Source organism: Fictibacillus sp. NPDC058756 (assembly GCF_042746035.1).
Classification (GTDB): domain Bacteria; phylum Bacillota; class Bacilli; order Bacillales; family Fictibacillaceae; genus Fictibacillus.
This window is the reverse complement of sequence record NZ_JBHYPU010000001.1, coordinates 2937169-2993335: the sequence shown is the minus strand read 5'-3', so window position 1 is coordinate 2993335 and position 56167 is coordinate 2937169. Positions and strand designations below refer to the sequence as shown.

Sequence of the window (56167 nt, the reverse complement as noted above, 5' to 3'; positions counted from 1 at the left end):
TATATTTATTACATTTTCGCTCAGACTCTTTAAGATTTGTCTTAAAAAAGTCGAGTTACGCTCAAGATTATCTAACTACGCTCAAACTACCTTTAGTTCTCTCATAATCTTCCCTTTTCGCTCAATGGCCACAGTGTTTACTCAAAACAGGTGTAAATCGGGATCCTCATTTAAGGCAGGATCATGCAGATCTCCAATATAATTCAATAGACTTTCTCCTTCATAATAATAGGGTTCAGTATCTTCGAGCCAGCTTTGATACTCTTGAAAATCATGATCGAAATTACCCGAGTAGAAGCGATGTGCTACTTCATTCGTTAAAGTATCAATGATAACGATCCCCCTGTACGTCTGACGGTCGGGTTCATCATAATCACATGCAATATAATATGCCATTGAAAAAACTCCTTAGATGATCGTTCTACACATAATGTTGCAAATTAGTGCTTTTTTCATACCATTATTTTTTAGTTCTCTCATAAAGATAAAACGATAAGCCACAAAAATCTTACACAGTGTTTAAACGGTGTTTACATTTTATCTGTACGATTAATATGAGGCAGATTGAAAAGAGGGAATTTAAAATGAAGACATACTTTATGATTCAGGAAAAAATCAAACCTGCTTGGATTCAGGAAATGGTAATAAAGGCGAATGAGTTTGAAAAGTGCCAGATTTATTTGGAATGCAACGCACTTAGGATTAATGCAAAAAGTCAGCTGAGCATGAGTTTATTAAATGGGATGCAAGGAGTTTGCTGTGTTTCTGCACATGGCGAAAACAGCAGGACAGCAGTTGATGCATTGCGCAGTTTAGGAACCAAAGTTTTAAATTAGTTTGTTAAGTCAAAAGTCAAAGGCTGGCTCTTATTGGAAGCGTCCTTCCGAGCCAGCCTTCTTTATTTTTTATCTTTGCCGCTTCTGCTTGTTTGGACTAGTTTTTGTAAAAGGACTTCTTGCACAGCTGACCGTGCCAGGTCTGCATCCTTATGTTCTTCTTTTGCTTTTTGTTCAATTGCCTTAATATCACTTGAATTGTGATGACTCAATATATTGTCCACCTTTCTGCTGTTTCAAAATGTGTTATTTCCGCAAAAGAGATGAACAGGGCCCTATTCCTCTAAAAAGGAGAAATTATAATAAACCTATGCACAATCATTTCGAAATATGTTTGATTAAACTACAAAATCAAAGTTGAAAACAAATTCGCTAACCCCATTGCAATCTGATGAGAAGAGTCTAAAATGAATAGTTGAAACGACGCTTCAGGAAAAGAAGGGATAAAGTTTGCATAAAGTAATTTGGTTAACAATCGGGGCTTTTTTACAAGGACTTGCGATGGCCGTATTCTTATTTCCACACGCTGTTCCATCAGGCGGAGTCGCAGGCATAGCGATTTTAAACGATTTTTTCTTTCAGATACCACTAGGCATGACATTATGGATTATTAATTTTGGTTTACTGCTGCTTGCAGTAAAGAAACTTGGAAAACAAGCGGCATTATGGACGATATATTGTGTGGCTGTAACTTCAATAACGGTTGATTGGCTGGCTTCTCTGATTCAAAATTCTGTAAATAATATACTTTTTGATGTAATTTATGGTGCTTTAATTTTTGGAATAGGGGTAGGTATACTGTTCCGTTATGGAGCTTCATCTGGAGGAATGGATATTCTTGCTTTGATTATTGCGAAGTGGACAGGCAAGAAACCAGGTATTATTTTATTCTGGATCAACAGTATCGTGCTGCTTTTCACTGCTATAAACGTTGGAGCTTCGATTATTTTGTTTGCTGTTTTATGTCAGTGGATCAGTACAAAGATCATTGACTATGTCAGAACTGCACAATTTCAGAAAAAAGCGAAGCAATATATGTAAAAAGGGTACGGTTATAAAAACCGCACCCTTTTTTTGCAGCGTACAAATTAGCAATCTTTGCCTTTGTGCGCCCACGTAGTACCAACGATAATGAGAAGGATGAATAGAACTACTATGATCGCAAAACCCTTGCCATAACCTCCGCCACCACAATAACCATATCCGCCACCATACATTGGTGCGTTCGCTAGTGAAGCATTTACCGGTGAATTTGCATACATTCTAAAACTCCTCCTTACGATTTGTACTTTCTAGTTCGATACAGTATATGTGATAGGTATTAAGCGTGTATGGACAAAAGCTTAGTTTTTTTGGAATTAGGCGATATGTAATATTTTTGCAAAGAAAATCATGTTACGTATTGAGTGGATTGGGGTAACTTAAAGCAAAGGAGGCGTTATATATGCAAACTGCAACCCAAACTCAAATGAAAACCACAAGCAGATTATTAAAAACTCAATCATGGGCTTTGATCGGTCTTGGTACAGGTGCATTGGTCTGGCTCTCTTTTAAACCAAACCGTATAAAAACTAAAATGAAAATTAAAGATCTTAAACGAAGAGTGCGTCCGGATCATATCGAACGGACTCAGCTGCCAATTAATAAAGCGGGTCATCCAGATCCAATGGATGTCGATGATAATAAGATGGTTGAAGAGGGAGCTATGTACTCTGTAAATTACTATAACAATCGGAAACAATAAAAGGATGGGGGGAACCCATCCTTTTTTCTTTCTTTACTTGTGGTGAGGCTTTTTAAGTGTATAAAGGTCTTCCTCCAAGTTCTCCATTCTAGATTGTAGTGATTTAATGGCATCTTCAATTCCCTCATTATAAAAATAAGATGCCATTTCATCAGATATAAAGTCGAGAAATTGTTCAGCTGCTAAATTTCCTATTTCTTCACCGCGTTCATTTAGAAAGAAAAACTGTATTCTTCCGATCATTTCTTCTTTTGTTTCTTTAGTAAACTTTTTCATTTCTATTGAATCCCCTTAAATGTAGATTACCTCTTTATTATTTAAACATAAAAGAAGTTTTTGAAAAGCAGAATGGGCTGAATTATGCATAACCCTGTAGGAAATCTTAGGTCTTTATGACGATTAAACCTGTAAAAAAATGTCCGGTTTTGTAATATTACTTCTTCTTTTGTGGAAAGTATTTTCAAGTTGGCAAAAAGCCGTCATAATAATCGAGAAGTACTAAAATGACAAAAGAGGAGCCGATTTTCGTGGTGAAAAAAGAATGGAATAACTCTCTTCTATTGGAATGCATAAAAGAAAAAAAAGAAAAGCTGGTAGAAGTTGCAGACCGTAAAGGATTAACCAGCAAAGAAACTGTAAAGTGCAGTCAAGAATTAGATGTATTATTAAATGTCATTCAAAGAAAAGCCTCTTTTTAATCAGCGTTTATTGAAGATGAGTTCATCTGTTAGTTGATCGATGCGAAGTAAAATAGCCTTTTTTGTTACTAAAGGATAATTACAGTGAAATTCCGATAACAATTCTCTAATTTCCTGAATAAGGGTAATTTCTTGTTCAGGCATATGCTTTAGTGATTCGGTTTTCGATTTAAAATGAATCAAGTTGTCCTTCACGATAACACCCCATTTTATATATTGTGTTGGATACTACTTCCATAGAAGGGTTAAAATCCCTTCTAAAAGTCGAAATGTTTCCTTTCTACAGCAGAATATGACAATATCTTTTTATAAGGAAAAAAGAGATGTAGAAATGGAGGCTATAAACAGATGACAGCTATTAAAACATTGCAGGATACTACCGTTTTGCATAACGGAGTAAAGATGCCTTGGTTCGGCCTTGGGGTATTTAAAGTAGAAGAAGGACAAGAAGTCATTGATTCTGTTAAATGGGCAATTGAAGCTGGATACAAGAGTATTGATACAGCTGCGATCTACAAAAACGAAGAAGGCGTTGGACAAGCCATCAAAGAAGCTGGAGTTCCACGTGAAGAACTATTTATTACGACTAAAGTTTGGAATAAGGACCAGGGATATGAGAGTACACTTGCAGCTTTTGAAACAAGCATGGAAAAGCTGGGGCTTGAATATTTAGATCTTTATCTGGTTCATTGGCCAGTTAAAGGAAAGTACAAAGAAACATGGCGTGCATTAGAAAAGTTATATAAGGATGGAAAAGTAAAAGCGATTGGAGTATCTAACTTCAAGGTGCATCACTTAGAAGACATTCTAGCTGATTGTGAGATCAAGCCGATGGTGAACCAGGTAGAATACCATCCGCGTCTTGCACAAAAAGAACTGCTTTTATTCTGTAAAGATAATGGTATCCAGATGGAAGCATGGAGCCCGCTTATGCAGGGAGAATTACTGGATGAGCCGTCACTTGTTGAACTTGCAGAAAAATACGGAAAATCGGTAGCACAGATTATCCTTCGCTGGGATCTTCAAAATGGAGTTGTAACAATTCCGAAATCAATTAAACAGCAGCGTATTGTTGAGAATGCAGATATCTTTGATTTTGAATTATCTCTTGAGGATATGGCAAAGATCGACGGTCTTAATGAAGACCGCCGCATCGGTCCAGACCCAGATAACTTCGACTTCTAAAAGGGGTCTGACCCCATACAAATACAAAACCTCTCTTTTTGTCCACGTGGAAAATACATTCCACGTGGACTTTTTGGTTGATATTAACATGGCCGTTTCCGCATTCTCAATAAGGGTAAAGGCTAAGTAAAGGGTTTATCGTACATAATTAAGAGGAACCTGAGCTATTTATTACACAAATCCCAATCAAATATAGTTACTTGACAAAAGTAAGTTGATTTTTATATACTTAACTTACAAAAAATAAGTTAGTTAACTGAAAGGATGTTATCTTTATGACGATGCATACAGATGGAATTCATCATATAACAGCGATTGTAGGAAATCCTCAGGAAAATGTGGACTTCTATGCTGGAATACTTGGTCTTAGGTTAGTTAAGAAAACCGTTAACTTTGATGATCCAGGAACGTATCACCTATATTTCGGTGATGAAGGTGGAAAGCCTGGAACGATTATGACCTTCTTTCCTTGGCCTGATGCTTACCGAGGGCGTGTCGGTTCCGGACAGGTAGGTACTACTTCATTCGTAGTTCCTGAAGGGACACTTCCGTTTTGGGAAGAAAGGCTTCTTCAATTTCATATAGAATATAAGAAAACTGTACGTTTTAAAGAAGAATACCTTGAATTCATCGATCCGCATGGACTGCAGCTAGAGATTGTTGCAAGAAGTGAAGGTGAAAACAGTACGTGGTCGTTTGGTAAAGTAACACCACAATATGCCATAAAAGGTTTTGGCGGTGCTGTTTTATTTTCAGCAGCTCCCCATAAGACGGAGAAGGTTTTAACAGAAGTTATGGGACTTGAAAAAATCGGTCAAGATGGGGATTACCTTCGTTTTAAAGCAGCAAGTGATCTTGGAAATGTCATTGATATCAAATTATCACCAGAAGCTCGAGGCGTGAGCGGGGTGGGCACTATCCATCATATTGCATGGCGCGCAAGCAGTTTTGATGAACATGAAATGTGGCAAAAGCAAGTGAAGGAAAATGATTTTCATGTAACGGAGATAATTGACCGTCAATATTTTAATGCCATCTATTTCCGTGAAGAAGGTCAGATTCTATTTGAAATCGCAACAGATCCTCCTGGATTTACACGGGATGAGAAAGAAGAGGAACTTGGGAAGAGTCTGCTTCTGCCACCATGGCTTGAACCTCATCGAGACCAAATACAAAGTCACCTGCTGCCTGCAGAGGCAAGAATCTTAGAGGAGGACAAATAAATGAAACACTTGTTTAAAAAAGGTTCTGATGAAAGAAAGCCAGTACTTCTTTTATTGCATGGTACTGGAGGAAATGAAGAAGACTTATTAGCTCTGGCAGATATGATTTCGCCTGACTCTGCTGTGTTAAGTGTACGGGGCAATGTTTCCGAAAATGGTATGCCTCGATTTTTCCGCAGATTTGCAGAAGGTGTCTTTGATGAAGAAGATTTGATTTTCCGTACAAAAGAACTTAACGAATTTATTGATGAATCCGCAAATAAATATCAGTTTGATAGAAACAACGTGGTCGCAGTCGGATACTCTAACGGTGCCAATGTTGCAGGAAGCCTGATCTTCCATTATGAAAATGCTTTAAAAGGAGCTATCCTTCATCACCCAATGGTGCCAAGAAGAGGTATTGATCTGCCCGATCTTACTAATCTTCCTGTATTCATTGGAGCAGGTAAGAATGATCCGATCTGTCCGGCTTCAGAAACGGAAGAGCTTGAGAATTTGCTCACCAATGCTGGTGCAAAGGTACATGTAAAATGGGAGAACATGGGGCATCAGCTTTCAAGAGCTGAAGTAGAAGAAGCGGCAGAATGGTTTGCCGTAAATTTTAGCTAAAGAGGTGATAGAATGAAATCAATCGATCCTGACACTCTTTCCATAAAAGAGAACTATAAATTTTTAACAGGAAGCATTATCCCCAGACCTATTGCTTTTGTTAGTACCTTATCAACCGATGGTGTCTTAAATGCGGCACCATTCAGCTATTTTAATGCTCTAACTTCTAATCCGCCTTTGATCGCTATTTCTATTGGCAGAAAGAACGGTATACAAAAAGATACATCACGAAACTCAGAAGCACTAGGTGAGTTTGTCGTTCATATTCCAGATGAAACCTATATTGAAGCAGTAAACCTCACAGCGGCTAACCTTGGACCAGAAGAAAGTGAAGTGGATCTTGCAAAATTGACAGCTGTGGATTCTGTTAAAGTAAAGGTTCCAGGGATTGCTGAAGCAAAAATCCGGTTGGAATGTGTTGTGGAACAAATCTTGCCGCTTGGGGGAACAGCAGATCAGCCAGCAACCGACCTTCTAATCGGAAGAGTGGTTCATTATCATATTGCTGAAGAATTATATAGCGGCGGTAGAATAGATGCAGAAAAATTGCGGCCTGTTGGAAGGCTTGCCGGAACTAATTACGTGAAAATGGGAGAAACCTTCTCATTAGACCGGCCAGAATAATTAATGAAGTCTCTCTCTTTTAAGGGGGGGATTTTTTTGTGTCAAAAAACGACAAACATAATTCTGAGTATAACAATGAGTCCTTTGTTATAAATCCTTTGGGATAATATATGTATAACTTTTTTGGGTATTATCTATCGTTTTGTCTGGAATGATCATGGGTAATCTGAAGGGGGAAATATGAACCGGAACGCGTTCATTATTGGTTTTTCAAGGCTTATGTGAAAGTGTGATGAAAAATTTGGAAAATAAATAGATGATTTGTAACAAAAAAAGAGGGACGTAATTCACATTTTTTTACAAAGATTTCTTATTTTACTAAAATAAGTCCGTTTGTCCTGAGTCATATGACTATATTATTTACGATAATTAAATGCTTTAACATTTTTCTTGTCCAATAGTCACGGAAATGCGTAGATTGTCTCAGACAAAGGATTTATTTTCCAATATGTAGGTAAAAAAGTGACATATTATTACATTAATTTACAGGTGTTATGCATTATCCTTTAAATAGCAACAAAGAATTACTAGATTTTTATCTAAAAAAGCAGGAGGTGTGACAGGGATTTACTTTTACTGGTTTGATCTGTACGACAAAAAAGAATAGGGAGGGAAAAGCAACATGAGTAAAAAACGAAAAAAAGTACGATGGCTATCCGTATTTTTAGCTTTTTTAATGATTGTTCCATTGATGTTCCCATCTCAAGCTAATGCCGTATCGAAAGACAAACCTTCTACTTCGGCAAAAAAAGCAGCATTAGAAGGTACTAAAAGTAAGGTCTCCAAAAAACTAAATGAACAATTCAGCAAAAAGGATAAGGTCACTTTCCTTATCAAGTTCAAAGATCAAGTAAACACAGCCGAAGTAGCTAAAAAAGCTGCTAAGGAAGCAAAAGCTCAAAAATTAACTGCGAATCAATCAAAATTAATGAAGCGTTCCACAGTAGTATCCTCTCTTCGCGCAAAAGCGCTTGAAACCCAACAGCACACAAAAATCTACTTAGAAAAACAACAAAAAGCCGGAAAAGCAGCAGATATCCAATCTTTTTATGTCGTTAACGGTATGGCAGTAACGGCTACAAAAGAGGTTATGGAAGAAATTGCAGCTTTCCCGGAAGTTGAAAAAGTCCTTCCAAATGAAACAAGACAGCTTATTCAGCCTGTAAGTTCTGTTAAACTTCCAGAAAAACCACAGCAAAAAGCTGGTTTACAGGTTGAACCGAAAAATGAAACATCAACCATAGAATGGAATATCGAACGTGTAGGAGCTCCTGCCGTTTGGAATATGGGAATAGACGGCGCTGGAACAGTGGTTGCATCCATTGATACGGGTGTACAGTGGAATCACCCAGCCCTGAAAGAGAAGTATCGCGGATTTGATCCGGCAAACCCTGATTCTGCAAACCATGAATATAACTGGTTTGATGCAGTTGGCGGACAAGCTGCTGCATATGATGATCTGGGTCATGGTACACACGTTACAGGTACAATGGTAGGTTCTGAAGCTAACGGAGCTAACCAAATCGGTGTGGCGCCAGGTGCCAAATGGATTGCTGTAAAAGCATTCTCTGCAAACGGCGGATCAGATGTTGATTTGCTTGAAGCAGGTGAGTGGATCCTTGCTCCGAAAGATGCTGCTGGAAATCCTCACCCTGAAAAAGCACCAGACGTTGTTAACAATTCTTGGGGCGGCGGACCTGGACTTGATGAGTGGTACCGCGAGATGGTTGCAGCATGGCGTGCGGCTGAAATCTTCCCTGAATTTTCAGCTGGTAACACAACCATCTTTAACCCAGGCGGTCCTGGATCTGTAGCAACACCTGCAAACTATCCTGAATCGTTTGCAACAGGTGCTACAGATATCAATGACAGTTTAGCAAGTTTCTCACTTCAAGGTCCTTCGCCTTATGATGAAACGAAGCCTGAAATCTCAGCTCCTGGGGTGAATATTCGTTCTTCTGTTCCAGGAAGTGCCTATGAAGGCGGCTGGAATGGTACTTCAATGGCTGGACCGCACGTATCAGCAGTTGCTGCATTGTTAAGACAAGCTGATGCGAGTTTAACAGTTGAAGAAATAGAAGAAATTTTATTATCAACAGCAACACCGCTAACAGATGCAACATTCCCTGAATCTCCTAACAATGGATACGGACATGGATTGGTAAATGCCTTTTCAGCTGTATCTTCTGTCGTAACAGGTTTAGGAAGAATCGAAGGGACAGTTACGAAAGAAGGAGAGGACACAGAAGCTCCTTCAATCACACACGAAGCACCAACTGAGTCTTACAAAGAAATGCCTTTAACTCTTGAGGCACAAGCTTCAGATAATATCAGTGTGACTTCTGTTCTATTAAGCTACCAGAACGAAGATGGAAGCTGGACAGAAGCAGCGGCTGAACGTTCAGGCGGTGATTATAAGTCTGGTTCGTATACAGCAACTATTCCGGGATCTGCATTAACCGGTGACCAAATTGTTTACAAGTGGATCGTAAATGACTTTGGCGGAAATGAAGTTTCAACAGATAACTATACAGTAGCCCTTCTGGCAGGTATTTCAGTTGGCTACGAGGAAGATTTTGAAGGCAGCCCTACTGGATGGACTTCATATGGTACGAAAAACAGCTGGGAGCATGGTGTACCTACAAGTGGACCAGGTGCTGCACATTCTGGAGAAAAGGTCTATGCTACGAATCTAGAAGGAAACTATGAAAATAGTGCTAACATGACACTCGTAATGCCTCCAGTTGACCTGCCAGAGGGCAACAGCTATCTGCAGTTCAAACAATGGCATGATCTAGAGCGAAATTATGATTATGGACATGTTTTCGTATCAACAGATATGGAAAACTGGACACAAAAACTGCGTGTTAACTCTACTTCAGGCGGATGGATCGATGGAGAAGTAAATTTAAGCGAGTATGCTGGTCAGCGCGTTTATGTGGCTTTCAACGTTACAACGGACAGCTCTGTTCTAAAAGCCGGCTGGTATTTAGATGATGTGAAATTAATGGATCAGCCATTAGCACCTGCGCAAAAAGCAACCTTAGGCAAAGGTTCTGTGGATATGGCTCCTTCATTAGAAGCGAAGCCGAAAGTGGATCCTGCAAAAATTTTACCAATGAAACCGGTTGAAGAAAAAGAACCATCAAAAGACGGTGAAGCTGCACCAATGGCACTACCGATGCGTGCAGAAGTAAGTGTACTTGAGACTGGCAGATCCGTTTATACAAATCCTCAAGATGGATCCTACGGGTTGACGCATGCTGCAGGAACATACACAGTTCAGGCTGAAGCATATGGATTCCGTTCCGCAACACAAACTGTAAATGTTGAAGCAGATGGTACCGCCACTGCAAACTTTACATTAGAAGAAATTCCAAGAGGTACAGTATCAGGTACAGTAACGAACGAAGTAACAGGAGAACCAGTTGCAGGTGCTACTGTAATGCTTATGGAAGATGCAGCCATTGCACCAGTTGAAACAAATGCAGATGGTTCATATGAGATTGAAGCTTATGAAGGAGAGTACACGCTTAAAGTCGTTGCGCCTTCATACTACAGCGAAGAAGCATCTGTTACGATTACAGGCGGTGAGTCTGCTGAACAGAACTTCGAATTGAAACCTTTCATCGGATATCCTGGCGAGATTGGGTATGATGATGGAACCGCTGAAAACGCACGTGCATTCTATGATGCAGGCAATGGATGGGCAGTGAAAATGTCACTTGCTGAAGGAAATGAAAAAGCAGCTGTAACTGGCGGATTGTTCCGATTCTGGGATACAGAATGGCCAATACCAGGCGGAACTGACTTCCAAGTAGCTGTTTACGATGCAAGCGGTCCTGACGGCTCACCTGGAAAGAAACTTGCAGGTCCTTTTGATGCAACAGCACTTCGTAACGGCGAATGGACACATGTTGACTTAAGTGAGCATGGAATCATGGTAGAAGGAGATTTCTACATGGTGTACATCCAAAGTCATCCGAATCCGAATACACCAGGACTTGGAACAGATGAAGATGGAGAATGGTCAGGTAGAAGCTATCAGCTGGTAGGCGGTGCATGGTCACAGTCTCCGGAAGATGAAGGGAACTACATGATCCGTGCAACGGTTAACTACGAGGTGACGGCTCCTGTCATCACGTCTCCAGCAGATGGCTCGTTTACAAATATAGAAAACGTAACTGTTTCGGGAACAGCTGCACCAACAACAACGGTTGAAATTTATAACGGTGGAGAAGAAGTTGCGAGTGTGGCAACAACAGATGAAGGAACGTTCTCCGCAGATATTACGCTGGAGGATGGTGCAAATACACTTACAGCGAAAGCCGTTACAGAGCAAGGTTCAACGGATGAATCTGCTCCAGTAACGATCACGCTTGATCAGACAAAACCAAGAGTGAGCATCACTTCACCAGAAAACAATATGAAGACAAATCGTGAATCCGTAACCGTAACAGGAACAGTTGATGAAGCTAACCTTGACTGGGTAAAAGTAAATGGTCAAAGAGCTCAAGTTGATGAAGATGGCAGCTATAGCCACCGTATGCTCCTGAACGAAGGAGAAAACGTGATTGAAGTAGTGGCTCTTGATAAAGCCGGAAACCGTCATGCGAAGACTGTGAAAGTGTATGCCAAGTTTGATGCACCGGTCATTGAGAACTTAATGCCAGATACAGACAAAGTGCTGAAGAGCGGAGAGTCTGTAAAAATTGAATTTGACAGTGAGCCAGGTCTTGATGCAGTATTTGTAATCCACATGCCGCTGACAAATGCAGGGGAAGTGGCTAACGCTACTGAGCTCCCGATGCGTGAAACTTCAGAAGGACATTATGAAGGCTACTACACAGCGACTTCCAATGTAAAAGCACCAGGAGCTGTAATTGAAGTAATCGGTTCTGATGACTACGGCAATGAGACACACGAAAGAGCAGCAGGAAAACTGTATATTAATACGAAGAAAAAGTAATAAGATTAGTAAAAAAAATGATTATGCTGGTTCCTTCTTTTAGGGGGAACCGGTTTTTTTGTGTTGTTTAGTACCTGGTCATATAATTTGTTCATAATTCGACAAATATAAGTAGATGCTAAACACATAATCTGTGTTAAGATAGTTAAGATGTGAAATAAAGGAGACTGATTTTATGAGCGAACATTCGAAGTACGACATTCGTGAATGGAAAAAGAAATTAGCACCATTTGAGCGCCCGCGTATATCAGCAAGCGTATGGCAGTTAATTAATTCAGTAGGTCCATTCCTGATCTTATGGGTTTTAGCTTATCTGAGTTTAAATATATCGTTTTGGTTGACACTTCTTTGTGCAGTTCCAGCGGCAGGCTTCTTAGTCCGCACATTTATCATTTTTCATGATTGCACACACTATTCATTTTTCAAGAGCCGACGAGCTAATCAAATCGTTGGTATCTTCACAGGGCTATTTACTTTCTGTTCATATGAACAATGGAAAAACAGCCATGCAACTCATCACGCTACAAACGGAAACTTGGAAAAGCGAGGCGTCGGTGATGTCTGGACGATGACATTGCAGGAATATGCAGAAGCTTCATGGTTTAAAAGATTGCAATACCGCACATATCGCAACCCGATCGTTCTTTTCTTGATCGGCCCATTATATATCTTTTTAATTGATTACCGTTTTAATGCGAAAAATGCTTCAAAAAAGGAAAAGATCCATGTTTGGCTGACAAACGTTGCACTAGTAGCAATTGTTTTATCAGTAGGCTTTGCAATTGGATGGAAAGCATTCCTGCTAGTTGAACTTCCGATCTTTTATATTGCTACATTTTCTGGCGTTTGGCTGTTTTATGTACAGCATCAGTTTGAAGATGGGTATTTTGAGCATAACGAAAAGTGGAACTATGTAGAAGCTGCATTAAAGGGAAGTTCGTTCTACAAGCTTCCTAAAGTACTGCAATGGTTTACAGGAAACATCGGATTCCACCATGTGCATCACTTGAATTCCCGAGTTCCTAACTACCACCTTGAAAAAGCGCATAAAAGTGATCCAAGGCTTCAAGATGTTCCAACACTAACGCTTTTAACAAGCTTAAAGTCATTGACGTTTAAGCTGTGGGATGAACAGTCTAAGAAGTTTATCGGAAACAGAGATATCCGCAACTTTATCCGTAAAAATAAAACAGCATAAGTTGAAAGAGTCATCGGCAATTCTTTGTTTGGTTGCCGAAGGCTCTTTTTTTTGTTCCAACTGCTTACATCTGTACATATATTGGATATATGCCTACTCACTATAAGGAGGAGGGTGAAGATGAAGTTAAATGTACAATATATTCCTGTGAGTAAAATTAGACCTAATCTTAACGGTAAAATAACAGAGCACATAAAAAAACTTAGAAATATAATGTGGGATTGTATGCACATTTTAGTTGTGAAAAAAGAAAAGGATGGTAATTACACGATTATCAGTGGTAACGAACGTTATGAATATATTCAAAAACATACTAAAAATAAGTTTGCTCCGTGCATTATAGATGAAAATAAATTGTGCACAGAGCTAAAATATTGGCTTTACCGGGTTTTCAATGTGCACTTACAAGAAAAAGAAAGTAAGGATATTTTCGATAAAATAAGTCCAAATAGTGTTTCAATCATCCGCTATTTTTTAAAAGAAGAACCTCGTTTTAGTAGTTTGTCTCGTTTGGAGAAAACAAAAGTACTCATTTTAGCTTTACGGTACAAAAAAACAGTAATTACTTCAATGAAATTAAAAGTCGATGAATGCTTTAAAAAAACCATACAATAGTTAAAAACAGATGATATAATTTTACTGTTAGGAAAATATAGGGAATAAAGGAGGGGACTGTTGTGACAAAAAAACAATTTCAGAACAAACCAATTACGATGTGTGTTACACAGCCTGCCTCTTTAAAATAGAATTGTAATTTTCGTTAAATGCAAGAGACCATCGTATTAAATGAAGGTCTCTTTTTTATATATAAACATCCATCATTGCCTTCCTAACATTGGTTTGTTCAGATTCAGTTTATATAAAGGGAGATTAGATGGATGAAAAGAAATAAAAATGACGGTAAAATGATTTCAAAAATTGAAGTACCTGTTCATTGTGATTTCGAGGGGAAAATAACAATATACAGTATTGAATATTTGGTAGACGAGTTAAAAGTAGTTGGTTTTATTATTAGACCAAAATCTGATACCAAGCTGCCTGTTCTCATCTTTAATCGTGGAGGAAATTGCGAATATGGAAAACTTGATGATGAGCGGTTATATCGGTTAAGCAAATACGCTTTAGAAGGTTATGTTGTTTTAGCATCTCAATATCGAGGGAACGATGGTGGTGAGGGCAAGGATGCTTTTGGGGGTGATGATGTCCGGGACGTATTCGCACTCTCATGGCTGGGGGATGAGCTTCCATATGCAGACAAAGATAATAAAGTTATGATTGGACATTCCCGTGGCGGAATGATGACTTACCTTAGTATTAAGAAAGGAATTGATATAAAAGCTGCTGCAGTGATAGGAGCCCCGACAAATTTACTGCGCAGGCCATTAGCATTTCCTATGGAAAGTGTCTTAGCTGAGCTCGTTGGTGATTTTACAGAAAAGAGAAGTGAATACTGTGACCGATCTGCATTACTTTGGCCTGATAAAATCAAAACGCCTATTCTAATTCAGCATGGAGATGCAGATTTACGCGTGAACTATGAGGACGCTGAAGAACTTGTAGAATCACTTAAGAAAAATAATTCAGAGTATAAGTTCATTCTTTACAAAGATGGAGATCATGCACTGAATAAGTATGAAAAAGACCGAGACAGAGAAATTTTTGATTGGTTTTCATTATATATAAACGATAAAAAATAGAGCATAAAAACGTGCACTCAGAATAGTGAGTGCACGTTTTAGTTCATATCCCATAAATCACTTACTTTAATAGTTGGATCGACTCTTTTGACAGCGGATAAGATTTTACGTATGGTTATCATTCTTGGACTTTTTTTAGGATTCGATGCTAATTCTTCGATTGTTTTTCTTTCTAAACCTGAAGTTCGTGTTAACCAGTCAGTATCTCTATTATGTCGTTCGAGCCAAATGCCTAGCTTACTGCGTTTCTGCTCCACTCTATTCATTTCGATGATACCCCCCAAGTCATTTGCTTTTTCTCTATACTATTTGTTACCCGCTTGTAAAAAACATAAACCTTTTTATACAATTTTCTACAACTTTTGGACTAAAATGGGAACTGCTTAGGATTAATAGATAAAGATTTTATAGTAAAAAAATCCTAAAACTAAGGGGTTAAAATTATTTAATAAGGGGTTAAAATTATTTAATTTGAAGCAGGAATTCCTTTAGAGATAAAGAAAAAGCTTTGATAGAAAAGGCTTTTCGAATGTTGCTATTCAAAAATACATGTTAAGCAGTTAATTATTCTTGTGGGAAAATTTATAGGGACACAAATAATGTATCAAAGAAGTATATTCTTTTCTTTTTGAAAGATCTTCACATATAGTGATAGCAAAGGTGGTGTCATAAATGGAGGATGTAAGAAGCTTATTTCATGTTCTGAACAGAAGATATAATCGTCTAGAAAAAGATTGCTGCCGTATTGAGGGGACAGGCATTTCACTTGTACATAGTCATATTCTCTACGAAATTGATAAGCATAACGCACCTTCCATGCAGCAGATTGCAGATTTGCTTAGAATTGATATTACAACTTTCAGCCGGCAGATCCAAACGCTTATAAAAATGGGACTTGTGATTAAAAGTGCCAATCCGTCAGATAAACGATTTTATTTCTTATCTTTAACGGAAAAAGGGAAGCGGACTGCAGATGAGATTAACATCTTGGTTATTTCTAATTTAGATGATATTTTTTCACAAATGAATGAATTTGAACGGGATACTGTCATTCATTCACTAAAGATCTTAACTAGGGCTATGGGGCAATTAAGAAGTAACAAGGTATTATGATAGTAAATTCATTCAAAACTTCTGAAAACCATTTTTGGGTTTTCTTTTTTTGCTGTTTTTGTAACCTTTGTTGCTATTTGAAAGGGGTGATTTCCCCTGCAGGATGCTCGATTTCTGCGGGGCGTGCGGTGAGCCACGGTGAATATATGAAATTTTGCTCCTGCGTTTACAAGAGATTTCTGCCGAAGCGAGCTTCCTCTTCGCATTCTTTGCGAGAAGAATAGTCAGGTAGCAGGCACGCTGCTCCCGCAGGAGTCTTGCACCTTGCACCCCAATCAACTAGGGTCAACGATGTGTCTTTAAGCAATCATCTTTTAGAAAAGAGTCTAACAAAAAGAGCACCTGAATATATCAGATACTCTGTTAAAATGAATGTATAAGTAAATATTGCAAAGTATGGCTGTAACTTTTATCTAATTTCGTTCTTTCCTGACTGAAAGAAGAAAGTGAACGAGCAGCTGCTGCAATTGCGGGTCATGGATGTTTTTCTTGGTGAAATGACGTCTTACCAGATTTCGAATAATCACTTCACTCATTTTTCTTTTCCCCCTTTTTTGGTTTTCTCCATATTTCTCGCCTAATCGATAAAAATCCTTCAAAATGTCGAAACAATAGTACTCGTTCCCTAGATAAATAACTGAAAAGCAAATAGCAGGACAATGGATGGAGAAATGCTTTGGCTATTTTATAGAAGTGATTGGTAAATTATGTGATGAAGGATCATTTTTTTATGATGAATTCGATTTTTTATGTGATTATTAGTGATATTTTTGTGATTAAACTGTTTTTATATGTGATTGCTCCGCTTGAATTAGAAATTGTGTTTTTAGGAGAGATTAAGTTACTTTTTCCTGGCTAAAAATAAGGCTGCAGCGTGCTTTTTAGTAATTGTTCCCCCGTGTTTAAGAATCGCTTCTTCAATTCTATTGAATAAAGTAGCTTTTTGTTCTTGAGGAAGCACTTGATGCCCTGAATGTGTGTTTAATAATCCGATATAGTCTGCAGGTGTGTAGATTTGATCCCATGTGTACTTATGTACTTTTAATTGATGAAATTGGCCGAATTGCAGAGTGAGACCGCTTCGTTCCTTAATGAATTCTTCTATAGAAGGCATGCTGCTGTCATCTAGATGCGGGGCATGCTCTCGGTATACTTTTCTTATAGATTGATAGACAGGTTCATCTGAAGCAACGTGAGCGAACCAGAAAAAGGCGGCAGATCCGTCTTTTTTCAGTTGTAAAGCGGCTTTCGGGTAACCAATCTCAGCCGGTATGAAATGAAAGGCTGTACCTGAAAAAACAAGAGAATACTGATGTTCAGCTGAATTCCAGTCCTCAAAAGCTGAATGAACAATTTTAACGTTCGGATATGCTGAAAACTTTTCTTGTGTGAGCTTTGCGAGGTTCTCACCATATTCGATACATGTAATGTTCGTAAAGTCTTGTTTGATAAAACCTTCCGTTGCTTTTCCAGTTCCGCAGCCGATTTCAAGAAGTTGAACATCTGGCTGTAAATTAGCGTAATGAAAAATATCTTTATAAAGTTTATCAGGGTAATTGGGACGATATTTTTCATAGGATGAGGCAACAAAATTAAACGATTGTTTAAGAGCGTTCATATGTAATCAGCACCTTCTGAGAGATTTGAGGAAAATGATACCAAATTTCAGGCTGGTTGAATAGGGTGAATTGTGTCTAAATTGTAGGGGGTCTGACCCGGGTCAGACCCCCTGTTATTTTTCGTTCATTTTCCCTTATGTTCTATAGGATTTGCCTCACTACATATGATGGGAGGATGAATAACTTCTGAGGGGGAGGTAAAATGAGCGGCAGAAATTACTTAAGGTGGTCTCAAATTCCTTATCCAGGAGAGCAATATCCCCCAATGAATGCTGTTACGACTGAAGCAGGTTCGTGGCCGATGTTTTTCGTGTCAAGAAGAGGTCAAGATTTCCTGGATCCCTTTGGGCATAAAATACGATGGAACATCAAAAACCCAAATACGATTAATTGGGAAAGTGAGCTAATTATAGTCAAACAAACACTTCAAAATATTACCCCTCAGCAGATTCGTATTGCTCAAAGCTGGGGCACCGGTGAGGTAAGTAAACAGGTCTTGCCAGTCATCTATAACATGATGGAAACGTATGGACTTGCTTCAACGAAAGCTGCCAGGTTTTTAGGTTTTTATCACGCGGCGATTAATGATGCTTTTGTGATGGCATGGCACTTTAAGTATCTTTGGGATGTGGCGCGTCCTTGTCAATATGACCGCAATTTGGTACCCGTTTTATTCACTCCTCGTTTTCCGGGTTATCCTTCAGCACATGCTGTTATGGCTGGCTGCTCAGAGATAATATTAAGTTATTATTTTCCTCAAGAGAGGTATCGGATCAATCAATGGATGGAAGAGTGTGCGATGTCCCGTCTATATGCAGGAGTACACTTTAAAGTGGATAATGATGAGGGTCTCGCACTCGGCAGGCAGCTCGGGCAGATTGTTGTAAACTTGATAAAATCGCAGAATATATAAAGAAAAACCGGACACAGCGGTCCGGTTTTTTTAATACCCTCTATAAACATATTCCTCTCCAGGCTTGTCAACTTCTTTCCAGCTTTCCACTTTTACATAAGGGATATCAGCCTTAAAGGGCTGATAATACATCGTTTCGATGGTGCCATCGACTTCGATCCACTTATCGTTCGGGAATGTAGTCCCTTTTGGGAATTCAACCATCATGCCGAAAACCCCAGAATCTGCAATACAATGAATCACACCAAAACGAAGAAGAAAGAGTTCGTTGCTTTTATTTTTCGATTGATCCTCAGCGTTATAGGTAAAACCTTTAAACTGAACATCTTTGCCAAGGAAAATCCCTGGTTTGTAGTAGATGCTTTCCATCCCCTTTAAATAATTCTTGTCGTTAAGCACGACTTTATCGCCTTTTGTAAAAGGCTTTAACTCTTTATCCATAATGGTGTTGTAGCCTTCTTTCCCGTAATAAACACTGGTGTCAGGTTTTAAAAACTGGTGCTCTCCAAAATCACCTTCGTTCTCTAGACCTTTAAAGTGAAATCCTTTCGTTTTAACTGTTTCTGAGTCCAGAGAAGCAATGGGGAAAAATAACCCTGAAATGATTGGGAAAATCAGAATGCTGTTCACCGTCACATTTTTTAATCGGGACGGTTTTTTGTGATGATCGTGGCCGCAATCATGCACCGAGCAAGTTTCGTCATGCTGGTGATCATCGTCTTCACTTTTTCCATAAATATAGAACTGGACAAGCGTCAGAAAACCTAAGATAAAGATAGCTGAAAAAGAGATATACGAATATTTCATGTTAATGTATTTGCTGATATCACCTGTGGCATGCAGATGCATAAACAAAAAGGTAAATCCGATTAAAATCAGGATGCGAATCATAACAATGGCACCTCCTTTTTATAAAAATAATGATCCAATCAATACAAGCACGGTTATATATCCAATAAGGCTTAGTACTAATTTTTTCTTAAAAGCAGCGAGCATCATAAGCACGTTTTTGACATCAAGCATCGGTCCGTACACTAAAAACGCCACGATGGAACCGATTGTAAAGGTGCTTTGGAATGAGGATGCAATGAATGCATCGGCTTCAGAACAAAGAGATAATACGAAGGCTAATCCCATCATAACAAGGGATGAAGACACTTCCCCTTGTCCAATCGCTAAAAGTGTTGATGTCTTCACATACGTCTGCATTCCTGCAGCAATTAAAGCACCGATCACGAGGTATTTTCCAACGGAGAAAAATTCTTCAACCGCATGTACAAACGTCCCTTTAAGTTTGTTAAAAAATGAAACAGGCTGTGCTTCGATTGCTGCAGCCGTTTCGTTAACTGCTGGATTCTTGGACAAATCACGAATCTCGTTTTTAAGGACTTTTGCATTCTTAAATTGAACCGCGAGAATAAATCCGACCAGTATAGCAACAACCATCGCCAGTCCGCCTCTGTAAATCATAACGTCCCATTGATTTCCGAAAGCAACAAAAGTAGAAAATAAGACAACAGGATTAATGATAGGACCTGTAAGCATAAATGGAATCGCTGCAAAGACAGGTACGCCTTTTGCAATCAGCCTGCGTGTGATGGGGACAATGCCGCACTCACAAGCAGGGAATATAGCACCTAAAAAAGCTGCAAATAAAACAGCCAAAACTTTGTTTTTCGGCATGATGCGTGCCACCATTTCTTCGGTAACAAACATCTGAATAACTCCGGCAATGAGCACTCCTATAAGAACAAAAGGAAGTGCTTCAATGAGTATGCTAATAAATACGGTATTCATCTGTAAAAACGTTTTGTCGAGCATCCGAATATCCTCCAAACTCGTAACTTCTTTAACTCATATAAATATAAACTTCATAAAGATAATAATCCAATTACAGCATATACACTATAACTCAAAAATCAAAGGAAAATAAATGGTAAATGAAGAATTAGAATAAAATGGGAAATGGGGACTGTCCCCTTACAATTTATTTCCCACTACGAAATCGAGTAAAAGGGGTTAACAGTATGAACCATTTCGAACTGCGTCCGAAACAAAGATCTGCATTTCGAATTTCACTAGGCAAAAAGTATTATACTTTTAAAAGATTTCTTGAATGGTATACAGATAAGAAAAAATACGCTAAAACCATAAAAAATGAAAAACTGCCTTTTGTCAGTTTTTCACATCAAACCATTCTTCTTCGCAAGCTTAAGGATGTTGATATGTGGTATCAGCATAATAAGGTAAAGAACCTTAAAATCGCGATACAGTGTTTAAATGGGATGCTTATAAAACCAGGTGAAACTTTTTCATATTGGAAAGGTATTGGTACGACAACGAAAGCAAAAGGTTATGTGGATGGAATGGTGCTATTCTATGGAAAGTTCAAGAAAGGTACTGGGGGAGGACTCTGTCAGCTTTCTAATCTGATTTACTGGATGACTCTTCATACGCCGTTAACCGTCACGGAACGTCATCGGCACAGTTATGATGTGTTTCCAGATTCAAAACGAACGCAGCCGTTTGGGAGCGGAGCTACTTGTGCCTATAATTACTTGGATTTGCAGATCACCAACCATACAGAGAATACATATCAGCTTCATCTATATTTAACAGATACACATCTTGTGGGTGAATGGCGTACAGAGCAAGAGTCATTACAAAGCTACGAAGTGTATGAGAAAGAACATTGGATTACACCTGCTTATTGGGGAGGCTATCTGCGCCACAACCTGATTCACCGGAAAGTGTTTAACCGTCAAAAACAGCAGATCGACGATGAATATGTTACAGAAAATCATGCCATCATGATGTATGAACCTTTACTCGAATCCAGTCAGAAAGAAGCATGAAAACAACCTTAGCCGAAATCAAACTGGCTAAGGTTATTTACTTAGCTTTTAAATGCTTATTCCGTTAGCTAAGGTTTCGCTCCTTGCTTCCATTTTTCGTTTTTAGCTCTTTTCTTGAAAATCTCACCCTCCTGGATTATTGTAAATGAATGCTCAATGATTATGATAAAAAGGGTAATGATAATAAAAAGAGATGAGAGAAGGGCTGCCTATGATTCGCACGCTAGCGGTAGTTGATCAAAAAGTAATAATAAATCCGCCATTAGAGCGCTTAGATGAGATGCAGGCAGACTGGGTTTGGGTTGATTTTGACAGTCCGATAAAAAAAGAAACAAACCTGCTGAGATCCTTTTTTAATTTCCACCCACTGGCTGTGGAAGACTGTGTAAATAATTTGCAGAGACCAAAAGTAGAGTTTTATGAAGAGCACATGTTTTACGTCGCTCATGCATTGGATGAAGAAACTCTGGAAGCTACAGAAGTGGACATCTTTACGACAAAAAACATGGTGGTCACTTTTCATAAAACAGAAGTTCCAGAGATTGATTTTGTGTGGAACTATTTAAAAGATCTAAAGACCGTTCCGCCTGAACTTGGGAAAAATGAACTCATTCATAAATTAATGGACAAGCTTGTAGATATGTATTTTCCAATCATGCATAAGCTTGAAGAGCGCGTTATCTCGATTGAAAGCAACGAGAATGATGAAGCACCTAAGCTGATTAGCCAGATTTTTGATATTCGTGCTGATCTGCTTTCATTGCGGAAAACGGTTGTACCGATGAGAGAACTTCTTTATCGAATGCTGGAGTCAAAGCGTGTTGGACTGGATGCAGAAGAAAGATCCTATTTTCATGATATCTATGATCACCTTTTAAGATTAACGGATATGATGACCTCTGCCCGAGAGATGACGTCTGATATCCGCGACAATTATATATCTCTTAACTCATACCGGATGAACAACATCATGAAAACATTAACGGTAATCACAACAATCTTCATGCCCTTAACCTTTATCGCGGGTCTCTATGGGATGAACTTTGTTAATATGCCAGAACTGAAATCTGAAAATGGATATTTTTATGTGCTGGGGTTCATGATCTTATTAGGAGTCATGATGTCATTATGGTTTAAGAAAAAAGGCTGGTTTGAACAGGAATAAAGCACTGTTTAAAACCCTTTGAACAGGGGAACCTACTTGTAAAGAACCCGTTTGGAGGGAAACAGATGAAAAAAGATATTATCGGTACATATGCAAGAGAAGAAGAGGCGGTTGGGGCTATTAAAGCACTTGTTGAAAAAGGCTACAAGCCGTCTGAAATTTCGATTGTCGCTAAAGATGATGAAATCGTTGACAATGTAGCAGATGAAACGCATGTGAATGAAGAAAAAGTGCTGGATGATGATATGGATAGTGCTACATACGGCACGATCGCAGGTTTTTTAACTGGCATCGGCGGGGGAATTGCTGTTCCTGGCCTGGGTACTCCAGGGATAGGACCGCTTCTTGCTGCAGGTCCTTTTGCAGCGATGTTTGATGACGGGGACAACGATATGAAAGAAATTCTTGTGAAAATGGATGTTTCAGAAGAAGAAGCAGAACGTTATATGCAAGATTTAGAAGACGGAAAAATTATCGTGATGGTCGAACATAAATAAATCTTTGAAACGTGGGCGCCTGAGAGGGTGCTCTTTTTTATTCGAATAGAATACAGGAGAAGGGAGAAAATAAACTCAAACTTTGACCTAAGCAGGGTGATGCTATATGTTACGGCGGAAAAAAAGAATGAGTTATACACTGCTTCCTTTATTAGGCTTGGTATTTACCGGCGGATTTTTTACGTTTTTAACAACGATCAGAAATCAAGAGCCATACCGTTCACTTGATAAAAGGTGGAGTCGTTCCATTTATGACTCGAATAGTTTTTCAAATCCATTAATGGTGTTTTTTTCCCGTCTCAGTTCAGGATTTTTCACAGTTCCACTTGGGTTAATGCTGTTCTTCAGCTATCAAAATACAGGGAATCGAGACAAGAGCAAATTAATTCTATTTAATGTGATTGGGATAAGGATTTTGAATGCACTTTTTAAACAGTTGTTTAAAAGAAAGCCTCCGGAATGGGAAAGATTAATTAAAGCAAGCAAGTATGGCTATCCAAGTGCACATACAATGAATGCTGCAGGGTTTTATGGATTATTGCTTTTTTTATCAGGAATGTGGAGAAACTTGTGGGCTCTTTTAGTATCATTCATTTTTTTGATTATGATTGGAGTCAGCCGTGTGAAGCTGGGAATTCACTACATTCTAGATATGATTGCTGGGATTACCGGCGGTTTATTTTTAAACATGCTAAGCATTAAAACATACAAATTGTTCTTTCGACGCTGAGTTGTTTCAGCGTTTTTTATTTGAAACTTTTTCCATTCAGACAACGTTAAACAAAGTAGAGAGAATAGGGGGAGATATTCATGGGGGCGATGTTAGATATCGTTTTTGCTATTATCATTTCCGGTGGTATCGGAATGGTCATTTATTATTTTTTCAAGAACATAATCGATAAAAAGAAATCCGAACCAGTGTTTGGATTATCTTATAGCGGTGAATATACACAAAAGAACTTTTGGACGAATGAGATTGTTATTTTTGCGATTATTACACAAGGATATAGTTTCTTGAAATTATCATTAATTGTAAACATCATGATGCTTTGTTTGATTTTAATGCTAATTTTTTTGTATTTCACGCAGATTTGGCGTGGTTCGATCGGGAAGAACGGCATTGTTTCTGCGAAACACTTTTATGAGTGGAGACAAGTTGATTCTGTGGAATGGATCACGGGGCTGCAAGCAGAAAATCCAGGATATCCAAGCTGGGGGCTTGTTCGTTTTCACACAGGCAGCCTTTACGTTGAATTTATTATTAAGAAAAAAGCAGAAGAGGAAGTACGGTCATTTGTAGAAGAGAAGATGAACTTCGCAAAAGCGAACTAGGTCAATGGATTTGTTTTTGTTGTAAAAGGGTATTCTGTTTTTTCCCTCGAATAAGTTAAATGTAAAAGGGAAAAGGTGGTTTTAAATATGAAACCATGGATCAAAGCAGGGTTAATCACAGCTGGCGTTATTGTTCTTCTCAGTACATTTTTTATTGGAAACCAAGCAGAAAAAGCGGTAGTACAGCAAGGCAGCTTTGATACGGATTCACTTTATATCGTCAGTGTTTTATTAGGAGCGTCTCTAATCGCTGTCGGGTTAAGGATTAAGGGTAATAAAAGTAAAGCAGCAGCTCCTAAAAACAGTGCAAAATAAGCACTGTTTTTTATCGTTTTTTGTAGGTCATTCCAATCTTTTGTATAATACGAGTAGTTAACTATTAATTGTGTCAGAGGAGACAAACATGAAATACGAAGATTTTAAAGAAATTGTACACGGCAGAAGAAGCGTCCGGAAGTTTACGGATGAAGGTGTTTTAGAGGAAGATCTATACGAAATCATGGATTGTGCCCGGTATGCACCTAGTGACACAAACTCGCAGACGTGGGAATTTATTGTGATCCGTAATAGAGATAAAGTGAAAAAGATTGAAGAAATGACTTGGGATGCCATTCATAAACTTGCGGCAAAAGCAGAAGAGAACGGAAAGACGAAGGAAGCGAAACTGCTGACACGCTCCTTTGGCCCTTATGCTACTGCATTCTCGGGAGCTCCCGTTTTAATCATCTGTTTAGCAACTCCGTATGAATCCAAATTCCGTGATAAAATCTTTGATCCGATCGAGCTTGCAGAAGAGTCCGTTTGGGAAGAAGAAGGCATCAAGAGCAGCTGCCTTGCTATCCAGAACTTAATGCTCGCAGCCCATGCGCGCGGTCTAGGATCATGTCCGATGACGGGTCCTGTTTTATTAGCACAGGACGCCATCCGTGAATTTTTAGATATTCCTGCAAAAAAGCAGATCAATATGGTAATCTCACTCGGCCATCCGCAAGACCAGCCGAAAAAACTGGCTCGAAAAGCAGTTGAAGAGATCGTAACGTATGTAGATTAATATGAAACCGGCTATCTGGGTTAGTTATTGACCTGGAGCAGCCGGTTTTTTGTTGTATAGTGGAGATTGGCGCTCGTTCGCGAGGGTTTTTCCTCGCTGAACGAGCGCCATCCTAACCTTGCTCACGCAACAAGCATGCAGAAAAAAGTGGAAAAAGGATTTTTTTCGACATTTAGCGAATATATGCAGGATAAAAGTATGATGAATAAAGAAAGAGGAACATCTATGAAAGAAACTTTTGATTTAATAGACTTTGCGCTGCAAAAGAGCGGTCTTGAATCTCTTAAAGATACCACTCAGGTTCAATACTTAGGTGAAGGCGCATGGCATCAGGCATATCTTGTTCAGCTGCGTGTTGGAGAAGCAGTTGTTGTACGGTTTCCAAAGGCGGAAGCTTACGGTAAGAAGGTAGAATTTGACGAGGCGGCAGCATTTGCAGAATACGCAGGAACGAAAGCCTATTACGAACTGGCAAACACCGTGAAACCTGGTATCTGTCCGGAGTTTTTTCATTATCATGTTGAAAAAGATAAGACGTTTACCGTTGAATCCTATGCTGGAAAAGCGATAAAACTTGAGAGCTTTACGTTCATGGAAGCATTTCAGGCTGGTGCAGAAATGGGTGAATTTTTCCGAAATATGAACTCTGCCCCGCACAGTTTAAAGGGATTCGGATACTTGAAGTGGAATGGTACAGCTGTTGAAGGACAGTTTCAGTCGAGTGTCACTGATTTTATGAAGGAAGAAAATCAAGAATACTTAAGCGATTTTAGAGAGTTTATCCAAAATAACGATCAGCCGATTCTCCCATCTGCAATGACTCATTTAGAGGAATGCATGAATAACAGGGAGATTGATGAATCACACATTGTACTTACAAACCAGGATACTTCTCCTGAAAATATATTGCTTCATGCAGATGGAAGGGTAAGTCTAATCGACCCCGTTCCGCTTTTATACAGCGGAGATTCTTTAGCTGGTAACTTTTTAAACAATTATCATACACTGTACCCTGCATTTTTTAATGCACCCCGTTATGCGAAACATCAGTTTGACCGTTTTGAAGAAAAGCTGCAAACCATAGCTGACGGATTTATGGAAGGCTATTGCAATGGTGATGCTGCTGTAAGAAGACGGGTCAAACAAGAGGAATTTATTAAACTGACAAGCTTAACTGCTTTTCAGCATAAAGTCTTGCATTCTGACATGACGTTAGAACAGAAAATCCGTTACGGAGAAAAAGCTGCGATCGCCAACAGAATATCTGTACTTCTTAAAAGAATAGAAGAATTTCAATGGGAAGATGAAAAAAGCGGAACGAAGTTGGCATAACGTGCAAAGCATAGGCATATTCTTAATTTGAAAACTGACAGTTGAACCATAAGCTTTTTGTAAGACTTTTAAAAGTTTTCAAAAAACGGTTGACTTTTAAAAACTGAATGGACTATAATCCTATTCAAGAACAAAACAAAAATCATCACGTTAATGTGTTAAAAATAATTTGATATCTCTTATCCAGAGAGGCGGAGGGACTAGGCCCGATGAAGCCCGGCAACCAACAAACCACATTAGGTTTGGAAAGGTGCCAATTCCTACAGATCATTTTTTTGATCTGGCAGATAAGAGGAGGCCAAAACCCTCTTCTTAGGAAGGGGGTTTTTCTTTTTTTCCTCTTCTAAACTTCACAACAACTTCATCTCAAATTTTTATTTTTCATTTTTGAAATTGCATATCGGTTAAGGGAAAAGTTATAACTTTTATCCCTAGTTTTCCTATATATTTTATCGGTATAAAACACAAAAAGGAGAGGTTTATATGACAAAATCTTTTGATGGATACGACATTGACACATTGCTTTTACACGGAGGGCAAGCGCCTGATCCAACAACAGGCTCGCGGGCTGTACCAGTCTACCAAACAACGTCTTATGTTTTTTCGGATACGGACCACGCACAGAGCTTATTTGCTCTTGAAGAGCCAGGGAACATTTACAGCCGAATCGGTAATCCGACAGTTGACGTATTTGAAAAAAGAGTAGCCTTACTTGAAGACGGAGTGGCTGCAGTCGCAACTTCATCAGGTATGTCAGCGATTGCACTCGCCATTTTAAATATTGCAGAAGCGGGTGACGAGATCGTAGCTGCGACAAATCTATATGGCGGCACTTACAATCTATTTTCTATCACTCTACCGAAATACGGTATCAACGTAAAATTTGTTGATGCCGAGGATCCAGAGAATTTCAGAAAAGCGGTAACTCCGAACACGAAAGCGTTCTATGCTGAAACAATCGGTAATCCTAGTTTGAACGTACTTGATATAGAGGCTGTTGCAGAAATTGCACACGAAAACGGAGTGCCGCTTTTAATCGACAATACGTTCGCAACTCCATATGTCACAAAGCCATTAAGCTGGGGAGCAGATATTGTTATTCATTCAGCTACAAAATGGATTGGCGGGCATGGTACAGCAATCGGAGGGGTAGTTGTTGATGGCGGACGCTTCAATTGGAACTCTGAGAAATTCCCAGGATTCACTGAACCGGATCGCAGTTATAACGGTTTGAGATATGCGGTTGATTTTGGAACACTCGCATTCGCTACGAAACTGCGGGTTCAGCTGTTACGAGATTTTGGTGCTTGCTTGAGCCCTCACAATGCATTCCTCCTTTTACAAGGATTAGAAACGCTGCACCTTCGTGTTGAAAAACATGCGAAAAATGCACAGGCAGTTGCAGAGTATCTCGACAAACATCCTGCAGTCGATTGGGTATCATACCCTGGGCTTGAGGCACATCCAAGTCATGAGCTGGCTAAAAAATATTTAAGCAACGGTTTTGGTTCGATCGTGAACTTCGGAATAAAAGGCGGGCGTGATGCTGGGCGTAAAGTGATCAACAACATCTCATTATGGTCACATGTAGCGAACGTTGGTGATGCAAAATCTCTGATCATCCATCCAGCATCTACAACTCATCAGCAATTAAGTGATGAAGAGTTAAAGGCGACCGGAGTTACTGAAGAACTTATCCGTTTATCAATCGGTCTTGAATCAGTAAGAGACTTAACGAACGATCTGGACCGGGCGATTCAAGCAGCAACGGGGATCGGATCGGAAAAAACAGAGATTACGATCAATGATGAAGGTGTGATTCGCTGGGCATTGCAGTCCTCATTATACAGAGCAGTTGAAAACGGCCAGGAGATTCAGCGGCCAAAGACACTTGCAATCGTCGGGTTAAGTTCCAATCCGGCAAGACCTAGCCACAGACTAGCACGAAAAATGCAGCGCCTTGGATATAAGATCGTTCCGGTAAATCCGAGAGAAACGGAAGTGCTCGATGAAAAAGCTTATCCAGATCTAAAGTCCATTCCGTTCCCGATCGATGTGGTTCAAGTGTTTAGAAGTCCTGAAGCAGCTATTGAACTTGCGAAAGAAGCTGCGATCACTCAGCCAAAAGTATTCTGGCTTCAAGAAGGAGTCATCTCACCGGAAGCAGCGAGGATCGCAAAAGAAGCGGGGATCGATGTTGTTCATAACCGTTGTACCTATAAGGAAGCGCAGCGTTTAAGAGGTACGATTGCAACGTATGCGTGTGAAGTATAAAGAGATAAAAAAATAGAGATGAAAAAAGTGGAGGGAAACTGATTATGAAGAATTGGTGGAAAGGAACGCTGCTCGTTAGTTTAGCAGCTGCATTGTTATTAGCGGGCTGTTCGAGCTCAGCAAAAGAAGGAGAAAAACCGGAAAAAATCAGATTGGATTACGCGTTCTATTCGCCAACAAGTCTGGCACTGAAAAAGTTTGGCTGGGCAGAAGAGGCATTTAAAAAAGATGGTATTGAAGTGGAATGGGTGCAAAGTCAGGGAAGCAACAAAGCGCTGGAGTTTCTGAATTCCGATAGTGTGGACTTTGGTTCCACTGCCGGGGCAGCTGCACTTATTGCAAAAGACAAAGGGGCACCGATCGAATCTGTATATATCTATTCACAGCCTGAATGGACAGCATTAGTTGCAAAAGATGGGAGCGCAATTAAGGATGTAAAAGATCTTAAAGGAAAAAAGGTAGCCGCAACATTCGGAACAGATCCTCACATCTTTTTATTACGTTCACTTAGTGAAGCTGGACTTTCAGCAAAAGATGTTCAAATCGTAAACCTTCAGCATGCTGATGGTGCAAACGCTCTAATCAAAGGTCAAGTTGATGCATGGGCAGGACTGGATCCGCACATGGCAAGAACAGAGTTAGAATCTGGAGGAAAGTATATCTACCGAAATCCTGATTTTAATACGTACGGAACGCTGAATGTTCGCTCAGAGTTTGCTAAGAATCATCCGAAGCAAGTGGAACAAGTAATTGAGCTTTATGAAAAAGCAAGAAAATGGACACTGGAAAATCCAGAAGAAGCAGCAAAACTTTTATCTGAAGAGGCGGGGATTAAAGAAGATGTCGCTAAAAAACAACTCGAACGAAATAACTTCTCGGAACCTGTTCCTGGATCACAGCACGAAAAAGCTATATCGGCTGCAGGCGAAGTACTTCAGACAGAAGAGATTGTCAAAAAGGATACAGACATTGAGAAACTCGTAAAAGAATTAATAAATCCAAAGTTTGCTGAAAAAGTAATCAAAAAATAACGCAAAAGGAAGGAGGAAGTGCCAGTGATTTCAGAAACTCAAAAATGGAAAGCGGGGCAGAGAGCAGCAACTGATAAGCTTTCTTCTCCGAAAGGTTTATTTAAAAAGGGACGCGGTATCGTTCTTGGTTCAATTTTGCCAGTAGTCCTGCTTATTGCTTGGGAGCTGGCTGCGAAAGCTGGATTGCTGGCGCCGCACCTGCTTCCGGCACCAAGCGTTATTTTAGAGAAGATATTAAGCATGTATAAGGATGGTTCTCTATTCGGCCATGTTTCTATTACGTTAACACGCGTGTTCTTAGGATTTGCGATCGGTACAGGAGCTGCGGTTGTGATTGGAGCCGTCGTCGGTTATGCCAAAACAGCTGAACAGCTTCTTGACCCATTGTTTCAAGCAATTCGTTCCATTCCTTCTCTCGCATGGGTACCGTTGTTTATTTTATGGATGGGAATCGGTGAGCCTTCTAAGATCTCATTGATTGCAGTCGGTGTTTTCTTCCCGGTCTATTTGAACATCGTAGCAGGCATTCAAGGAGTTGACCGGAAGCTGATAGAAGTAGGCAAGATTTATCAGCTATCTCCATTTCAGCTGACGAAACGCATCATTTTACCAGCATCACTGCCATCTTTTATTACAGGGATGAGAAGCGGCCTTGGACTTGGCTGGATGTTTGTTGTCGCAGCAGAACTGATGGGAGCTAGCGAAGGCTTAGGGTATTTGCTGGTGGTCGGCCAGAACACGTATTCACCTGACACGGTCATTGCCAGTATCCTGCTTTTTGCCGTATTAGGGAAAGTGACAGACGCGATACTCAAATGGATTGAATACCGCTCTCTTAAATGGCAGGACAGCATAAGTAACCAAGCGTAGAAGGAGGGAAAACAGATGCTTCAGATTAACCGTTTAAAACGGACGTTTAACAATAACCAGGCTGGATTTCAGAACATTAATTTTTCCGTCGATAAGGGAGAAATCATCGGTATCTTAGGCACAAGCGGCTGTGGTAAAAGTACTTTGCTTCGTGTACTTTCAGGACTTGATCCGAACTACGAAGGAAAGATTTCTTCAAAAGATGGAAACGACAATATTGGAATGATGTTTCAGGAACCGAGACTTCTGCCATGGCTGTCTGTGAAAGATAATATCTCATTCGGTTTAGTAAAAGAAGAACGAAAATCAAACAAATATCAAACGTATTTAGATCTTGTAGGATTGACTGGTTTTGAAAATCATTATCCGAAAGATCTCTCTGGCGGGATGGCGCAGCGGACAGCAATCGCAAGAGCGCTGATCACAGATCCTGAGGTACTTCTTTTAGATGAACCCTTCAGTGCACTAGACGCTTTTACAAAAATGCAGCTGCAAGATCTCCTTCTATCAATCTGGCAAAAGAAGCAAACGACGATGCTGCTTGTCACACATGATATTGATGAAGCCCTCTACCTTTGCGATCGAATCTTCATCTTAAAAGGCCAGCCTGGAGAAGTTTTTGCTGAAGTAGCTGTTGAGAAACCAAAACCGAGGACGCGTGGAGATGCATATCTCTCAAAACAGAAGGCACATATATTGAATCTATTAAATGTTGAAAAGAAAGCAGCAGGTGACGAGCGATGACAAAACTAGCAGCCATTGAGCCTGTAAGCGGGATCTATAATGTAGTGACTGACAGAGATGGGGCACCATTTTCTTGGGACTCCATAACAGAAAGGTTCAACAGAAGAGATGATGGGAAGACGAACATGGCATATGAATGTGTGGACCGCCATGTGGAAGAGGGACGCGGAGAAAAGGCAGCCCTGCATTACTTGGACGATTCACAAGAGTTTAAGATCACGTACCAAGAACTAAAGGAAACAACAGATAGATGGGCAGCCGTGCTTTCCAAGCATGGTGTAAAAAAAGGAGATTTCGTATTTGTCTTTTTGCCAAAACATCCTGATTGCCATATTGCCATGCTGGCAGCTATTAAACTAGGAGCAGTTGTCGGTCCGCTGTTTGAAGCATTTATGTCTGATGCGGTAAGAGACCGCATTGCAGACTGTGATGGAACTTTTTTAATTACGGACCAAGAACTCTATAAGCGTGTGCCACGGAATGAGCTGCCGAGTCTCCATACTGTCTTTTTAACAGATGGAGCCGGTGAAAACGGAGAGATCTCGCTGCAAGAGGAGATTAAAGGAATTGGAGACGTTGAGAGCCAGATAGAGTGGGTCGATCCTGAACATGGTTTGAATATCCACTATACGTCTGGTTCAACTGGAAAGCCGAAAGGGATTATTCACGCTCACCGCGCAATGACACAGCAATATCTAACCGGCCGCTGGGTGCTTGATATACAGGAAGACGATGTATATTGGTGTACGGCACATCCTGGCTGGGTTACAGGAACCGTGTACGGAGTATTTGCACCACTTCTAAATGGAGCAACGATCGTGGTCCATGGCGGACGTTTTAAAGCAGAGCAATGGTATGAAACGCTGCAAAATACCGGCGTAACCGTCTGGTATAGTGCTCCTACTGCGTTTCGGATGCTGATGGCAAAAGGGAATAAGCTTCCTGAACAATATGATCTATCGAAACTGCGTCATCTTTTAAGTGTCGGTGAGCCGTTAAATCCAGAGGTTATTTATTGGGGAAAAAATATTCTTGGAAAAAGAATTCATGATACGTGGTGGATGACAGAAACGGGTGCGCAGCTTATCGTAAACCTGCCGAATGAAACGATCAAGCCAGGATCGATGGGAAAACCATTTCCGGGAATTACAGCAACCGTTTTAGATGAAGAAGGAAAAGAACTGCCTCCGTTTTCTGTTGGCCATTTAGCGATCAAGGCACCTTGGCCGGCCATTATGAGGGAAGTGTGGCAGAACGCCGAGAAGTATAATTCTTATTTTGGATGGGGTGACTGGTACGTTTCGGGTGATCTTGCTTACCGTGATGACGATGGCTATATCTTTTTCCAAGGACGTTCGGACGACATGATTAATTCATCTGGTGAAAGAATCGGTCCGTTTGAAGTCGAGAGCAAGCTTATTGAGCACGAGGCCGTGGCTGAAGCAGGAGTGATTGGAAAGCCAGATCCGATCCGGGGAGAAATCGTTAAAGCATTTATTGTACTGAAAGATGGCTATTCACAGAGCAGTGATCTGTTAGAAGAGATCCGTGTCTATGTTAGAGGGGAGCTTGCGGCACACGCAGCACCGCGCGAGATCGAAGTGGTAGAGGAACTCCCGAAAACAAAGATCAGCGGAAAAATTTTACGAAGAGAGCTGAAGGCACGTGAGCTGCAAAAACTTGCTTGAAACAAACCGGAAAGTCGGCAAGGTGAAAATCGGTGATTTTGCCTTAGAGTCAGGCCAAGTAATAACGGATGCAGAGTTGGCTTTTGAGATAACTGGAAATACGAAGGGACCAGTGCTCCTGCTATGTCATGCTCTTACTGGAAATCAGCATGCATACGGTTCAGCAGAAGAGCCAGGATGGTGGAGAGGACTGATCGGACTCGAAGGATATATTGATACAAACCTTTATCAGGTTATTACGTTTAATGTTCTTGGAGGATGCAGCGGTTCAACAGGTCCAGCGAAGGTTAATCCGGAAACAGGAAAGCCCTATCACAAAACGTTTCCCTTTGTTACGGTCCGAGACATGGTTCGTGCTCAGCGGCAGGCGTTAGATGTTCTAGGCATACCAAGGCTTTTTGCTGTTTTAGGCGGTTCCCTTGGCGGCATGCAATCGATGGAATGGGCCGTTCAGTATCCTTATTTTATGGAAAAAGTATTCATTTTCGCAGCTACACCATACCTAAATGATTATGGTGTAGGTTTTAACAGGATGGCGATTCACGCTATTGTAAATGATCCTGTCTATAGAAGCGGCAGACGTGCAGAAGGAGAAAGACTAGTAGGTTTGGAGATTGCAAGGATGGCGGGACTTCTAACATATCGTCAGCCGAAGCTCTTTAATGATAGATTTCAAAGGGAAGTACGTGAGACAGATATTGAAGGAAAGCCTTATTTTCAAGTGGATTCCTATTTAAATTATCAAGGGGGAAAATTGACGAAACGATTTGATGTAGATAGTTATTTGACCCTTTTATATGCGATGAATGCTTATGATATCGGTGATAAGCTGGGCGGCTGGGAACGGGCAGCCTCACAGATTCAAGCTGAAGTCCATGCTTTCGGATACGAAGGCGACCTGCTTTATCCGCCAGAAGTGATTGAGGGCTTTGTAAAACACACTCGGTATGGAACTTTTTATTCGATTGAAACAGACTTTGGGCATGATGGTTTCTTAGTAGAGTTCGATAAGTGGGGACCTTATGTAAAGAATGCATTAGATCAGGAGAGGAGGCTGCAATATGGCACCTATTAAAGCGGCATTGCTTGGTTTTGGAACAGTCGGGCAAGGTGTTTATGAAGCGCTGAAGACTCACAGGGAACAGCTGAAATCTGTACTGGGTGAGGAAGTTATTATCGAAGCCATATTAGTAAAAGATGGTGCTAAAAAGCGGGATGTTGATGAACATATCCTTGTCACGACTGACTTTGATGAAGTTTTAAACATTCCAGATCTGCAGATTGTTTTTGAAGCCATTGTGGGAGAGGAACCAGGATTTACGTATTTAAGCAAAGCCATTGAAAAAGGGTGCCGCGTTATAACGGCCAACAAAGTGATGTTTGCCAGACACGGTAAAACATTGCTGGAAAAGGCAGAAGCAGCCGGGGTTTCAGTTGGCTATGAAGCAACAACAGCCGGGGGAACGCCGATTATCCGCAGCATTTCACAGCTGTTGCAGGTAAATGATATTCTATCGGTCGAAGCTATATTAAATGGTACCTCTAATTTTATTCTGACAAACATGCGCGAAAAGGGGTCAGCTTTTGAAGATGTGTTAAAAACAGCTCAAGATCTTGGATATGCAGAAGCTGATCCCGTTAATGATGTAGAAGGATTTGACGCATTTTATAAGCTCATGATTCTTAGCGAATTGTCTTTTGGAAGTTCTCCAAACTGGGATGAGGTAGAAAGAAAAGGAATTACTGAAGTTTCGTCTGAGCAGATTGAAGTGTTTACCCGCTGGGGCTATAAGGTGAAGCATTTGGCGCGAATCAGAAGTAACCACGGTCAATTCACAGCTTCTGTTAAGCCGGTGCTCGTTGATACGGAACATCCTCTATACGGAGTGGAAGATGTACAAAACGCCATCATGGTAGAAACAAGTCTTGCGGGTAAAGTGACTGTTCAAGGTGCTGGGGCAGGCAAACTCCCAACAGCAAGCGCGATGGTTGAAGATTTGACTTATGTGCTTCAATCTAATTCAGGAGCAGCTGTGAGGAAGAAGCAGTCTGTATTGAAAGCTGATTCTTCGAGTAATGAATCAGTCGGCTCATTAGTTGGGGAATACGCCGTAATCGGTTCATCCGTAGGCTTTAATGGTTCAGACGATATTCAGCTTCTAAAACAAGATGTAAGAGGAGACTTGGTTTATTTACTGATCAGATGTCACGTAGAAACAGCTGTATCGTTAAAAAGGAACTCAGAGCTTGTTGTATATGAAGTGGCAGGGAATTTGAAGCCAGCAGAAGTAAAAGGGGAAGAAAGAGATCTCGTGCTTCAGAAGGTAATTAATCTTTAGTAAATATGAATACATCAAGTGTTGAACGAACATTGCAGAGTGGCCCCTGCAGTGTTTTTTTATTTGGTGTGCTGTATGCGTGGAAAAACTCAGAAGGTACTCATAAATCCCGGATGGTGCTCATAAACATCGTATGGTGCTCATAAATTTCAGATGGCGCTCATAAATCTCAGAAGACGAACATAAATGAACGAAATCACTCATACGTATAGAAAGCTGGCTCAATAAATGAATATCGAGCCAGCTTTTACTTATTTTTTATCGTAAATTATTCATTTTCTGCCTCATATTCTTTATTCCAAAGAAATTCCATGTACGGTTATTATAATCTTTAATTATTCGGCCAACCTTATAGACGATGCCATGCGGTTCACCTGTTGCCATGTTATAGAAATCTGCATTTACTGCTGCAACAACTTTGTGGCTTTCTGCATCTGCAGCGTTTGCTTGTGCCCGGACCGGCTGCAGACCAAAACCGTCTTCATCATTAGGTGCACCTGCTTCTATTGATACATTAGGATTATGTACATCAACGTCTACTACAAAACTCTCAATCTTTTTTCCTTCTTTTCCTTCAAAACTATAGTGCTTTTCTTTTACACCTGGAGCCAGGTCTGCACGGTATTCATTAATAGGGGTTTGAACAATTTCAGATGTTAAGTCGAACTCTCCTAAAGCCGATGTTAAACCTGGTGAGATTGAACTGCTAATGACTGATAAAGCAAGGGCAGAGGGGAGCAGTTTCATTTTCCAACTATTTTTCATTTCTTCCTCCTGTAAACATTTTTTTGGACTTGCCAGTTTTCATACAGGTTTACGATAATGGAAAAATATTAATTTACTGTTATTAATTTGTAATTATGTTATATAGTTATACTAAAAAACTAACTTCCTAGAAACAATAGGGCGAAAGTTGTTCAATTTTAATAGGTTAGGAGTCACGTATTGTAGTATTTTTTCTGATGGTGCCCAAATGTTAAAAAGACCTGCCCTCATAAGAGTGCAGGCCTTTTTTCTCTCTCTATTTCTCTCTCTTAGTCATTCGAGGGGTTTTTCTCAGCAAAAGGTTTTAACGCAATTGATTGCTAGATTAACTCAGCGCCTTACTTCCAGCTTGGAAGAAAGGTGGTGATTAACACCAGCCTCCTCCGTAACCGCCGCCGTAACCGCCGCCGTAACCGCCGCCGTAACCACCGCACCAGCAACACCCAACGATGATTAACAAGATAAATAGCACTACGATTAAAGCAAAGCTGTTTCCGTGTGACTTAAATCCCATATAACCCACCTCCTTCTTTACAATGACAGATTATTAAGCGTACAAGTTAAAGGTTTGGGCGGAATTAGCCCATTTTTTTAGGACAAGAGCGAAATAGTGATAATACTTGATAAAGACGAAAGATTTATTTGCCAAACTTTGGATTAAGGTATAATTACACGAACGGTAATGGGGGATTAGAGGATTTGTTATGGGGGTATTTTATATTAGATATTATGCTTTATTTGTTCTTTGTCTTTCCTGTTTTGAGTTTATTGTTAGGTCTTATTGGCGGTCTTTTGAACGTCGCCAGCTGGAAGACGGCATTAGCCGGTGCAATGATTTTTGCAGGTTTCTATATTTACTGGTCATCATCACTGACACCTGAAGGGGATTTAGGTGGTGCAGCGGCATTTTTAATAATCGATGTGTTAATTATCTACGGCGTAAACCGTTTTGTACGTGTAATAAAATCTTTTTTCAGGAGCTGATACGATGTATGGAATTCTTGGCTTTTTTGATCGTGATACAGAAGAAAAAATAGATGAATTAAGGCAAGGAATGAAAGAAGCGGGCATAACTGATTATGGGATGAGACCGCACGTTACAATTGCGACTCACAATGAGCTGGAAGTTGAATTGTTTAAAAAAGAAATGGAAGAGTACTTTAAAAATCAGTCTGCTGTTCAGTTATTTATACCGTCGGTTGGAATGTTTTTAAACAGTGGTACATTGTACGCAGCTCCAACTAAAGATCCAAGTTTAACAGACTTTCACACTAGGTATCATAAACGGTTTATGGGAATAACCGATCCGAAATCTTTATATGCCCCAGCTCAGTGGGTTCCTCATTGTACAATTGCCAGTCATCTGACACATGAAAAGCTGGTAGAAGCTTTTGATTATTCGGTGAAATATTTGGAGCCTTTTACTGCCCGAATTGAAAGTGTAGAGTTGCTCGAGCTGGTGTTTGATGAAGATGTTTGTACAGATATGAAGGATCTCTTTACAGTAGATTTAAAGCGATTTCATAGCTGAAGTTTTAAAGAAACTATTGTATGGTTATACATATGTATAGCCATGTAGAAAGGAATAAAATTAAGATGTGGAATGAATTTAAGACCTTTATTATGCGCGGAAATGTGATGGATCTTGCCATTGGGGTAATCATCGGGGCAGCATTCGGAAAGATTGTAACTTCTTTAGTTGAAGATGTAATTATGCCTCCAATCGGTCTTTTGCTAGGAAAGGTAGATTTTAGCAACTTATACATAAACCTCGGAAAAGGGGATTATTCCTCTTTGGCTGAAGCCCAAAAAGCAGGAGCAGCAACGCTGAATTATGGCCTTTTTATTAATACGCTCATCAATTTCTTTATCATTGCTCTTGTTATTTTCTTAGTTGTGAAGCAGATTAATCGTTTGAAAAGAAAAGAAGAAGTGAAAGAACCGGATACGAAGGAATGTAAATATTGCTTATCGACAATTCCATTAAGAGCGGTTAAGTGCCAAAATTGTACAGCAGATTTAAATGATGAAGCAGTAGTTAGACAGCCCTCAGCAGAGTAAGAGGGCTGTCTTTGCACGTTAAGACGTCAGCATAGTGTATTTTGTCATGTATTTATCATTGAATTAACATAGAAATAATTACAATAAATGGATAATATTAAGGAAAAAGAACAGAGGTATTTTTATGAAAAACTTTAGAAAAGTTATTTGGATAGTAACGGGACTTTTCTTCATTGCTTTTTCTATACTTTTAGGTCCTGATCTATGGGTGAAATTCCAAGCTAGCCAGCAGGCATCACAGTTTTTAAAACATGCATCGAATCAAAACTTTGAAGAAGCGTTTGACCAGATTTATTTTTACAATGGTGCGTATGACGAAGACGTAACGATTTCTAAGGAAAACGCAAAAGGCACTTGGGTAAACAGAAACAAGAGGTTGTTTACAGAAGGGACATATATAAAGTCTTACGACGACTTAAGTATTCGTATGAACGACGGCTGGCCTATTGGCTATGTCGATCTCGTTACGGTGGAAAACGGACAAGAGAAAAAATATCGGGATGTCTATATTTCTTTTAATAAAAAGAATAAGTGGAAGGTAGGCATGCTGCAAACAATGCAAGACAGAGAGTGGGAAAAACCGTATAGCGGGCATGTTGTACAATAAAAAGCTGATCCCTTGGGACCAGCTTTTCTTTGCTTATTTTTTTATTAGACCGATTTCAACAAGACGTTCATATAAGAAGTCGCCAGCTGTGATCGGCGGATACTTCTCTGGATTATCTTCAGAGATGCATGAAGGAATCGTCTCCAACAATGAATTCGGATATGGATGTACGAAGAACGGCATGGAATAACGAGATGTGTTCTCGCCCTCAGGATTTACTACACGGTGAGTCGTTGCCGGGATCACTTCATTCGTGATGCGGGAAAGCATGTCCCCAGCGTCAACGATAATTTGTCCTTTTTCAGCTTTAACAGGCACCCATTCTCCTTCACGCGTCAGAAGCTCTAAGCCAGAAGCCGTAGATTCTACTAAAAGTGTGATCAAGTTAATATCTTCATGCTCACCTGCACGAATCGCTCCGTTATCCATTGAATCATCAAGAGGCGGGTAGTGGATTGCACGAAGAATGCTGTTTCCGTCTTGGATCATGTCAGCAAAGAATCTTGGACGTAGGTCCATTTGAATCGCTAATGCTTCAAGCATATTGCGAGCAACACGCTCTAATTCACGATAAAAGTTCAAAGCATATTGACGAAGCTCAGCTACTTCTTCTGGCCAAACGTTAACTGCATAATCACTTGAAAGCGGGTGTCCAACAGGAAGCTCTTGGCCCACGTGGAAGAATTCTTTTAGATCTCCAACTGAACGATTCTTCGCATGTTCTTTTCCGAATCCAGTGTATCCACGAGCTCCGCCTTCAACACCTTCATACTTTTGCTTAATTTCTTTATCAAGAGTGAAAAACTTTTCCCACAGTTCATAGTTTTTCTCGATTAAGTGAGTGTTCACACCATGACCTTCTAAAATGATAAAACCTGTTTCTTTCAGACCAGCTTCAAACTGAGCAGCAAAATCTTTGCGCTGTTCAGAAGTGCCGTGTGTAAAGTTTTTCAGATTTAATGTTTTAACTAGTGATGTAGTTTGTGTAGACATATTAAATAGCCCCCAGACATTTATGTAATCGCTTTCAAACAGTTTAAATTTTACCATAAAAGTATTGAGTAGCAATAGCTATTTTCAAGAATAGTCTATTTTTAAACATAGGTAGCATGGAAATACAAGATACTGGAAGCGGTTAAGTGAAATTCAAATTCTTTGTGTTACTATTAAACTACAAATTATTGATTGGAATCGGTAGGTGAAGTCATGCCTCAATCTGTCAAAATTTCCGTTCGGGCACTTGTCGAGTACGTATTCCGTTCAGGAAGCATTGAATCAGGATTTAAAACCACATCCTCATTGATAGAGGGAACGAAAGCTCATCAAACGATACAAAAAACATATGGGGAAGCAGATGCTGCAGAAGTATTTTTGCAGATGAGCTATGCGTATGAAGAAATCGATTACGTGGTGGAAGGCCGCTGTGACGGTCTTTTGCTAGAGGAAGATCTTGTAACGATTGATGAGATCAAATCAACTGCAAAACAGTTAGATGATATAAAGAAAGAGTCTTATCCCGTCCACTGGGCTCAGGCAAAGTGCTACGCCTATATGTACTTAAAGAAAGATGAAAAAGACGAAGTAAAGGTACAGCTCACATACGTACAGGTGGAGTCAGGTGAACAAAAAAGATTTCAGGAAACCTGTACCTTAGCAGAACTAGAGGAGTTCATGCTTCATCTCGTAAAAAGTTATGCTCCTTATGCGAAACTTCGATTAGCGAATCTGCAGCAGAGAAACGAGAGCATCCGAGAACTTCCATTTCCGTTTGATCATTATCGAAACGGACAGCGGAATTTTGCAGGTGCCGTTTATAAAACGATTACGGATAAAAAAACATTGTTTGCCAATGCGCCAACGGGGACTGGGAAAACGATCTCCACCCTTTTTCCAGCTGTTAAAGCAATAGGAGAGGAAAAGGCAGAAAAGATTTTTTATCTTACAGCAAAAACGCTGAACAGAAAGAATGCGGAAGAAGCTCTTCAGCTGATGAAAGAAAAAGGGTTGTTTTTTCAAAGTGTAACCATTACGGCGAAAGACAAGGTTTGTTTTAAAGAGGAGACGCGCTGCGATCCTTCGTACTGTGAATTTGCGGACGGGTATTTTGACCGAATCAACGGTGCGGTATTAGATATTTTAAAAAATGAAACCATAATGAATCGTGATGTTATCTCTCAATATGCCCAAAAACATAAAGTTTGTCCGTTTGAATTTTCGATTGATCTGGCATATGCGGCTGATGGTGTGATTTGTGATTATAACTACGTGTTCGATCCGCGTGTATCGTTTAAACGTTTGTTTGAAGAACAAAAGAAACGTACGGTGCTGCTCATGGATGAAGCGCATAATCTTGTAGATCGTGCGCGCAGTATGTATTCTGCAGAATTGCAGAAATCAGCATTCTTGCAGCTGTCCCGGGAATACAAAGGAAAGAACGAGAGGCTGTGGAGAACAGCTAAGGCAGTAAATGATGAAATGCTGAAACTGAAAAAAGAATATGGAGAGAAGCAGGTTGCCGTTCCTGATCTTCCTGAAGATTTTATCAGCTGTTTGGATGATTTTCTGGTGCAGGCAGAACAACTGCTGGCAAGCGGTGAAAGTGATGAAAAATTGCTTGAGGCCTTTTTTGCTGCGAATCAGATGGTGAAAATATCAGATTTTTATGATGAGCGGTTTGTTACATTTATTGATGTTTTTAAAAGTGAAGTGGAAGTTCGTTTGTTCTGTATGGATCCGTCACAGCTTCTTTTTCAAACCGGGAAAAAATATGGGTCCCGCATTTTCTTTTCTGCCACTCTTTCTCCACTAGCCTATTTTATGGAGATGCTTGGAGGCGGGGAAGAAGACTATGTGATTCGCATGCCGTCCCCTTATGAGAAGGAACAGCTGGACGTTTTTATCCAGCCTCTTTCTACTCGTTTCAGGGATAGAGAAACGACAATTGAACCGATAAAGGAAATGATTATCGATCTTGTGGATAAGCGGCCGGGGAATTATCTCGTCTTTTTCCCGTCCTATCGCTATATGACAGATGTGGTTGATCGGCTTCTGGAAGAAGATCCAGCATTTCAACCAATTGTTCAGCACCCTGCTATGTCAGAGGAGGAGCGTGAGAAATTCCTGGCTAACTTTGATACGGCTGGGGAGCAATCGCTCGTTGGGTTTGCTGTCATGGGCGGTATTTTTTCAGAAGGAATCGACTTAAAAGGAGACCGCTTAACAGGAGCAGTAATAATCGGAGTCGGATTGCCTCAAGTAGGATTGGAGCGCGATACGATGAAGGATTATTTTCAAAACGCAGGAAAGAATGGCTATGATTTTGCATACGTTTACCCGGGCATGAACAAAGTGCTGCAAGCGGGTGGCAGGGTGATCAGGTCGGAAGAGGACCGTGGCACCCTTGTCCTCGTAGATGACCGGTTTTTAAGCCGCAAATATGTAGAGATGCTTCCGGAAGAATGGCGGGATTTTGTTGTGCTGAAGAGGTAGTGTTTTGGGGCGAATTTGTCGAATGTTTTTGAAGGCTCAAAAAAAATTTGAAGGACTATAAATTTTTTTGTAGGCTCATAAATCTCTTCAAAGGCTCATAAATGAAATTATACTTATTGTAAGGTAGCTTGGCACCGGTCAAGCTACCTAAAACAAAATTAAAACCATTTAGATAAATTCATTAATTGAAATAAATCCAATTCATAGCTGTATTATTTATTTTTTGTTTTGGAAAAACAAAAAATTAGGGGCTGCCAAAAGTAAGTTTGCTTACTTTTGGGACAGCCCCTTTTTACTTTTTATATAAGCCAGCCCATAAAAATGGCAAACCAAACGTGTCTGCGGGCTGTTTCACTTCTTTCATTTTACGAAGTTCGAGCTCTTCAAAATGTGAAAATACCTCACGCATCTTTTCAAATGTATAACCGAGGCCGCCTTTCATCGTCCGCTCTCTATAAACTTCTTCATCTGGTAAATCAAGTCCCATTCCTTCTGCATCAAAACACGTTATCGCAAAATGCCCGCCGGCTTTTAAACAATTGTTTAATAGTTGAAGATAGCTCACTCTTCTGTGAGGAGGGACATGATGAAAACAGCCAGAATCATAGATTAGATCGTATTCATCCAGAGGGATGTCGAGTTTGAAAATATTGCCTTGAATGAAGTTAACATGAACGCCTTTTTCATCCGCTCGTTCACGTGCCCATTGAAGCCCTTCGCTCGAAAGATCAACAGCATCCACCTCAAACCCTTGTTCTCCTAGATAGATAGCGTTTCGTCCAGGTCCGCATCCTAGTTCGAGAACCCGCCCGGGCTTAATCATCCTTTTTTCAATATAGTCCACTAGATTCTCGTCCGGTGCGTCAATAAAAAAAGGAATCTTCTTATTTCGATCTTCATAAAAAGAATTCCAGAATGCACCCTCATCACGTAAAAGTGAGTCCAGCATGTCATAAACATGTTCATTTTTAGTAATCAATTTTGTCAAAAAAACGTCCGCCTTTCATAGGTAAAATAGGCATTTGACTGACTGAGATGTATATCTCTATTTTACCAAAAAATAGTTTATAATTGGAGTTAGATGTGAATAAAAGAGGTGGAAATAATGAGAGAATTAGCGAGCCTTACATTGAAAAAAGCAGGAACTGAACATGTGGCAGGAATAGCTGAAGTTTGTTCACAAGGATGGAGAGCAACATATGGTTATTTGGAAGATGACGCGTATGTAGAGCAGGTTATTGAAGACTATTATAACCAAGATAGGATCTTGAAAGAAGTCACGGAGTTCAGTGAACATTGGCATGGCTACTTTATTGCAGAAGAAGATGGTCAAGTAGTAGGTGCGATCGGGGGCGGAACAACGGGTAACCAAACAGGTGAAATCTACGTCTTTTATATGGATCCACATAAGCGAGGATTAGGAATCGGAAGTAAACTGTTGAGCTTTTATACGGATTATCAAAAAAGTCTAGGGATTAAAGAACAATGGGTTTCAGCTCAAAAGGGTAATATGAAAGGGATTCCTTTTTATGAAGCGAAGGGATTTGTAAAACAATCCGAAAAGGTAAGTAAACGAACTGGTCACATTTCATTCCAATTCATGAGAAAAATCTAAGCAAAGCCCCTTAGCAAGAGGGGCTTTGCTGCTTTTGCAGCGAGAATTGAAAACTCGCGGAATTATTGATGAAACTCGCGGAAATATCATCAAAACTCGCGGAAATATCATCAAAACTCGCGGGAATATCATCAAAACTCGCGGGATTATCCCCAAAACTTCTGCAATAGCAGCGTTTGGATCCCAATAAAGAAGCTTGGCGGATGCCAAGCGACCTATCCATAGTGAATTTTTCAGTGAATTCACTCTGATCTATTTATCAACATGTTTTTTACGCAGCAATAAAGATTGAAAGTCCATGCTCCCGCCTGCTTCAGGAACGACATGAAAGTTCAGCACTTCGAATAATGGCGATACTACGTCTTGAATATCTTCGTTTGTATAAAAAGAAAAGAATCTTTTTGGGATATAGGTGTCGTCTTCCCAAACGCCTTCTGAATCTTTACCGCCGTATACCCCCATATAAAACAATCCATCTTCTTTAAGGACTGTATGAATGTTTTTGAGAACAGCAGGCAGACTCACTTTTGGAACGTGAAGCAGTGTATTCATCGCCCATACAGCATCAAAGGATTCAGCATTAAAATCGAGTGTATAATAATCCATCACTTGTGCTTTTAATCCTTTCATACGGCATGTTTCGACCATGCTTGGAGAAAGATCGATACACGTTACATCAAAGCCGTGATCCAGCAAATATTTCCCGTGCTGTCCAGAGCCTGCGCCGATATCTAGAACTGCACTTAATCCTTCATTGCTAAGAGCATCTATATAAGATTTCAGCTCAACGATCTTCCACACGTCTATATCGGCTTTGTCTCTTGTATGAGCTTGCTCGTTATAGCTTGCTTTCAGACTTTCTTTTAACAAAAGATCCATGAAGTTCGCTCCTTAAAAAAGATATGAAAAGCAAAATGATAGATTCATTATAGCGAAAGATGTCAGACAGGTAAATTTTAAAATGAAAGAAAATTCAGTAAAGGAAAGCCCTTACATTCCTCTCACCCCTTGCCTGTATTGGTTTGTAGTAAAAAAGTTGTGTTCTTAAATCTCCCTTGATAGCATGTCGAACAGCCTGTAGAATGTTAGGAAATTCAATTTTCTGAATAATCATAACAAAAAGGGAGGATCATCATGGCACGTTCAGCAATTAAAGCAGTACCAACACCAAAACCGCCAGAGCTGGATCAAAAACCAAAGAACGTCTTTAACAGGCTATTGGACTGGGTAGAGAAAAACGGAAATAAGCTACCGGATGTTCTTACTTTATTTGTGATTATTACAGCACTTATTCTTCTTGGATCTTTTGTAGCTGGAGTATCAGGCTGGAGTGCAGTGAATCCTGCCAACAATGAAAGGATTACTGCTGTCAATCTATTAAACGAAGAGGGCATAAAACGAATGCTGACAGAACTGGTCAGCAACTTTGTAAACTTCCCTCCGTTAGGTCTAGTCCTTGTTGTCATGCTTGGAGTTGGACTAGCTGAATCAACAGGTCTAATCTCAGCATTTATGCGCAGAGTCGTTCTAGCCTCGCCAAAAGCACTCATCTTACCTATTATTATATTTATAGGAATCGTTGGAAACGCTGCTGCCGATGCCGCATTAATCGTACTTCCGCCTGTTGCAGCTATGGTGTTCTTAACACTCGGACGTCATCCAATTGCAGGGCTTACAGCAGCTTATGCAGCCGTTGCTGGCGGATTCAGTGCCAACATCATCATCAGCATGCTCGATGTTATGCTTGCCGGTTTTACAGAATCAGCAGCACATCTTCAGGATAAAGAGTATACAGCGAATCCTGCTATGAACTATTACTTCATGTTTGCTTCCACATTTGTTCTTTTGCCGGTTGCCGTTTGGGTTACTACAAAAATCGTAGAGCCGAGACTTGGTGAGTACCATGCACCTGAAAATCTTGAAGTTAAAAAACAGGCTCTTTCTTCAGATGAAAAAAGAGGCTTGAAGTGGGCGACTATTTCTCTTCTCGTTTACACAGGTATCATACTTCTTGTTACCGTTCCTGAAGGAGCAATGCTTCGTCACCCGAAAACAGGCGAGCTTATAGACTCACCATTTATGGATTCACTCGTACCTATTATGCTTCTATTCTTTTTAATTCCAGCAACAGCTTATGGGTTTGGTTCAAAGGCATTAAAGAATGATAAAGATGTTGCCGAGCATTTAACAAAAGCGATGAGCGGAATGGGGTACTATATCGTTCTTGCCTTTATCGCAGCTCAGATGATTGCATATTTTAGCTGGAGCAACTTAGGATCGATCATTGCCATAACTGGTGCTGACTTTTTAAAGGAATCAGGATTTACGGGGCTGCCGCTATTATTGGCATTCATTCTATTCACAGCACTCGTGAACTTGCTCATTGCAAGCTCATCAGCTAAGTGGGCGATTCTAGGTCCAGTTTTTGTACCGATGTTCATGGCATTAGATTACAGCCCGGCTTTTACTCAGATGGCGTACAGAATTGGTGATTCGATTACAAATACGATCACGCCGATGCTTGCATATTTTGCAATCCTGCTTTCTTTCGCTAAAAAGTTCGACAAGAACATGGGGATGGGGACACTCATATCGTCCTTGCTTCCGTACACGATCGCCTACACGATTTTCTGGTGTATCTTATTTGCTATTTGGTATGTGCTAGGACTTCCATTAGGTCCTGGCGAATATATAAAAATGTAAAAGATAAAGAAGGAGTGAGCGGGTTTGGAACAATTATTCAGCCGGTTGGCAAACTATCAAGATGAAATGGTGGAGATCCGCAGACATCTTCATCAAAATCCAGAGCTGTCATTTGAAGAAGTGGAAACACCAGCTTTTATTGCGGCTTATCATGAAAAATTAGGATTAAACGTTCGAACAGGAGTAGGCGGAAGAGGTGTAGTAGCTACATTAAGAGGCGGAAAGCCCGGCAAAACAGTCGCACTGCGGGCTGATTTTGACGCACTTCCTATTCAGGAAGAAAACGATTCTCCTTACAAATCTAATGTTCCAGGAGTGATGCATGCTTGCGGGCATGATGGCCATACAGCTACACTCCTTGTCTTGGCAAAAGTATTAAATGAAATGAAAGATGAGCTGGAAGGAAATGTTGTATTTATCCATCAGCACGCCGAAGAATTAGCACCAGGCGGAGCGATCGTCATGATCGAGGATGGCTGTCTGGACGGAGTTGACGTCATTTACGGAACACACCTTTGGGCAACAATGCCAACCGGAACAATCGGGTATAGAACAGGACCAGTGATGGCCGCTGCTGACTCTTTTACAATAAAAGTTCAGGGAAAGGGCGGACACGGCGCACAGCCTCATAAAACGAAAGACAGCATCGTGATCGGAGCACAACTTGTTTCAAATCTGCAGCAAATTGTAAGCCGCCGAGTGAATCCGCTGGATGCCGCCGTTGTATCTGTTGGTGCGTTTGAAGCGAAAAATGCTTTTAACGTAATCGCAGATTCAGCGAAACTAACTGGTACAGTTCGAACGTTTAAAGAAGAGGTGCGTGTTGCGATCGAACAAGAGATCGACCGCATTGCAAAAGGAACCTGTTTAGCAGCGGATGCTTCCTATGAATATGTATTTAAACGCGGTTATCCAGCAGTTGTGAACCATAAAGAAGATACTGAGTTTGTAGTTGATGTCGCGAAAAAAGTGCCAGGTGTGCTGGAGCTTGAGGAGATCGAACCGCAGATGGGCGGGGAAGATTACGCGTATTATTTAGAAAAGGTACCTGGAACATTCTTCTTTACAGGTGCAGAAGATACAGCTTGGGATGAGACATACCCGCATCATCATCCGAAATTTAAAATCAACGAAGATGCGTTATTGGTTGCTGCTAATCTATTAGGAGCTGCAACACTAACTTATTTAAAGCAAAATGCAGCAGAAAAAGTCAGTGTTACAAAATAAGTAAAAAAGCCCTCTGAGGGGGCTTTTTTTATTTACTAAGGATTACTCCCAGCAGCTGTCGTCATTCTTACACTTTTTAGACTTCTTACAAGTTTTCTTTGAAGACTTTTTAGACTTCTTTTCAGAAAGACCAGAATCTAACAAAGCACGAAGCGCTTCTACAGCACCGCCAGAGCCTATACCATTAGCAGCTGCTCCTGCAACTGGAGTAGACGTACCAGTAGTAGAGGTTTTTTTACGTAACTTCTTTTCAATTAGATTACCTAGATCTAAACCGTTTGCAGATGCAGCAGTAGCATTTCCGCCTTTGCCACCTTTGCCGTTTGGAGATTCTTCGTTACGCTTTTTTCGTATCTTACTCATTTAGTATCACCCCCACTATTACTATATGAAAGGGGAAGATGAGTGCTTGTACTAATCACCATTTTTTATATTTTTTACGAGATAACACTAGTAAAATGCTGATTATCTTCTGTTGGTTAGGGAGGAAGGTGAAAGGGCAAAAGCAGAGAGCGAAAACAGTGAATGTTTAAGCGTACGTGTAATAAATATAAGAACACGTACCGTAAAGTGACTAGCTTTGATAAAACTAGATTCTAATGAAGGAAAAAAATTCTTGCCAGGAAAAAAGAGACCTTTTATAATTAAAGTGTAAATTTACACTTAAGAAGAAAAGGCGGTGCCAAAGTTGAAATTGAAATGGATTTTAATTTGTTTTTTAATCTATGGATCTGCCTTTTACTCAAGTTTGCACGTATACTCTCGCCAAAGTGCAAAAGAAACTGCAGAAGATGCAGGGAAACTTCTGCCGGTTAAAATGAAATATTTTCGAGATGTTCATTCAACTAAAGAAATTCAACAATGGGTAAGAGAAGCGGACGAAAGCGGAGAAACAATATCTATTGCAGGTATGCAGCACAGCCAGGGAGGGCATACATTGTATCCAAATGGAACCTTGCTGGACATGACAGGCTACAGTCAAATTTTAAATTTTAGTCCTAAGGAAAAAAAGATCACGGTACAATCAGGTGTGACATGGGCTGATATTCAGCAAATGATAAACCCATATGGTTTATCGATAAAAGTGATGCAGTCACAGAATATTTTTACTGTTGGAGGTTCATTAAGTGTTAATGTTCACGGGCGGGATATACGATACGGTTCGTTAATCGACTCAGTAGAATCTTTCCGATTGTTAAAACCAAATGGAGCAATAATCAATGTCAGCCGCACAGAAAATAGTGATATGTTTCCTTATGTAATTGGAGGGTACGGTTTATTCGGTGTAATACTCGATGTTACCTTGGAACTTGCTGATGATGAACTATATCAGCATCGATCAGCTGCTATGAATTATAAAGAGTATGAAACGTATTTTAATGAAAAAGTAAAACATGATGATTCAGTGAAGATGCACCTAGCACGAATATCAGTGGCACCAGAATCTTTCTTAAAAGAGATGTATGTTACTGACTACGTGCTTGCTGAAGATCAGGGTAATCGAGAAAAATACATGGAATTAAAAAAAGAAGAAATTGTGGCTTTGCCAAAATTTATGCTTGGTTTGTCCAGATACAGTGACTGGGGTAAAGGTCTACTCTGGGAAACGCAAAAAGAATTTTTTATGAATAATGACGGTAAATATGAGACACGCAACAACGTTATGCGTTCAGACAGTGAATTTATGGAGTATGAAAATCCTAATAGGACAGAAGTGCTGCAAGAATACTTTGTCCCTGTTGATCAATTTGCTGAGTATATCAATGACTTAAGAGCAGTTTTAGAAAAAGAAGAACTAAACTTACTAAACATAACAATAAGATATGTAGGACATGACGAAGATGCTGTCCTCTCTTATGCGAAGAATGACATGTTTGCTCTTGTTATGCTGATCAATCAAGGCCGTTCGGAACAGGACATCCAAGTCACAGAGAAAGTCTTGCAAAAATTAATTGATGTTACTTTGGATCACGATGGAAGCTATTATTTACCGTATTATTCGTATCCATCAGATAAACAGCTTAAAAGAGCCTATCCTCGCATCGAGGAATTCTTCGAAAAGAAAAGAGAATTCGATCCTGAAGAACGCTTTAATAATCTTTTTTACGAGAGGTATGGACAATGAACTATCGAATATTTGTAGCATCGCAGAGTATTTTAATGACGGCCAGCTCAATGGTGTTCCCTTTTTACCTGCTCCTCATTAGAAATATAGGTGACAGCTACTCACAATTCGGATTGGCGTATGGACTCTTTGCCCTTACAGCAGCACTGACTCATCCTTTGATTGGAAGACTATCAGATAGAATAGGAGACCGTTCTTTATTGCTGTTATATACGTGGGGAATGGCGGGAGTAATGATTATCGTTCCGCTCATTGAAACGATCTCAGCGCTTTATATTTTACAAATCATAATGGGTATTTTAGGAGCGGTACAGAAAACCACTGAAAAGACAGCACTTGCGAGACAAACTGCAGGAAAACATACTGGACAGAAAATAGGAAACTACCATTTATGGACGAGTGTATGGGGAGCTATTGCGGTGATGGCAACAGGATATTTAATAGATTTCCTGACGATAGGAAGTCTATTTTATATCGCTTCCTTCTTATATATGATATCTGCTGTGATCTTAATGAGATCTGAATACATTTTGAGGAATCAAATGAAAGAAAAGCCCGTGCAGCAATAAGCTGACGGGTTTTATCTTTGTTGCTATTAGAAGGCGTTGATCTCCGCTCCAGGATGCTCGCTTTCCGCGGGGCGTGCGGTGAGCCCCCTAGGCTCTTCAAGCCTGCAGGGTCTCACCTGTCCCGCTGATCCCGCAGGAGTCTCACACCTTGCGCTCCAATCAACTATTCAACGATGACCGTTTAATAAACATCCAAAAGCAAATCTATCAGAAAACAGCAAAGAAAAACAAGCTGATGACTAAGCTCTGTATAGCAAGAACAAATACTTTCTTTCCTGAGGGTTTAGATCCGTTATCGAGTATTCTGCTAAAAATGGTTTCAAAAGTAAGCATGATTAAAAAGGTATAAATAAAACCTAAAAGAATTTCCTCCATCGTTAGCTCCTTATTTCATGGAATCTGCAATGTTCAGCATATCTTCAGTTGTCCATGGATTGTTCGTTTGTGGAACAACATCCAATGTAATCTTGTAGGTCAGCTTCTTATTTTTATCAGACCAGACTAATTCTCGTGTATCCACATGATTCATTCTCATATCTGCTATGGAGCCATCTTTTAGTTTGAATGACAACGGTAAGTCAGGATCAATATTTTCAACTCTATTAAAATAGGTAGCAACAATTAAACTGGCATTGCTGCTTTTATGGTATACGACTTCTGCAAACCTTGGCTGAAATCCGGCATTCTTTTCAACTGTTGAGGAGATGGAATCAGGTATGAATGGCAAATGGCTTGGAATTTTCACTTGTGATAATTCTTCGTCTGGAAGAGTGTGCAATTCTTTTTGAATGTCAGGGTGTTCCTTCATTAAACTTTCAAGTTCTGGTGAAGGTGATGAACAACCGAACAAAAACAGCAAAGCAGCGATTCCAGTCACCCTTCTCATATCTTTGCCTCCTAAAGAGTATTAAGAGGGATCATCCTCTTTTTCTTTCTTACGCCTATATTTTTGAATGAATTTTTTTACGATATCCTTTCCTGCTAGAAGTGCACCAAGCCAGAAGAACACTTCTCCGCCAATAAACAATCCACTCACGATGCCTGTCTTGGCGGCAGCACTAAGCGATAAAAAGGGAATGATGGGAATAAAAATCCAAAGGACAAATGAGAGAATAATAAATATAATTCCTATTTTCTTTTTCATTGTGGAAAACTCCTTTATATATGTCTAGTTGATCATACGAAAATGTTTTCATAAAAGTTCCCACATATTCATTAACATTATACGGACGCCTATTTTTTTCCACAAGAAGAAAAATAGTTAAATGGTCTAAATTCCCAATGTGTTCATAGTTGTAAAAGTTTCCAAGTTTGGATAATGTTAAGAGGACGCTGTTGTAAAAAGGTGGGGGACCGATTGAAGAAAGAACTTGTATATCAAAGCAGAGATAAAGAGATAGAAGTGTTTGAAGATGAGTTTGGCAAGATTACTTTAAAAGAGATGCCACACGAAGCAGCTGTAATGGTTGCCCTTGAAAATAATAGTTTAATATTGATCAGTCAGTTTCGGCCAGCGGTGGAAGAAATCATTATCCAGCTTCCTGGCGGTGGAATGAACCTTAATGAAGAACCTGAGGAGGCAGCGAAACGTGAGCTGCTTGAAGAAACTGGTATTGTCTGCGGGGAAGCTATGTATTTAGGCAGCATTCAGCCGAGTGCTTGCTACAGTAATTGCGTTACACATGTATATTTTACGAAAGATATTCTTGAATATAGGTCACAGAAACTGGAGAAAAAAGAAGCTTCTATTCAAGCATTTCATATTCCTATAGAGCGGGCGTTTCGCAATATTGAGCAAGGCATCTGGAAGGACAGTGAGCTGGCGCATGGATTGCTGCTTGCACGATTGAAGGGATTGATCTAAATGAGTTGCTTAGGGTGCGATTTAGCAAATGCTAAAATGCCTGTACATACCGTATATGAAGATGAACTTGTCCGTTGTTTCTTGGACATAGATCCTTTTAATGAAGGGCATACATTAATATTACCGAAAAGACACGTAAGAGAACTTATTGAATTAACGCACCAAGAAACACTTGCCGTTATGAATGCAGCCAAACTGATCTCTGAAAAGTTAAACACTTGTTTAAAACCGGATGGGATTACAATTAACCAAAATGGGGGAAAATTTAGTGAACTGACTCACTTTCACATGCATGTCATTCCAAGGTATGAAAATGACGGGTTTACGTGGAGTGAATCAACGATTCAGGATGGTGCTCATAAGAGATTAGCTGAAACAGCGGATAAGCTACAAGGAGTCTAATCTTTTTATCTGTTAGATAAAGTGTGCCACAATGGTGACTAAGGAGGGATTCGTTTATGGTTACGAGTGTTCATGATCGAGCGGTGCTGCATAACGGTGTTCAAATGCCTTGGGTTGGTTTAGGTGTTTATAAAGCAGAAGATGGTGATGAAGTCATCCAGTCCATTAAATGGGCACTTGATGCAGGGTATAGAAGCATCGATACAGCCAGTCTTTATAACAATGAAGCAGGAGTCGGACAGGCTATCGCCGAGTCAGATGTACCAAGAGAAGATCTTTTCATCACAACAAAGGTCTGGAACACAGATCAAGGATATGACGAAACACTAGCGGCTTTTGATGCGAGTTTAGAAAGGCTAGGGCTGGAATATGTTGACCTTTACCTCATACACTGGCCTGTTCCTGGCAAGTATAAAGAAACATGGAAAGCTCTTGAGAAGATTTATAGCGAGGGCCGTGCAAAGGCTATTGGTGTTAGTAACTTCAAGCAGCATCATCTTGAAGATCTAATAGCAGATGCAGTGATTAAGCCGATGGTGAACCAGGTGGAATATCATCCTCGTCTGACACAAGAAGATCTTTTAACATACTGCAAACAGCAGGGAATACAGCTTGAGGCTTGGCGTCCTTTATTAAAAGGTGAAATTTTTGAAGAACCAACTTTAGTGGAACTTGCTGATAAGCACAATAAAACCGTTCCACAAATTATTTTAAGATGGGATCTCCAAAATGGAGTTGTAACGATTCCGAAATCGGTAACGCAGCACCGTATTGAAGAAAACATTGATATATATGATTTTGAGCTGACGAATGAGGATATGACTCGGATTTCCGCTCTTAATCAGGACAAGCGGAACGGTGCTGATCCTGACGATCCTGAATTTTATAAGCAGTTTTAATAGATGTAAAAGCAGTCTTTCTCATATGAGAGGACTGTTTTTTTATTTAATAAATGTGCCAAAATCTTATTTAAAGGCTTTATCCTAAAAGATTGTAGCTTAATAGGAATTTTTGTTCGATTCTCTTCATTGAAAAGTTGATTGGAGTGCAAGGTGCGAGACTCCTCGAAAATGAAAAATCACATTTTCTTCGTGCGATGTAACGCTGTCGAAGCCTTCCTTGTCCTACGGGATGAGTGGGACAGGTGAGACTCCTGACAAAGCAAAGCGCTAGGAGGACACCCCGTGGAAAGCGAGCATCCTGGAGCGGAAATCAACCCTTTCAAGAGCAACAAAGGTTGCGAAAATAGCCTATTAAAAAAGAAAAAAGATCAGATCAGGCGATGCCCGTAGTTTTAAAAAAAGAATAACGGGAAAAATGATATACGTAGACGACTGAAAGGAAGTGCTAACATGTCAAAACGGATATTGATTGTCGTAACAAATCACCAAAATATCGGAAATAATAAAACAGGCCTTTGGCTTGAAGAGTTTGCAGTCCCTTATAACGAATTTCTCGATAAAGGATATGACATAACAGTCAAAAGCATTAAAGGCGGCAGTATTCCTTTAGATCCGAACAGCTTAGATGGAGTCGAACAAGATCAATATAAAGAGGCATTATCATTCTTGGAAGATACAGCTGAACTTAGTGCAGATGATGCAGTAAGCTATGACGCAATCTTCTTGCCAGGCGGACATGGGACAGTCTTTGACTTTCCGAAAAGTGAAGCTCTAAAGGAAGTGGTAAGCCAGATGGCGCAGACAAATAAGGTAATCGGAAGTGTTTGTCACGGACCTGCAGGACTGACAACAGCGACACTGAAAGATGGATCTTCTATTGTAAAAGGAAAGACCGTTACAGCCTTTACCGATGAAGAGGAAGAAGAAATGCAGCTTACGAAAGAAGTGCCATTCTTGCTCGAAACAAAACTTCGCGAACTTGGTGCAGAATTTCAGCGAGCTGGAAAATGGGAAGATTTTGCCGTGACAGACGGAAATCTTGTTACCGGGCAAAACCCGCAGTCCAGCAGAAGTGTAGCGCTTCGCATGATCGAAGTTCTTAATAAACAATAACATACAATTTACGAAACGGCCGGCTCTTGCTGGTCGTTTTTATATGAAAGTGACAGCATCATTTAGCTGTTGTTTGTCGAAAATTCGATAAATATCTGTAAGTGTGGAATTAATAAAGATTACCACAAAATAATTCCTAATTACCCTGGATAAATCAGCTATTACCCTGTAATGATTTTTTGGTGATTTGTGTCATTCACCTATCGGGTAAAGTTGAGTATTTTATTAAGGAAATTAGAAGTGTGGGGGAATGTTTGTGGGCTACTATATTCGTGTGGAGGAAAACGTCAGAATTTATGTAGAAGATGTTAATCCTAGCGGTGAAAAAACGATTCTTTTTATTCATGGATGGCCGGCAAATTATAAGCTTTTTGAGTATCAGTTTAATCAGCTGCCATCGATGGGTTTTAGATGCATCGGAATTGATCTAAGAGGATTCGGTAAATCTGATAAACCTTATTCGGGCTATTCATATGATCCATTAGCAGATGATATCTTTGCAGTTGTACAGACATTAAAGATAAAGGATTTCACGCTTGTTGGGCACTCAGTCGGAGGGGCGATTTCAATTAGGTATATGGCTAAACATGGCGGTTTTGGTGTTTCAAAGCTTGCTTTGCTTGGAGCTGCTGCACCAAGTTTTACAAAGCGTCCAGATTTCCCATTCGGTCAGACTGTTGAAGAAGTTAACACACTTATCTCTGGTACGTATAAAGACCGGCCTAAAATGCTTCAGGGGTTTGGAGATATTTTTTTCTTTAAATATGTAACGGCTCCTTTTTCCGACTGGTTCTTTCAGTTAGGTTTAGAAGCTGCAGGATATTCGACTGCAGCTGTATTAGGATCATTACGTGATGAATCGCTTTTTGCGGATCTAGGTAAAATTCAAGTCCCGACACTTATTCTGCATGGTGTTCATGATCAGGTTTGTCCTTATCCTTTAGCACTAGCGATGAATAAAGGAATACCAAATTCGAAGCTTGTTCCGTTAAATAACAGCGGGCACGGACTTTTTTGGGAAGAGTGGGAGAAAGTGAACAAAGAACTTTCACAGTTCATAGGTTAAAATTTTATCATTTGTAATACATCACATGAAGATGTTCATGGTGATCGAGTGTT

Annotated in this window: 64 protein-coding genes and 1 riboswitch (1 of these 65 cut by a window edge); of the genes, 45 read left to right on the top strand and 19 right to left on the bottom strand. The window is 40.0% G+C overall.

Going from position 1 to position 56167, the window contains the following annotated elements; genetic code table 11:
- Positions 1-141 precede the first annotated feature (141 nt).
- Entirely contained in the window at positions 142-396 is a 255-nt protein-coding gene (locus ACFW35_RS15395; RefSeq protein ID WP_379846975.1) for a hypothetical protein, read from the bottom strand.
- A 188-nt stretch (positions 397-584) separates the two neighbouring features.
- Between ACFW35_RS15395 and ACFW35_RS15390 the strand changes: the two genes are divergently transcribed.
- A complete protein-coding gene (locus ACFW35_RS15390; RefSeq protein WP_066286878.1) occupies positions 585-836 on the top strand; it encodes an HPr family phosphocarrier protein in 252 nt (83 codons plus the stop codon).
- A gap of 62 nt (positions 837-898) precedes the next feature.
- Here the strand turns inward: ACFW35_RS15390 and ACFW35_RS15385 are convergent, their stop codons facing one another.
- Positions 899-1048, bottom strand: a complete 150-nt coding sequence (locus tag ACFW35_RS15385) for a hypothetical protein (protein WP_379846973.1) — start codon at positions 1046-1048, stop codon at positions 899-901.
- A 238-nt stretch (positions 1049-1286) separates the two neighbouring features.
- Between ACFW35_RS15385 and ACFW35_RS15380 the strand changes: the two genes are divergently transcribed.
- Positions 1287-1877 (top strand): YitT family protein, encoded by a 591-nt coding sequence (locus tag ACFW35_RS15380; RefSeq protein ID WP_379846971.1) that lies wholly within the window; start codon positions 1287-1289, stop codon positions 1875-1877.
- Between the two features lie 47 nt (positions 1878-1924).
- Here the strand turns inward: ACFW35_RS15380 and ACFW35_RS15375 are convergent, their stop codons facing one another.
- Positions 1925-2053, bottom strand: a complete 129-nt coding sequence (locus ACFW35_RS15375) for a YjcZ family sporulation protein (RefSeq protein WP_379847527.1) — start codon at positions 2051-2053, stop codon at positions 1925-1927.
- A gap of 227 nt (positions 2054-2280) precedes the next feature.
- Here ACFW35_RS15375 and ACFW35_RS15370 point away from each other — a divergent pair, with 227 nt between their 5' ends.
- Complete coding sequence (locus ACFW35_RS15370; RefSeq protein ID WP_083207659.1) at positions 2281-2580, top strand: hypothetical protein; 300 nt, start codon at positions 2281-2283, stop codon at positions 2578-2580.
- 33 nt (positions 2581-2613) lie between these two features.
- On the opposite strand, the gene ACFW35_RS15365 is transcribed toward ACFW35_RS15370, so the two are convergent.
- Positions 2614-2856 (bottom strand): DUF2164 domain-containing protein, encoded by a 243-nt coding sequence (locus ACFW35_RS15365; protein ID WP_379846969.1) that lies wholly within the window; start codon positions 2854-2856, stop codon positions 2614-2616.
- 251 nt (positions 2857-3107) lie between these two features.
- On the opposite strand from ACFW35_RS15365, the gene ACFW35_RS15360 reads away from it, so the two are divergent.
- Positions 3108-3278: an aspartyl-phosphate phosphatase Spo0E family protein gene (locus tag ACFW35_RS15360; protein ID WP_379846967.1), complete on the top strand. Its 171-nt coding sequence runs from the start codon at positions 3108-3110 to the stop codon at positions 3276-3278.
- Here ACFW35_RS15360 and ACFW35_RS15355 read toward each other — a convergent pair whose 3' ends face one another.
- The gene (locus ACFW35_RS15355; protein WP_379832793.1) at positions 3279-3473 is read right to left on the bottom strand and encodes a hypothetical protein; all 195 of its coding nucleotides are present in this window, start codon (positions 3471-3473) and stop codon (positions 3279-3281) included.
- A 153-nt stretch (positions 3474-3626) separates the two neighbouring features.
- On the opposite strand from ACFW35_RS15355, the gene ACFW35_RS15350 reads away from it, so the two are divergent.
- The 8 genes from ACFW35_RS15350 (at position 3627) to ACFW35_RS15315 (ending at position 14783) form a co-directional block, all read left to right on the top strand.
- Positions 3627-4463: an aldo/keto reductase gene (locus tag ACFW35_RS15350; protein WP_379846966.1), complete on the top strand. Its 837-nt coding sequence runs from the start codon at positions 3627-3629 to the stop codon at positions 4461-4463.
- 275 nt (positions 4464-4738) lie between these two features.
- Complete coding sequence (locus tag ACFW35_RS15345; protein ID WP_379846964.1) at positions 4739-5686, top strand: ring-cleaving dioxygenase; 948 nt, start codon at positions 4739-4741, stop codon at positions 5684-5686.
- Complete coding sequence (locus tag ACFW35_RS15340; protein WP_379846962.1) at positions 5687-6295, top strand: alpha/beta hydrolase; 609 nt, start codon at positions 5687-5689, stop codon at positions 6293-6295.
- A gap of 12 nt (positions 6296-6307) precedes the next feature.
- Entirely contained in the window at positions 6308-6919 is a 612-nt protein-coding gene (locus ACFW35_RS15335; RefSeq protein ID WP_379846960.1) for a flavin reductase family protein, read from the top strand.
- Between the two features lie 622 nt (positions 6920-7541).
- Complete coding sequence (locus ACFW35_RS15330; RefSeq protein ID WP_379846959.1) at positions 7542-11888, top strand: S8 family serine peptidase; 4347 nt, start codon at positions 7542-7544, stop codon at positions 11886-11888.
- Positions 11889-12063: 175 nt separating this feature from the next.
- A complete protein-coding gene (locus tag ACFW35_RS15325) occupies positions 12064-13086 on the top strand; it encodes a fatty acid desaturase (RefSeq protein WP_226536593.1) in 1023 nt (340 codons plus the stop codon).
- A gap of 120 nt (positions 13087-13206) precedes the next feature.
- A complete protein-coding gene (locus tag ACFW35_RS15320) occupies positions 13207-13701 on the top strand; it encodes a hypothetical protein (RefSeq protein ID WP_379846957.1) in 495 nt (164 codons plus the stop codon).
- 263 nt (positions 13702-13964) lie between these two features.
- Positions 13965-14783 (top strand): alpha/beta hydrolase family protein, encoded by an 819-nt coding sequence (locus ACFW35_RS15315; protein WP_379846955.1) that lies wholly within the window; start codon positions 13965-13967, stop codon positions 14781-14783.
- Between the two features lie 38 nt (positions 14784-14821).
- Here the strand turns inward: ACFW35_RS15315 and ACFW35_RS15310 are convergent, their stop codons facing one another.
- Complete coding sequence (locus ACFW35_RS15310; protein WP_379846954.1) at positions 14822-15049, bottom strand: XRE family transcriptional regulator; 228 nt, start codon at positions 15047-15049, stop codon at positions 14822-14824.
- Positions 15050-15455: 406 nt separating this feature from the next.
- Between ACFW35_RS15310 and ACFW35_RS15305 the strand changes: the two genes are divergently transcribed.
- The gene (locus tag ACFW35_RS15305; protein WP_379846952.1) at positions 15456-15896 is read left to right on the top strand and encodes a MarR family winged helix-turn-helix transcriptional regulator; all 441 of its coding nucleotides are present in this window, start codon (positions 15456-15458) and stop codon (positions 15894-15896) included.
- Between the two features lie 413 nt (positions 15897-16309).
- Here the strand turns inward: ACFW35_RS15305 and ACFW35_RS15300 are convergent, their stop codons facing one another.
- Positions 16310-16432 (bottom strand): hypothetical protein, encoded by a 123-nt coding sequence (locus ACFW35_RS15300; RefSeq protein WP_379832801.1) that lies wholly within the window; start codon positions 16430-16432, stop codon positions 16310-16312.
- 305 nt (positions 16433-16737) lie between these two features.
- The gene (locus ACFW35_RS15295; protein WP_379846951.1) at positions 16738-17514 is read right to left on the bottom strand and encodes an rRNA adenine N-6-methyltransferase family protein; all 777 of its coding nucleotides are present in this window, start codon (positions 17512-17514) and stop codon (positions 16738-16740) included.
- Positions 17515-17717: 203 nt separating this feature from the next.
- On the opposite strand from ACFW35_RS15295, the gene ACFW35_RS15290 reads away from it, so the two are divergent.
- Positions 17718-18428, top strand: coding sequence for a vanadium-dependent haloperoxidase (locus tag ACFW35_RS15290; protein WP_379846949.1), 711 nt, complete (start codon positions 17718-17720; stop codon positions 18426-18428).
- A gap of 30 nt (positions 18429-18458) precedes the next feature.
- Here the strand turns inward: ACFW35_RS15290 and ACFW35_RS15285 are convergent, their stop codons facing one another.
- Positions 18459-19319 carry a TIGR03943 family putative permease subunit gene (locus ACFW35_RS15285; protein ID WP_379846948.1) on the bottom strand — a complete coding sequence of 287 codons (861 nt, stop codon included), beginning with the start codon at positions 19317-19319 and terminating at the stop codon, positions 18459-18461.
- A gap of 18 nt (positions 19320-19337) precedes the next feature.
- The gene (locus tag ACFW35_RS15280; RefSeq protein ID WP_379846946.1) at positions 19338-20249 is read right to left on the bottom strand and encodes a permease; all 912 of its coding nucleotides are present in this window, start codon (positions 20247-20249) and stop codon (positions 19338-19340) included.
- Positions 20250-20455: 206 nt separating this feature from the next.
- Here ACFW35_RS15280 and ACFW35_RS15275 point away from each other — a divergent pair, with 206 nt between their 5' ends.
- From ACFW35_RS15275 to ACFW35_RS15205, 15 genes are all read left to right on the top strand, one after another.
- A complete protein-coding gene (locus ACFW35_RS15275) occupies positions 20456-21283 on the top strand; it encodes a VanW family protein (RefSeq protein ID WP_379846944.1) in 828 nt (275 codons plus the stop codon).
- A 211-nt stretch (positions 21284-21494) separates the two neighbouring features.
- Complete coding sequence (gene corA / locus ACFW35_RS15270; protein ID WP_379846943.1) at positions 21495-22448, top strand: magnesium/cobalt transporter CorA; 954 nt, start codon at positions 21495-21497, stop codon at positions 22446-22448.
- A 65-nt stretch (positions 22449-22513) separates the two neighbouring features.
- Entirely contained in the window at positions 22514-22945 is a 432-nt protein-coding gene (locus tag ACFW35_RS15265) for a general stress protein (protein WP_379846941.1), read from the top strand.
- Between the two features lie 106 nt (positions 22946-23051).
- Positions 23052-23675: a phosphatase PAP2 family protein gene (locus ACFW35_RS15260; protein WP_379846939.1), complete on the top strand. Its 624-nt coding sequence runs from the start codon at positions 23052-23054 to the stop codon at positions 23673-23675.
- 80 nt (positions 23676-23755) lie between these two features.
- Positions 23756-24277 (top strand): hypothetical protein, encoded by a 522-nt coding sequence (locus ACFW35_RS15255; RefSeq protein WP_379846938.1) that lies wholly within the window; start codon positions 23756-23758, stop codon positions 24275-24277.
- An 87-nt stretch (positions 24278-24364) separates the two neighbouring features.
- A complete protein-coding gene (locus ACFW35_RS15250) occupies positions 24365-24592 on the top strand; it encodes a hypothetical protein (RefSeq protein ID WP_379846936.1) in 228 nt (75 codons plus the stop codon).
- An 88-nt stretch (positions 24593-24680) separates the two neighbouring features.
- Positions 24681-25328 (top strand): nitroreductase family protein, encoded by a 648-nt coding sequence (locus ACFW35_RS15245; RefSeq protein ID WP_379846935.1) that lies wholly within the window; start codon positions 24681-24683, stop codon positions 25326-25328.
- A 201-nt stretch (positions 25329-25529) separates the two neighbouring features.
- Positions 25530-26660, top strand: a complete 1131-nt coding sequence (locus tag ACFW35_RS15240; RefSeq protein WP_379846933.1) for a hypothetical protein — start codon at positions 25530-25532, stop codon at positions 26658-26660.
- A 176-nt stretch (positions 26661-26836) separates the two neighbouring features.
- A riboswitch (SAM riboswitch) is annotated at positions 26837-26954 on the top strand.
- Positions 26955-27143: 189 nt separating this feature from the next.
- The gene (locus ACFW35_RS15235) at positions 27144-28934 is read left to right on the top strand and encodes a PLP-dependent aspartate aminotransferase family protein (protein ID WP_379846931.1); all 1791 of its coding nucleotides are present in this window, start codon (positions 27144-27146) and stop codon (positions 28932-28934) included.
- A 44-nt stretch (positions 28935-28978) separates the two neighbouring features.
- Entirely contained in the window at positions 28979-29965 is a 987-nt protein-coding gene (locus tag ACFW35_RS15230; protein WP_379846930.1) for an aliphatic sulfonate ABC transporter substrate-binding protein, read from the top strand.
- 24 nt (positions 29966-29989) lie between these two features.
- Positions 29990-30835, top strand: coding sequence for an ABC transporter permease (locus tag ACFW35_RS15225; protein WP_379846928.1), 846 nt, complete (start codon positions 29990-29992; stop codon positions 30833-30835).
- 15 nt (positions 30836-30850) lie between these two features.
- The gene (locus ACFW35_RS15220; protein ID WP_379846927.1) at positions 30851-31579 is read left to right on the top strand and encodes an ABC transporter ATP-binding protein; all 729 of its coding nucleotides are present in this window, start codon (positions 30851-30853) and stop codon (positions 31577-31579) included.
- Positions 31576-33267: an acetate--CoA ligase gene (gene acsA / locus ACFW35_RS15215; protein ID WP_379846925.1), complete on the top strand. Its 1692-nt coding sequence runs from the start codon at positions 31576-31578 to the stop codon at positions 33265-33267. The genes ACFW35_RS15220 and acsA overlap by 4 nt, the downstream gene beginning before the upstream one ends.
- Positions 33245-34342, top strand: coding sequence for a homoserine O-acetyltransferase MetX (gene metX, locus ACFW35_RS15210; RefSeq protein WP_379846924.1), 1098 nt, complete (start codon positions 33245-33247; stop codon positions 34340-34342). Before acsA ends, metX begins: the two co-directional genes overlap by 23 nt.
- A complete protein-coding gene (locus ACFW35_RS15205; protein WP_379846922.1) occupies positions 34329-35606 on the top strand; it encodes a homoserine dehydrogenase in 1278 nt (425 codons plus the stop codon). The genes metX and ACFW35_RS15205 overlap by 14 nt, the downstream gene beginning before the upstream one ends.
- 258 nt (positions 35607-35864) lie before the next feature.
- Here the strand turns inward: ACFW35_RS15205 and ACFW35_RS15200 are convergent, their stop codons facing one another.
- Together ACFW35_RS15200 and ACFW35_RS15195 are read right to left on the bottom strand one after the other, a co-directional pair.
- Positions 35865-36371: a hypothetical protein gene (locus ACFW35_RS15200; RefSeq protein ID WP_379846920.1), complete on the bottom strand. Its 507-nt coding sequence runs from the start codon at positions 36369-36371 to the stop codon at positions 35865-35867.
- Between the two features lie 367 nt (positions 36372-36738).
- Complete coding sequence (locus ACFW35_RS15195) at positions 36739-36885, bottom strand: YjcZ family sporulation protein (RefSeq protein ID WP_251323467.1); 147 nt, start codon at positions 36883-36885, stop codon at positions 36739-36741.
- 185 nt (positions 36886-37070) lie between these two features.
- Here ACFW35_RS15195 and ACFW35_RS15190 point away from each other — a divergent pair, with 185 nt between their 5' ends.
- The 4 genes from ACFW35_RS15190 (at position 37071) to ACFW35_RS15175 (ending at position 39039) form a co-directional block, all read left to right on the top strand.
- A complete protein-coding gene (locus ACFW35_RS15190) occupies positions 37071-37355 on the top strand; it encodes a hypothetical protein (protein WP_379846918.1) in 285 nt (94 codons plus the stop codon).
- 4 nt (positions 37356-37359) lie between these two features.
- Positions 37360-37902 (top strand): 2'-5' RNA ligase family protein, encoded by a 543-nt coding sequence (locus tag ACFW35_RS15185; protein ID WP_379846917.1) that lies wholly within the window; start codon positions 37360-37362, stop codon positions 37900-37902.
- 65 nt (positions 37903-37967) lie between these two features.
- Positions 37968-38432: a large conductance mechanosensitive channel protein MscL gene (mscL, locus tag ACFW35_RS15180; RefSeq protein WP_379846915.1), complete on the top strand. Its 465-nt coding sequence runs from the start codon at positions 37968-37970 to the stop codon at positions 38430-38432.
- Between the two features lie 124 nt (positions 38433-38556).
- On the top strand, positions 38557-39039 hold the full coding sequence (locus ACFW35_RS15175; RefSeq protein WP_379846914.1) for a hypothetical protein: 483 nt from the start codon (positions 38557-38559) through the stop codon (positions 39037-39039).
- A gap of 33 nt (positions 39040-39072) precedes the next feature.
- Here the strand turns inward: ACFW35_RS15175 and ACFW35_RS15170 are convergent, their stop codons facing one another.
- Positions 39073-40032: an isopenicillin N synthase family dioxygenase gene (locus ACFW35_RS15170; RefSeq protein WP_379846912.1), complete on the bottom strand. Its 960-nt coding sequence runs from the start codon at positions 40030-40032 to the stop codon at positions 39073-39075.
- A 213-nt stretch (positions 40033-40245) separates the two neighbouring features.
- Here ACFW35_RS15170 and ACFW35_RS15165 point away from each other — a divergent pair, with 213 nt between their 5' ends.
- A complete protein-coding gene (locus ACFW35_RS15165; RefSeq protein WP_379846910.1) occupies positions 40246-42528 on the top strand; it encodes an ATP-dependent DNA helicase in 2283 nt (760 codons plus the stop codon).
- A gap of 292 nt (positions 42529-42820) precedes the next feature.
- Here ACFW35_RS15165 and ACFW35_RS15160 read toward each other — a convergent pair whose 3' ends face one another.
- The gene (locus ACFW35_RS15160; protein WP_379846909.1) at positions 42821-43516 is read right to left on the bottom strand and encodes a class I SAM-dependent methyltransferase; all 696 of its coding nucleotides are present in this window, start codon (positions 43514-43516) and stop codon (positions 42821-42823) included.
- A gap of 117 nt (positions 43517-43633) precedes the next feature.
- On the opposite strand from ACFW35_RS15160, the gene ACFW35_RS15155 reads away from it, so the two are divergent.
- Entirely contained in the window at positions 43634-44143 is a 510-nt protein-coding gene (locus ACFW35_RS15155; RefSeq protein ID WP_379846907.1) for a GNAT family N-acetyltransferase, read from the top strand.
- Between the two features lie 252 nt (positions 44144-44395).
- On the opposite strand, the gene ACFW35_RS15150 is transcribed toward ACFW35_RS15155, so the two are convergent.
- A complete protein-coding gene (locus ACFW35_RS15150) occupies positions 44396-45022 on the bottom strand; it encodes a class I SAM-dependent methyltransferase (RefSeq protein WP_379846905.1) in 627 nt (208 codons plus the stop codon).
- A 255-nt stretch (positions 45023-45277) separates the two neighbouring features.
- Between ACFW35_RS15150 and ACFW35_RS15145 the strand changes: the two genes are divergently transcribed.
- Positions 45278-46846 carry an AbgT family transporter gene (locus ACFW35_RS15145; RefSeq protein WP_379846904.1) on the top strand — a complete coding sequence of 523 codons (1569 nt, stop codon included), beginning with the start codon at positions 45278-45280 and terminating at the stop codon, positions 46844-46846.
- Positions 46847-46912: 66 nt separating this feature from the next.
- Entirely contained in the window at positions 46913-48073 is a 1161-nt protein-coding gene (locus tag ACFW35_RS15140; protein ID WP_379847525.1) for a M20 family metallopeptidase, read from the top strand.
- A 42-nt stretch (positions 48074-48115) separates the two neighbouring features.
- Here ACFW35_RS15140 and ACFW35_RS15135 read toward each other — a convergent pair whose 3' ends face one another.
- Positions 48116-48436: a hypothetical protein gene (locus ACFW35_RS15135; protein WP_379846902.1), complete on the bottom strand. Its 321-nt coding sequence runs from the start codon at positions 48434-48436 to the stop codon at positions 48116-48118.
- A 325-nt stretch (positions 48437-48761) separates the two neighbouring features.
- On the opposite strand from ACFW35_RS15135, the gene ACFW35_RS15130 reads away from it, so the two are divergent.
- From ACFW35_RS15130 to ACFW35_RS15120, 3 genes are all read left to right on the top strand, one after another.
- Positions 48762-50198 carry an FAD-dependent oxidoreductase gene (locus ACFW35_RS15130; protein WP_379846901.1) on the top strand — a complete coding sequence of 479 codons (1437 nt, stop codon included), beginning with the start codon at positions 48762-48764 and terminating at the stop codon, positions 50196-50198.
- Entirely contained in the window at positions 50195-50767 is a 573-nt protein-coding gene (locus ACFW35_RS15125) for an MFS transporter (RefSeq protein ID WP_379846899.1), read from the top strand. Before ACFW35_RS15130 ends, ACFW35_RS15125 begins: the two co-directional genes overlap by 4 nt.
- A 148-nt stretch (positions 50768-50915) precedes the next feature.
- Complete coding sequence (locus ACFW35_RS15120) at positions 50916-51116, top strand: hypothetical protein (protein WP_379846897.1); 201 nt, start codon at positions 50916-50918, stop codon at positions 51114-51116.
- Positions 51117-51152: 36 nt separating this feature from the next.
- Here ACFW35_RS15120 and ACFW35_RS15115 read toward each other — a convergent pair whose 3' ends face one another.
- On the bottom strand, positions 51153-51653 hold the full coding sequence (locus ACFW35_RS15115) for a hypothetical protein (RefSeq protein ID WP_379846896.1): 501 nt from the start codon (positions 51651-51653) through the stop codon (positions 51153-51155).
- 21 nt (positions 51654-51674) lie between these two features.
- Positions 51675-51911 (bottom strand): transporter suffix domain-containing protein, encoded by a 237-nt coding sequence (locus tag ACFW35_RS15110; protein WP_379846894.1) that lies wholly within the window; start codon positions 51909-51911, stop codon positions 51675-51677.
- Between the two features lie 213 nt (positions 51912-52124).
- Here ACFW35_RS15110 and ACFW35_RS15105 point away from each other — a divergent pair, with 213 nt between their 5' ends.
- The 5 genes from ACFW35_RS15105 to ACFW35_RS15085 all read left to right on the top strand — a co-directional run bounded on the left by ACFW35_RS15105 (position 52125) and on the right by ACFW35_RS15085 (position 56114).
- Positions 52125-52631, top strand: a complete 507-nt coding sequence (locus ACFW35_RS15105; RefSeq protein ID WP_379846893.1) for an NUDIX hydrolase — start codon at positions 52125-52127, stop codon at positions 52629-52631.
- On the top strand, positions 52632-53033 hold the full coding sequence (locus ACFW35_RS15100; protein ID WP_379846891.1) for an HIT family protein: 402 nt from the start codon (positions 52632-52634) through the stop codon (positions 53031-53033).
- 56 nt (positions 53034-53089) lie between these two features.
- On the top strand, positions 53090-53932 hold the full coding sequence (locus ACFW35_RS15095; protein ID WP_379846890.1) for an aldo/keto reductase: 843 nt from the start codon (positions 53090-53092) through the stop codon (positions 53930-53932).
- Between the two features lie 453 nt (positions 53933-54385).
- The gene (locus ACFW35_RS15090; protein ID WP_379846888.1) at positions 54386-55048 is read left to right on the top strand and encodes a type 1 glutamine amidotransferase domain-containing protein; all 663 of its coding nucleotides are present in this window, start codon (positions 54386-54388) and stop codon (positions 55046-55048) included.
- Positions 55049-55304: 256 nt separating this feature from the next.
- On the top strand, positions 55305-56114 hold the full coding sequence (locus tag ACFW35_RS15085; RefSeq protein WP_379846887.1) for an alpha/beta fold hydrolase: 810 nt from the start codon (positions 55305-55307) through the stop codon (positions 56112-56114).
- Positions 56115-56121: 7 nt separating this feature from the next.
- On the opposite strand, the gene ACFW35_RS15080 is transcribed toward ACFW35_RS15085, so the two are convergent.
- Positions 56122-56167, bottom strand: partial view of a DUF421 domain-containing protein gene (locus tag ACFW35_RS15080; protein WP_425590101.1) — the 3' portion only. The gene runs 656 nt beyond the window's last position; the window shows 46 of its 702 coding nt (coding positions 657-702); the start codon falls outside the window, past its right edge; it ends in the stop codon at positions 56122-56124.

Bases quoted from the DNA above. Each gene is read 5' to 3' on its own strand.
- ACFW35_RS15395 (WP_379846975.1), bottom strand. From the start codon at position 396: ATGGCATATTATATTGCATGTGATTATGATGAACCCGACCGTCAGACG.
- ACFW35_RS15390 (WP_066286878.1), top strand. From the start codon at position 585: ATGAAGACATACTTTATGATTCAGGAAAAAATCAAACCTGCTTGGATT.
- ACFW35_RS15375 (WP_379847527.1), bottom strand. From the start codon at position 2,053: ATGTATGGTGGCGGATATGGTTATTGTGGTGGCGGAGGTTATGGCAAG.
- ACFW35_RS15370 (WP_083207659.1), top strand. From the start codon at position 2,281: ATGCAAACTGCAACCCAAACTCAAATGAAAACCACAAGCAGATTATTA.
- ACFW35_RS15365 (WP_379846969.1), bottom strand. From the start codon at position 2,856: ATGAAAAAGTTTACTAAAGAAACAAAAGAAGAAATGATCGGAAGAATA.
- ACFW35_RS15350 (WP_379846966.1), top strand. From the start codon at position 3,627: ATGACAGCTATTAAAACATTGCAGGATACTACCGTTTTGCATAACGGA.
- ACFW35_RS15345 (WP_379846964.1), top strand. From the start codon at position 4,739: ATGACGATGCATACAGATGGAATTCATCATATAACAGCGATTGTAGGA.
- ACFW35_RS15340 (WP_379846962.1), top strand. From the start codon at position 5,687: ATGAAACACTTGTTTAAAAAAGGTTCTGATGAAAGAAAGCCAGTACTT.
- ACFW35_RS15335 (WP_379846960.1), top strand. From the start codon at position 6,308: ATGAAATCAATCGATCCTGACACTCTTTCCATAAAAGAGAACTATAAA.
- ACFW35_RS15330 (WP_379846959.1), top strand. From the start codon at position 7,542: ATGAGTAAAAAACGAAAAAAAGTACGATGGCTATCCGTATTTTTAGCT.
- ACFW35_RS15325 (WP_226536593.1), top strand. From the start codon at position 12,064: ATGAGCGAACATTCGAAGTACGACATTCGTGAATGGAAAAAGAAATTA.
- ACFW35_RS15320 (WP_379846957.1), top strand. From the start codon at position 13,207: ATGAAGTTAAATGTACAATATATTCCTGTGAGTAAAATTAGACCTAAT.
- ACFW35_RS15315 (WP_379846955.1), top strand. From the start codon at position 13,965: ATGAAAAGAAATAAAAATGACGGTAAAATGATTTCAAAAATTGAAGTA.
- ACFW35_RS15310 (WP_379846954.1), bottom strand. From the start codon at position 15,049: ATGAATAGAGTGGAGCAGAAACGCAGTAAGCTAGGCATTTGGCTCGAA.
- ACFW35_RS15305 (WP_379846952.1), top strand. From the start codon at position 15,456: ATGGAGGATGTAAGAAGCTTATTTCATGTTCTGAACAGAAGATATAAT.
- ACFW35_RS15300 (WP_379832801.1), bottom strand. From the start codon at position 16,432: ATGAGTGAAGTGATTATTCGAAATCTGGTAAGACGTCATTTCACCAAG.
- ACFW35_RS15295 (WP_379846951.1), bottom strand. From the start codon at position 17,514: ATGAACGCTCTTAAACAATCGTTTAATTTTGTTGCCTCATCCTATGAA.
- ACFW35_RS15290 (WP_379846949.1), top strand. From the start codon at position 17,718: ATGAGCGGCAGAAATTACTTAAGGTGGTCTCAAATTCCTTATCCAGGA.
- ACFW35_RS15285 (WP_379846948.1), bottom strand. From the start codon at position 19,319: ATGATTCGCATCCTGATTTTAATCGGATTTACCTTTTTGTTTATGCAT.
- ACFW35_RS15280 (WP_379846946.1), bottom strand. From the start codon at position 20,249: ATGCTCGACAAAACGTTTTTACAGATGAATACCGTATTTATTAGCATA.
- ACFW35_RS15275 (WP_379846944.1), top strand. From the start codon at position 20,456: ATGAACCATTTCGAACTGCGTCCGAAACAAAGATCTGCATTTCGAATT.
- corA (WP_379846943.1), top strand. From the start codon at position 21,495: ATGATTCGCACGCTAGCGGTAGTTGATCAAAAAGTAATAATAAATCCG.
- ACFW35_RS15265 (WP_379846941.1), top strand. From the start codon at position 22,514: ATGAAAAAAGATATTATCGGTACATATGCAAGAGAAGAAGAGGCGGTT.
- ACFW35_RS15260 (WP_379846939.1), top strand. From the start codon at position 23,052: ATGTTACGGCGGAAAAAAAGAATGAGTTATACACTGCTTCCTTTATTA.
- ACFW35_RS15255 (WP_379846938.1), top strand. From the start codon at position 23,756: ATGGGGGCGATGTTAGATATCGTTTTTGCTATTATCATTTCCGGTGGT.
- ACFW35_RS15250 (WP_379846936.1), top strand. From the start codon at position 24,365: ATGAAACCATGGATCAAAGCAGGGTTAATCACAGCTGGCGTTATTGTT.
- ACFW35_RS15245 (WP_379846935.1), top strand. From the start codon at position 24,681: ATGAAATACGAAGATTTTAAAGAAATTGTACACGGCAGAAGAAGCGTC.
- ACFW35_RS15240 (WP_379846933.1), top strand. From the start codon at position 25,530: ATGAATAAAGAAAGAGGAACATCTATGAAAGAAACTTTTGATTTAATA.
- ACFW35_RS15235 (WP_379846931.1), top strand. From the start codon at position 27,144: ATGACAAAATCTTTTGATGGATACGACATTGACACATTGCTTTTACAC.
- ACFW35_RS15230 (WP_379846930.1), top strand. From the start codon at position 28,979: ATGAAGAATTGGTGGAAAGGAACGCTGCTCGTTAGTTTAGCAGCTGCA.
- ACFW35_RS15220 (WP_379846927.1), top strand. From the start codon at position 30,851: ATGCTTCAGATTAACCGTTTAAAACGGACGTTTAACAATAACCAGGCT.
- acsA (WP_379846925.1), top strand. From the start codon at position 31,576: ATGACAAAACTAGCAGCCATTGAGCCTGTAAGCGGGATCTATAATGTA.
- ACFW35_RS15205 (WP_379846922.1), top strand. From the start codon at position 34,329: ATGGCACCTATTAAAGCGGCATTGCTTGGTTTTGGAACAGTCGGGCAA.
- ACFW35_RS15200 (WP_379846920.1), bottom strand. From the start codon at position 36,371: ATGAAAAATAGTTGGAAAATGAAACTGCTCCCCTCTGCCCTTGCTTTA.
- ACFW35_RS15195 (WP_251323467.1), bottom strand. From the start codon at position 36,885: ATGGGATTTAAGTCACACGGAAACAGCTTTGCTTTAATCGTAGTGCTA.
- ACFW35_RS15185 (WP_379846917.1), top strand. From the start codon at position 37,360: ATGTATGGAATTCTTGGCTTTTTTGATCGTGATACAGAAGAAAAAATA.
- mscL (WP_379846915.1), top strand. From the start codon at position 37,968: ATGTGGAATGAATTTAAGACCTTTATTATGCGCGGAAATGTGATGGAT.
- ACFW35_RS15175 (WP_379846914.1), top strand. From the start codon at position 38,557: ATGAAAAACTTTAGAAAAGTTATTTGGATAGTAACGGGACTTTTCTTC.
- ACFW35_RS15170 (WP_379846912.1), bottom strand. From the start codon at position 40,032: ATGTCTACACAAACTACATCACTAGTTAAAACATTAAATCTGAAAAAC.
- ACFW35_RS15165 (WP_379846910.1), top strand. From the start codon at position 40,246: ATGCCTCAATCTGTCAAAATTTCCGTTCGGGCACTTGTCGAGTACGTA.
- ACFW35_RS15155 (WP_379846907.1), top strand. From the start codon at position 43,634: ATGAGAGAATTAGCGAGCCTTACATTGAAAAAAGCAGGAACTGAACAT.
- ACFW35_RS15150 (WP_379846905.1), bottom strand. From the start codon at position 45,022: ATGGATCTTTTGTTAAAAGAAAGTCTGAAAGCAAGCTATAACGAGCAA.
- ACFW35_RS15145 (WP_379846904.1), top strand. From the start codon at position 45,278: ATGGCACGTTCAGCAATTAAAGCAGTACCAACACCAAAACCGCCAGAG.
- ACFW35_RS15140 (WP_379847525.1), top strand. From the start codon at position 46,913: ATGGTGGAGATCCGCAGACATCTTCATCAAAATCCAGAGCTGTCATTT.
- ACFW35_RS15135 (WP_379846902.1), bottom strand. From the start codon at position 48,436: ATGAGTAAGATACGAAAAAAGCGTAACGAAGAATCTCCAAACGGCAAA.
- ACFW35_RS15125 (WP_379846899.1), top strand. From the start codon at position 50,195: ATGAACTATCGAATATTTGTAGCATCGCAGAGTATTTTAATGACGGCC.
- ACFW35_RS15115 (WP_379846896.1), bottom strand. From the start codon at position 51,653: ATGAGAAGGGTGACTGGAATCGCTGCTTTGCTGTTTTTGTTCGGTTGT.
- ACFW35_RS15110 (WP_379846894.1), bottom strand. From the start codon at position 51,911: ATGAAAAAGAAAATAGGAATTATATTTATTATTCTCTCATTTGTCCTT.
- ACFW35_RS15100 (WP_379846891.1), top strand. From the start codon at position 52,632: ATGAGTTGCTTAGGGTGCGATTTAGCAAATGCTAAAATGCCTGTACAT.
- ACFW35_RS15095 (WP_379846890.1), top strand. From the start codon at position 53,090: ATGGTTACGAGTGTTCATGATCGAGCGGTGCTGCATAACGGTGTTCAA.
- ACFW35_RS15090 (WP_379846888.1), top strand. From the start codon at position 54,386: ATGTCAAAACGGATATTGATTGTCGTAACAAATCACCAAAATATCGGA.